General features: G+C 42.5%; 55 protein-coding genes (1 of these 55 running past the window's edge). 30 read left to right on the top strand and 25 right to left on the bottom strand.

Annotated elements, in window-relative coordinates:
• From JMX89_RS11265 to trmB, 3 genes are all read right to left on the bottom strand, one after another.
• Positions 1–80, bottom strand: the beginning of a protein-coding gene (locus JMX89_RS11265; RefSeq protein WP_201531092.1) for a regulatory protein RecX. The gene continues 1,042 nt to the left of window position 1, outside the view; the window shows 80 of its 1,122 coding nt (coding positions 1–80); it begins with the start codon at positions 78–80; the stop codon falls past the left edge of the window.
• A gap of 40 nt (positions 81–120) precedes the next feature.
• The gene (gene recA / locus JMX89_RS11260) at positions 121–1,179 is read right to left on the bottom strand and encodes a recombinase RecA (RefSeq protein ID WP_201531091.1); all 1,059 of its coding nucleotides are present in this window, start codon (positions 1,177–1,179) and stop codon (positions 121–123) included.
• 1,021 nt (positions 1,180–2,200) lie between these two features.
• The gene (gene trmB, locus JMX89_RS11255; protein ID WP_201551575.1) at positions 2,201–3,061 is read right to left on the bottom strand and encodes a tRNA (guanosine(46)-N7)-methyltransferase TrmB; all 861 of its coding nucleotides are present in this window, start codon (positions 3,059–3,061) and stop codon (positions 2,201–2,203) included.
• 219 nt (positions 3,062–3,280) lie between these two features.
• Here trmB and JMX89_RS11250 point away from each other — a divergent pair, with 219 nt between their 5' ends.
• Positions 3,281–4,210 (top strand): DUF2628 domain-containing protein, encoded by a 930-nt coding sequence (locus tag JMX89_RS11250; RefSeq protein ID WP_133104707.1) that lies wholly within the window; start codon positions 3,281–3,283, stop codon positions 4,208–4,210.
• Between the two features lie 54 nt (positions 4,211–4,264).
• Here the strand turns inward: JMX89_RS11250 and JMX89_RS11245 are convergent, their stop codons facing one another.
• The gene (locus JMX89_RS11245) at positions 4,265–6,151 is read right to left on the bottom strand and encodes a monovalent cation:proton antiporter-2 (CPA2) family protein (protein ID WP_201531085.1); all 1,887 of its coding nucleotides are present in this window, start codon (positions 6,149–6,151) and stop codon (positions 4,265–4,267) included.
• Positions 6,152–6,225: 74 nt separating this feature from the next.
• A complete protein-coding gene (locus JMX89_RS11240) occupies positions 6,226–6,930 on the bottom strand; it encodes a hypothetical protein (protein WP_133104705.1) in 705 nt (234 codons plus the stop codon).
• A 245-nt stretch (positions 6,931–7,175) separates the two neighbouring features.
• Between JMX89_RS11240 and JMX89_RS11235 the strand changes: the two genes are divergently transcribed.
• A complete protein-coding gene (locus tag JMX89_RS11235; protein ID WP_149492070.1) occupies positions 7,176–7,472 on the top strand; it encodes a hypothetical protein in 297 nt (98 codons plus the stop codon).
• 83 nt (positions 7,473–7,555) lie between these two features.
• On the opposite strand, the gene JMX89_RS11230 is transcribed toward JMX89_RS11235, so the two are convergent.
• From JMX89_RS11230 to gmk, 6 genes are all read right to left on the bottom strand, one after another.
• Positions 7,556–8,746, bottom strand: coding sequence for a cation diffusion facilitator family transporter (locus JMX89_RS11230; RefSeq protein WP_227673083.1), 1,191 nt, complete (start codon positions 8,744–8,746; stop codon positions 7,556–7,558).
• Between the two features lie 251 nt (positions 8,747–8,997).
• Positions 8,998–11,295: a primosomal protein N' gene (locus JMX89_RS11225; protein WP_201551573.1), complete on the bottom strand. Its 2,298-nt coding sequence runs from the start codon at positions 11,293–11,295 to the stop codon at positions 8,998–9,000.
• Between the two features lie 135 nt (positions 11,296–11,430).
• Positions 11,431–11,811, bottom strand: a complete 381-nt coding sequence (locus JMX89_RS11220; protein ID WP_201551571.1) for a RidA family protein — start codon at positions 11,809–11,811, stop codon at positions 11,431–11,433.
• Positions 11,812–12,107: 296 nt separating this feature from the next.
• Positions 12,108–14,294, bottom strand: a complete 2,187-nt coding sequence (locus JMX89_RS11215; RefSeq protein WP_201551569.1) for a RelA/SpoT family protein — start codon at positions 14,292–14,294, stop codon at positions 12,108–12,110.
• A 398-nt stretch (positions 14,295–14,692) separates the two neighbouring features.
• Positions 14,693–14,953 carry a DNA-directed RNA polymerase subunit omega gene (rpoZ, locus tag JMX89_RS11210; RefSeq protein ID WP_201551567.1) on the bottom strand — a complete coding sequence of 87 codons (261 nt, stop codon included), beginning with the start codon at positions 14,951–14,953 and terminating at the stop codon, positions 14,693–14,695.
• Between the two features lie 173 nt (positions 14,954–15,126).
• Entirely contained in the window at positions 15,127–15,753 is a 627-nt protein-coding gene (gene gmk, locus JMX89_RS11205) for a guanylate kinase (RefSeq protein WP_201551565.1), read from the bottom strand.
• A 254-nt stretch (positions 15,754–16,007) separates the two neighbouring features.
• On the opposite strand from gmk, the gene ispH reads away from it, so the two are divergent.
• From ispH to JMX89_RS11145, 12 genes are all read left to right on the top strand, one after another.
• A complete protein-coding gene (ispH, locus tag JMX89_RS11200) occupies positions 16,008–16,964 on the top strand; it encodes a 4-hydroxy-3-methylbut-2-enyl diphosphate reductase (RefSeq protein WP_201551563.1) in 957 nt (318 codons plus the stop codon).
• A gap of 42 nt (positions 16,965–17,006) precedes the next feature.
• A complete protein-coding gene (locus JMX89_RS11195; protein ID WP_201551561.1) occupies positions 17,007–17,252 on the top strand; it encodes a hypothetical protein in 246 nt (81 codons plus the stop codon).
• Positions 17,253–17,456: 204 nt separating this feature from the next.
• Positions 17,457–18,272 carry a thioesterase family protein gene (locus JMX89_RS11190; RefSeq protein ID WP_201551560.1) on the top strand — a complete coding sequence of 272 codons (816 nt, stop codon included), beginning with the start codon at positions 17,457–17,459 and terminating at the stop codon, positions 18,270–18,272.
• 311 nt (positions 18,273–18,583) lie between these two features.
• Positions 18,584–20,116, top strand: a complete 1,533-nt coding sequence (locus JMX89_RS11185) for a catalase (RefSeq protein WP_201551558.1) — start codon at positions 18,584–18,586, stop codon at positions 20,114–20,116.
• Between the two features lie 245 nt (positions 20,117–20,361).
• A complete protein-coding gene (gene htpG, locus JMX89_RS11180) occupies positions 20,362–22,362 on the top strand; it encodes a molecular chaperone HtpG (RefSeq protein WP_227673082.1) in 2,001 nt (666 codons plus the stop codon).
• Positions 22,363–22,697: 335 nt separating this feature from the next.
• Positions 22,698–24,179 carry a C13 family peptidase gene (locus JMX89_RS11175; protein ID WP_149409301.1) on the top strand — a complete coding sequence of 494 codons (1,482 nt, stop codon included), beginning with the start codon at positions 22,698–22,700 and terminating at the stop codon, positions 24,177–24,179.
• 84 nt (positions 24,180–24,263) lie between these two features.
• Positions 24,264–25,154, top strand: a complete 891-nt coding sequence (fghA, locus tag JMX89_RS11170) for an S-formylglutathione hydrolase (protein ID WP_201551556.1) — start codon at positions 24,264–24,266, stop codon at positions 25,152–25,154.
• A gap of 270 nt (positions 25,155–25,424) precedes the next feature.
• Positions 25,425–25,685, top strand: a complete 261-nt coding sequence (locus JMX89_RS11165; RefSeq protein WP_201551583.1) for a TIGR03643 family protein — start codon at positions 25,425–25,427, stop codon at positions 25,683–25,685.
• Positions 25,686–25,837: 152 nt separating this feature from the next.
• Positions 25,838–26,527, top strand: a complete 690-nt coding sequence (rpe, locus tag JMX89_RS11160; protein WP_011514312.1) for a ribulose-phosphate 3-epimerase — start codon at positions 25,838–25,840, stop codon at positions 26,525–26,527.
• Between the two features lie 105 nt (positions 26,528–26,632).
• The gene (locus tag JMX89_RS11155; protein ID WP_133104694.1) at positions 26,633–26,977 is read left to right on the top strand and encodes a hypothetical protein; all 345 of its coding nucleotides are present in this window, start codon (positions 26,633–26,635) and stop codon (positions 26,975–26,977) included.
• 121 nt (positions 26,978–27,098) lie between these two features.
• Complete coding sequence (locus JMX89_RS11150) at positions 27,099–27,410, top strand: hypothetical protein (protein ID WP_011514310.1); 312 nt, start codon at positions 27,099–27,101, stop codon at positions 27,408–27,410.
• Positions 27,411–27,611: 201 nt separating this feature from the next.
• Positions 27,612–27,923, top strand: coding sequence for a hypothetical protein (locus JMX89_RS11145; protein WP_011514309.1), 312 nt, complete (start codon positions 27,612–27,614; stop codon positions 27,921–27,923).
• 122 nt (positions 27,924–28,045) lie between these two features.
• Here the strand turns inward: JMX89_RS11145 and rpmG are convergent, their stop codons facing one another.
• Together rpmG and rpmB are read right to left on the bottom strand one after the other, a co-directional pair.
• Positions 28,046–28,201 (bottom strand): 50S ribosomal protein L33, encoded by a 156-nt coding sequence (gene rpmG, locus JMX89_RS11140; protein WP_010201403.1) that lies wholly within the window; start codon positions 28,199–28,201, stop codon positions 28,046–28,048.
• 165 nt (positions 28,202–28,366) lie between these two features.
• Positions 28,367–28,603: a 50S ribosomal protein L28 gene (rpmB, locus tag JMX89_RS11135; RefSeq protein WP_011280972.1), complete on the bottom strand. Its 237-nt coding sequence runs from the start codon at positions 28,601–28,603 to the stop codon at positions 28,367–28,369.
• Between the two features lie 483 nt (positions 28,604–29,086).
• On the opposite strand from rpmB, the gene JMX89_RS11130 reads away from it, so the two are divergent.
• A complete protein-coding gene (locus tag JMX89_RS11130) occupies positions 29,087–31,120 on the top strand; it encodes a hypothetical protein (protein WP_201551554.1) in 2,034 nt (677 codons plus the stop codon).
• Between the two features lie 194 nt (positions 31,121–31,314).
• Entirely contained in the window at positions 31,315–32,238 is a 924-nt protein-coding gene (gene purU / locus JMX89_RS11125; protein ID WP_413786922.1) for a formyltetrahydrofolate deformylase, read from the top strand.
• 62 nt (positions 32,239–32,300) lie between these two features.
• On the opposite strand, the gene JMX89_RS11120 is transcribed toward purU, so the two are convergent.
• Positions 32,301–33,107: an inner membrane protein YpjD gene (locus JMX89_RS11120; protein WP_133105144.1), complete on the bottom strand. Its 807-nt coding sequence runs from the start codon at positions 33,105–33,107 to the stop codon at positions 32,301–32,303.
• Between the two features lie 233 nt (positions 33,108–33,340).
• Here JMX89_RS11120 and ffh point away from each other — a divergent pair, with 233 nt between their 5' ends.
• The 7 genes from ffh to JMX89_RS11085 all read left to right on the top strand — a co-directional run bounded on the left by ffh (position 33,341) and on the right by JMX89_RS11085 (position 39,821).
• A complete protein-coding gene (gene ffh, locus JMX89_RS11115; RefSeq protein WP_020444154.1) occupies positions 33,341–34,888 on the top strand; it encodes a signal recognition particle protein in 1,548 nt (515 codons plus the stop codon).
• Positions 34,889–35,086: 198 nt separating this feature from the next.
• Complete coding sequence (tsaB, locus tag JMX89_RS11110) at positions 35,087–35,770, top strand: tRNA (adenosine(37)-N6)-threonylcarbamoyltransferase complex dimerization subunit type 1 TsaB (protein ID WP_201551580.1); 684 nt, start codon at positions 35,087–35,089, stop codon at positions 35,768–35,770.
• Positions 35,771–35,896: 126 nt separating this feature from the next.
• Positions 35,897–36,739, top strand: coding sequence for an undecaprenyl-diphosphate phosphatase (locus tag JMX89_RS11105; RefSeq protein ID WP_011514303.1), 843 nt, complete (start codon positions 35,897–35,899; stop codon positions 36,737–36,739).
• Positions 36,740–36,806: 67 nt separating this feature from the next.
• Positions 36,807–37,697, top strand: coding sequence for a class I SAM-dependent methyltransferase (locus tag JMX89_RS11100; protein WP_201551552.1), 891 nt, complete (start codon positions 36,807–36,809; stop codon positions 37,695–37,697).
• A gap of 40 nt (positions 37,698–37,737) precedes the next feature.
• Positions 37,738–37,977, top strand: coding sequence for a hypothetical protein (locus JMX89_RS11095; protein WP_201551550.1), 240 nt, complete (start codon positions 37,738–37,740; stop codon positions 37,975–37,977).
• 253 nt (positions 37,978–38,230) lie between these two features.
• Entirely contained in the window at positions 38,231–39,154 is a 924-nt protein-coding gene (ubiA, locus tag JMX89_RS11090) for a 4-hydroxybenzoate octaprenyltransferase (RefSeq protein WP_201531062.1), read from the top strand.
• A gap of 49 nt (positions 39,155–39,203) precedes the next feature.
• A complete protein-coding gene (locus JMX89_RS11085) occupies positions 39,204–39,821 on the top strand; it encodes a DUF4112 domain-containing protein (protein WP_227673081.1) in 618 nt (205 codons plus the stop codon).
• 116 nt (positions 39,822–39,937) lie between these two features.
• On the opposite strand, the gene JMX89_RS11080 is transcribed toward JMX89_RS11085, so the two are convergent.
• From JMX89_RS11080 to ispZ, 5 genes are all read right to left on the bottom strand, one after another.
• Complete coding sequence (locus tag JMX89_RS11080; RefSeq protein WP_227673080.1) at positions 39,938–40,558, bottom strand: hypothetical protein; 621 nt, start codon at positions 40,556–40,558, stop codon at positions 39,938–39,940.
• A 59-nt stretch (positions 40,559–40,617) separates the two neighbouring features.
• A complete protein-coding gene (gene mnmC / locus JMX89_RS11075; RefSeq protein WP_201531057.1) occupies positions 40,618–42,711 on the bottom strand; it encodes an FAD-dependent 5-carboxymethylaminomethyl-2-thiouridine(34) oxidoreductase MnmC in 2,094 nt (697 codons plus the stop codon).
• Positions 42,712–42,810: 99 nt separating this feature from the next.
• Positions 42,811–43,305 (bottom strand): hypothetical protein, encoded by a 495-nt coding sequence (locus JMX89_RS11070; protein ID WP_201531055.1) that lies wholly within the window; start codon positions 43,303–43,305, stop codon positions 42,811–42,813.
• The gene (locus JMX89_RS11065) at positions 43,302–43,631 is read right to left on the bottom strand and encodes a YciI family protein (RefSeq protein ID WP_201531054.1); all 330 of its coding nucleotides are present in this window, start codon (positions 43,629–43,631) and stop codon (positions 43,302–43,304) included. Before JMX89_RS11065 ends, JMX89_RS11070 begins: the two co-directional genes overlap by 4 nt.
• A gap of 156 nt (positions 43,632–43,787) precedes the next feature.
• Entirely contained in the window at positions 43,788–44,339 is a 552-nt protein-coding gene (gene ispZ / locus JMX89_RS11060) for a septation protein IspZ (RefSeq protein WP_011514294.1), read from the bottom strand.
• A 154-nt stretch (positions 44,340–44,493) separates the two neighbouring features.
• Between ispZ and JMX89_RS11055 the strand changes: the two genes are divergently transcribed.
• Together JMX89_RS11055 and JMX89_RS11050 are read left to right on the top strand one after the other, a co-directional pair.
• Complete coding sequence (locus JMX89_RS11055) at positions 44,494–45,375, top strand: PHP domain-containing protein (RefSeq protein ID WP_049751816.1); 882 nt, start codon at positions 44,494–44,496, stop codon at positions 45,373–45,375.
• Between the two features lie 166 nt (positions 45,376–45,541).
• On the top strand, positions 45,542–47,062 hold the full coding sequence (locus JMX89_RS11050; protein ID WP_181209734.1) for a sensor domain-containing diguanylate cyclase: 1,521 nt from the start codon (positions 45,542–45,544) through the stop codon (positions 47,060–47,062).
• Positions 47,063–47,113: 51 nt separating this feature from the next.
• Here JMX89_RS11050 and truD read toward each other — a convergent pair whose 3' ends face one another.
• Positions 47,114–48,283 (bottom strand): tRNA pseudouridine(13) synthase TruD, encoded by a 1,170-nt coding sequence (truD, locus tag JMX89_RS11045; protein ID WP_181209735.1) that lies wholly within the window; start codon positions 48,281–48,283, stop codon positions 47,114–47,116.
• Between the two features lie 171 nt (positions 48,284–48,454).
• Here truD and JMX89_RS11040 point away from each other — a divergent pair, with 171 nt between their 5' ends.
• Together JMX89_RS11040 and JMX89_RS11035 are read left to right on the top strand one after the other, a co-directional pair.
• Positions 48,455–50,095: an FAD-dependent oxidoreductase gene (locus tag JMX89_RS11040; protein ID WP_201531050.1), complete on the top strand. Its 1,641-nt coding sequence runs from the start codon at positions 48,455–48,457 to the stop codon at positions 50,093–50,095.
• A 233-nt stretch (positions 50,096–50,328) separates the two neighbouring features.
• Positions 50,329–50,967 (top strand): GNAT family N-acetyltransferase, encoded by a 639-nt coding sequence (locus tag JMX89_RS11035; protein ID WP_201531048.1) that lies wholly within the window; start codon positions 50,329–50,331, stop codon positions 50,965–50,967.
• A 20-nt stretch (positions 50,968–50,987) separates the two neighbouring features.
• On the opposite strand, the gene JMX89_RS11030 is transcribed toward JMX89_RS11035, so the two are convergent.
• Positions 50,988–51,227, bottom strand: a complete 240-nt coding sequence (locus JMX89_RS11030; RefSeq protein ID WP_227673079.1) for a hypothetical protein — start codon at positions 51,225–51,227, stop codon at positions 50,988–50,990.
• Positions 51,228–51,301: 74 nt separating this feature from the next.
• Between JMX89_RS11030 and JMX89_RS11025 the strand changes: the two genes are divergently transcribed.
• Positions 51,302–51,670, top strand: a complete 369-nt coding sequence (locus JMX89_RS11025; RefSeq protein WP_227673078.1) for a hypothetical protein — start codon at positions 51,302–51,304, stop codon at positions 51,668–51,670.
• A 135-nt stretch (positions 51,671–51,805) separates the two neighbouring features.
• On the opposite strand, the gene gorA is transcribed toward JMX89_RS11025, so the two are convergent.
• From gorA to JMX89_RS11010, 3 genes are all read right to left on the bottom strand, one after another.
• Positions 51,806–53,161, bottom strand: a complete 1,356-nt coding sequence (gene gorA, locus JMX89_RS11020) for a glutathione-disulfide reductase (RefSeq protein WP_201531046.1) — start codon at positions 53,159–53,161, stop codon at positions 51,806–51,808.
• An 82-nt stretch (positions 53,162–53,243) separates the two neighbouring features.
• On the bottom strand, positions 53,244–53,696 hold the full coding sequence (locus JMX89_RS11015; protein WP_201531044.1) for a threonine/serine exporter family protein: 453 nt from the start codon (positions 53,694–53,696) through the stop codon (positions 53,244–53,246).
• 1 nt (position 53,697) lies between these two features.
• Positions 53,698–54,504, bottom strand: a complete 807-nt coding sequence (locus JMX89_RS11010; RefSeq protein ID WP_201531042.1) for a threonine/serine ThrE exporter family protein — start codon at positions 54,502–54,504, stop codon at positions 53,698–53,700.
• Between the two features lie 163 nt (positions 54,505–54,667).
• Between JMX89_RS11010 and JMX89_RS11005 the strand changes: the two genes are divergently transcribed.
• Complete coding sequence (locus JMX89_RS11005; protein WP_201531040.1) at positions 54,668–54,949, top strand: DUF503 domain-containing protein; 282 nt, start codon at positions 54,668–54,670, stop codon at positions 54,947–54,949.
• Positions 54,950–55,181: 232 nt separating this feature from the next.
• Here the strand turns inward: JMX89_RS11005 and JMX89_RS11000 are convergent, their stop codons facing one another.
• On the bottom strand, positions 55,182–56,474 hold the full coding sequence (locus JMX89_RS11000; protein ID WP_201531038.1) for a PD-(D/E)XK nuclease family protein: 1,293 nt from the start codon (positions 56,472–56,474) through the stop codon (positions 55,182–55,184).
• 99 nt (positions 56,475–56,573) lie between these two features.
• Between JMX89_RS11000 and JMX89_RS10995 the strand changes: the two genes are divergently transcribed.
• Positions 56,574–57,506: a hypothetical protein gene (locus JMX89_RS10995; RefSeq protein WP_201531036.1), complete on the top strand. Its 933-nt coding sequence runs from the start codon at positions 56,574–56,576 to the stop codon at positions 57,504–57,506.
• The last annotated feature ends 165 nt before the right edge of the window (positions 57,507–57,671 follow it).

Below are 57,671 nucleotides of genomic sequence, written 5' to 3'. Positions count from 1 at the left end.
GATTTCTTGTTTTCATGCGTAGAACTCGCTGAATCGGTATCCGACTCAGCGAGTATTTCAGCTAACGTTTTAATTTTCATAAGACATCATAGTTGCTGATAACGGTCTGAAAATATACCGTTATTGTACAGGTTCAGAGGCTAGTTCTTCGTTAGTCTCAGCCACGACCGCTGCTTTGTTGTCATCCTTTACGCCAAGTTTTTCAGCACGGATTTTGGCTTCTATCTCTTCAGCAATAGCAGGATTCTCTTTTAAGAACAGGACAGAATTGGCTTTACCTTGACCGATTTTCTCATCGCCATAGCTGTACCAAGAGCCCGCTTTACCAACTGCACCAATCTCAACACCCAAATCAATCACTTCGGCTAAGTGATTGGTGCCTTCACCGTAAGTAATCTCAAATTCGGCCTGGCGAAATGGCGGTGCCATTTTGTTTTTGATGACTTTAACGCGAGTTTGGTTACCGATGATTTCATCACCATTTTTGACCGCGCCAATACGGCGAATATCCATACGTACCGAGGCATAGAACTTAAGTGCATTACCACCAGTTGTGGTTTCAGGACTACCAAACATCACGCCGATTTTCATACGAATCTGGTTAATAAATAATACCATACAGTTTGAACGTTTGGCGTTACCAGTGATTTTACGTAAAGCTTGGCTCATCAAACGGGCTTGCAGACCCATGTGTGAATCGCCCATCTCGCCTTCAATTTCGGCCCGCGGCGTCAAGGCTGCGACTGAGTCAATAACGATCATATCGATTGCACCTGAGCGTACTAACATATCAGTAATTTCAAGTGCTTGTTCACCATTATCAGGCTGTGAAAGTAGCAAGTCATCCGTATTCACACCAAGCTTGCGAGCATATACAGGGTCTAAGGCATGCTCAGCATCGATAAAGGCACAAACGCCGCCCTGTTTCTGGCACGCTGCAATTGCCTGCAATGTCATAGTCGTTTTACCTGAGCTTTCAGGGCCATAAATTTCAACGATACGACCTTTTGGCAAACCGCCAATCCCGAGTGCGATATCTAAACCTAATGAACCAGTCGATACCACGTCGACATCAAGCGTTGCTGAGTTGTCACCCAAATGCATGATGGTATTTTTACCAAACTGCTTTTCGATTTGAGCTAGTGCAGCTTTAAGTGCTTTGGCTTTATTGTCGTCCATGTAGGACTCCTTGTTATCAATCATTTATAAGGATAAGTTGTATTAATATCAAAACGGCTTGTTCAATGCTATCAATGGCAATGTAAACTATCGCTGATAGCATTTTGAACTAAGCTTAGAGTAGGCAATGAGATGAGTCTTGTAGATCGCGATGTTAGTTATACATCACGCTACTATACAGTAAAATTAGATGCTGATAAAAGCGAAAAAAAGTTTAGAGATTTTAATGAGGCTCATAGTGCTTGCAACTTATATCACCAGATTATGTCTTCCTCTAACTTTATATCATTGTTTATTAGATAGGGTAATTATAACAAAATCCAAGGTATATATTGAGCATAACTGAATACTAGGCGACAATAGATGTCGTATGAGAAAACAAAAATATTTGTATATAATGCTAAAAATTGCTGTTCATATTTGAACCTGATGAGCATGCTATTTGTCAATAGTTTTGGAAGTTATCCACAATAAATAAATAAATTTTATTTAGCCAGTGTGAAACATATCATAGGATAAAATTAATATTAAAAATTTTATAAATAAATTATTTTGCTTTTAAATTATCGTTAACCTATTGATTTTAATAAATTTTTAAATCGTACAAAAAATGAACGATTTTACCTAAGCCTTTAAGCTATCTAGGCAAATGCTTGTCAAGTAGCGACTTATGCACAGGGTTATCCACAGCTTATGGGGAGAACTCACCAAGCCCTTACGGTATCAATGATTGCGCAGACAAGAGTTATCATTTAATTTACAAAACTTGGCTATTTCTGATTTTACAAGTTTAAATTTAGCAGGATTTTAGTATGGGCAATGCCTATGTTTCACATCTGTGCTGATAATTTTTTTTCGAATTGAAAGCTGTTGATACTCATCAAACATATTTATAGTCAGTTATATCAGTCTTTAACCCTTATGAGTAAAAGGTTTAAAGACTGATAGATATAAAAAAGCGGCTAAGATACTGATAAATATCTTAGCCGCTTTAAAGGAAGCCGACGTAATGCGTTTGGGATTAGTCTTTTAAATAGATTAAATCCCAAACCCCATGTCCGCTTGCTAGACCGCGGCGCTCAAACTTTGTCATTGGACGAAAGTCAGGACGGTCAGTGAAATTTCCTGCGCCTGCTTGATTGCTTAAGCCTGCAAAACCATCCAAAACTTCTACCATCCAAAAGGCATAATGTTCCCAGTCAGTGGCGGTATGGAACCAGCCACCTTGCTTTAGGCTGCGGGTGACAATCGCCATACGCTCAGGGCTAACAAAGCGGCGTTTATGATGGCGCTTTTTTTGCCATGGGTCAGGAAAGTAGAGCTGAATGCGATCGATATGGTTTTCTGGTAACTGTTTGAGTAGTTGAATGGCATCACCATTGATGATTCTGACATTACTCAAATTTTGAGTACCAGCCATATAAGCGCATTTGCCGATACCCGGCTCATGGACTTCAATGCCAACAAAATTACGACTTGGCTCGGCTGCTGCCATTTCAATGAACGAATCTCCAAGTCCAAAACCAATCTCAAGGGTCAAGGGTGCCTCACTGCCGTTTGGCAATTCAGCAAATAGCGCACGCAAATCGTTAATGCCTTCAAGATTGCCGTCACCAAAGCTATTATTGACCAAGTAATGCGCAAACTCAGGCGCCGTCAATGCCAGTTCGGCATTTTTATTCATATGGGTGCGTCGTTTCATAAAGGTATTGACGATACGAATATGTTTGCTGTCGTCAGACGTGGCTGCTGCGCCGATGGTCTCATTCCCAATGACCGAATTGGTATCGAGAGGTGCTTGCCCATTGGTAGGGCTACTGTCGCCAAGGATAGCGTCGATGACAGCGTCGATGTTAGTATTGATATCAGGATGTTGACTCATAGGATTAACAAGGCTTAATAAATGGGTAGTGCGCTCATTATAAGTGAAATCTGTACGGCTGTGAATGAACAATACTTTTTTAATAATGTTAGCGCGTTTTATAATTTAGGTACATTATTTATCTAGTGTTTCTCTGGTCCATGCAATGCTATTAACGTTATCATATAATCTCAACAGTTAAGTTAAATGTCTTTTTAATCGCCTGTAAGGCTTGTCACTATGTTATTTATTGAGACGGATTCGCCGCCCCCTTTTTACCAAGAAAAATTGCCTCCTGCCAGACGCACACAACTGGATAAATGGTTTATCGGACATCGTAGCCAACGCTATTATCTAAAACGCTTTGAGCAGTTTGATGAACAAGGCTATCTGTCGCCAAAATGGCATTGGGCAGCATTTTTTGTGACCTTTCCATGGTTACTCTATCGTAAGCGTTATATGGATGCACTCGTCTACAGCGTGGCAGGATGGTCGTTTATTCAGCTTAATATCGCGCTAGTTTTGGTAGCGGTTGAGTTCTTAGTAATGCCTTATATTACTGATGCTTATCAGATGACGATACGCGTTAGTATTGCCGCGCTAATTTGGCTGTTTTGGTCGTTTATGGTGGCACGCTGGACGGATGCTTACTATTACCGGATGGCACGGCGTGAGATTGCCGACGCGATTAATGACTATCCACAAGATGAGCGCTTGCAAAAAGCCCATCTAAGCCAAGAGGGCGGGGTGAGCTTATTTGGGCTGGGGTGGGGTTTTGGATTTTTTGCTTTTACATTAATGGTAATCAAAGTACAGTTTTTACCCATTATCGCCAAACCAAAAGAAAACGAAGTGCTGTTTGATGCGTATGATACCGTTAAAACCACGCAAAATCATGTGGCGCTAGCGTATCGGCAAACAGGACAATGTCCGCTGGATCTGCCTATCGATAGCGGTACTGAGAAGGTGCATATTGAGATCGATCGTAGCGCAGCTGGTGTTGCAGAAACTGATTGTGTAGTGATTGCGACCATTCAAAATGTAAAACTCCCTATACGTTATCTCAATGATCAAACACTGGTCTTTTATCATCTGCCAAACAGTGATGATTGGGAATGCATCAGCTCATTGAATAAGAAACAAGCGCCGGAAAATTGTAGCCCTGATTAGGTGGCTACAAAGACTGAGAATTATTTTTGACAACAATTTCTATAGTTGAAAAAATTAATGCTTAGATTCAGTCGTATGATTATTTTCATCATCGACTGATATGGCTTGGCTTTTTAGCGCTTCATAAAAATCGCTCAAGTCCATCTTACGGGCTTTGCCAATATCTTCATCAAATAAGCTTTCAAGCTCCGCCATCGATGATTGAGCCGACTCAATCATACTGGCCTCATCATCATAAATAGCTTGTTGACGTTCAATCAGATCATCATCGTAATCACGGAAAGTTTGCACTGTCTCACGCGCTTTTTCTGGTGAGATGCCAAGCAGTTGTAACGACTCACGCGACATATCTAGCGAGGACAAATATGTCTCACGCCAGATATGACGAACCCCAACCTCACGTAATCGGTAGTAATGCTGGCGGTCACGTGCCCGTGCTAAGATAATTAAATCTGGATAGTTTTTACGTAAATATTGGGCGGTGGTGATAGAACGCTCTAAATCATCGATGGCAAGGATAAAGACACGTGCTTTTTTGATACCTGCTGCACGTAGGATTTCAGGGTTTTTTGGATCACCATAATAGACTTGGTTACCGAATTTACGGACAAAATCGACGCGGTTTGCCGAGCGCTCAATCGCGGTAAACTCAATATTGTGCATACGTAGCACACGACCGATAATCTGACCGACTCGCCCAAAGCCAGCAATAATCACCTGATGCTCATGATCTGGAATCGTGTCGTATTCGCGGCTTGGTTTGCTTTTGGCAAATAATGGCTCGCCGACTTTTTCTAATAACAAGAATGCCAAAGGAGTGAGTGCCATAGAGATGGTTACGATCAGGTTTAACGTATTGGCAAGTTCAGGTTGTAAGACGTTTTGGGCACTTGCAACACTGAACAAGACAAAAGCAAATTCACCACCTTGAGCCAGTGTAACCCCCAGTCGAATACTGGTTGGCCAGCGATTACCTGAAATTTTTGCAATCGCTGTAATCACTCCGAACTTGATAAACATCAATGCCATCGCACAGCCGATGATAAAAATGGGTTTTGCTAATATCAATTTCACATCGGTCAACATACCGACTGACATAAAGAACAGACCTAATAACAATCCTTTAAAAGGCTCGATACTGGCTTCAAGCTCATGGCGGTATTCAGAATCCGCCAACAATACACCAGTTAAAAATGCGCCCAACGCCATTGAGAGCCCGATTTGACCCATCAAAATTGACACACCCATTACGATAAATAGCGCGACCGCCGTTAGTAATTCTGACGCACCACTTGAGGCAACAAATTTAAAAAATGGACGAACGACGTAGCGACTGGCAAAAATAAGTCCAGCAAAAACCGCAAAAACTTTACCAAAATAAATCAAATCATAGCTTTGTTCACGCACCCCTGATAAGAAAGGAATGACCGCTAATAAAGGGATAACCGCAATGTCTTGGAATAATAAAATCGTAAAGGCTTCACGGCCATGAGTGCTCGATAGCTGCTGTTTTTCAGTCAGAATTTGTAGGACAAAGGCGGTAGATGAGAGCGCAAGCCCGAAGCCAACGATAAAAGCAGTATCGAGCTGCAAGCCAAAAATCTGATGTAACAGCCCCATCAATAAGACACCAGTCAAACCAACTTGCAAACCGCCAAGGACGAATATTGAGCGCCTGAGTGCCCAGAGCCTTGATGGCTGCAGCTCAAGCCCAATGATGAACAGCAGCATCACCACGCCAAACTCAGAGAAATGCAATAAGCTCTCAGCGTCACCTGCGACGTCCAGTACACTTGGACCTAATATCAATCCTGTGATCAGATAACCTAAAACCGTCGCAATACCAAAACGTTTACCAAGGGGTACAAAGAGCAGGGCTGCTCCCAAGAAAATTGTCGCTTGTAACATCAAATTTGGTGAGCTGGCGGCGGCAGCGAACATCTGGAATCCTTAGCAATGACGATAAATGGGCAGTACAACAGCAGTATTAGAAATAAAAAGCAATTTTATAACGATTATTTTTTACGATAAATCTTCCATATGCCATTATCTGCCAGCGGATTGTTATAGGCATCGTTACGGCGCTTACGCGGTGTCTGTCGACTGTCTACGATTTTAAAATCGGGTAGGACATGGACAATAAGTCCAGTTCGATAAAACCGTACCCGTTCAGGCTCTAGCATCTCACCCTTATTATCTCGGCAAAATACATAAGCACGCAAATCAATAAACTCACGGTGCGCGACCAAACGCGTCTCATCATCCTTATCAAACGCAGCAATCATACGTGCAATGTCATCAGCACTATAATCGCCGCATTTATCCGTAAGCGCCCCGACCGAGCCGAAACTCTTGGATTCTTTTGCATGGGTTTTGGTCAGATGTAGGCGCTGCACATGATATATAAACTGCGGTATCTCAAGGCTGGCAGGCAGTGGCAAATAGTCAGGCGGCAGATTGGCAGCAGGATAAAACGCCATGGCGCGTTCAAGCAAATTGTGCCAACGTTGCTGATAGGCTTGGACTTCTGCTAAGTTACCTTCATAGATAGGCATGTCACGAATTTGACGTAAGATATCAGGTGGAAACTGTGCGCCTCGAAAGCGAGCAATGTCTTCTTGCAGCGTCGATAATAAAACTTTGGCGTGTTTTTTGCCATCCTTTGAAATCGAGTCATCGATATAACTTGGGGCGACGAATGGCGCTGAGCGTCTAGACATAGCAGAAGGTCATCCATTGGTGGCAAATGTGGCGTTTCAATTTTCAGTATACAGAATTTATATTAAAAATATGACAGTGAGGCTAAATTTCTCATCATTTTTAACATGTGATTACATTGATAAAAGTCAGTGTGATATTGGTATATGCGGTATGGAGATATTTCATTTTGCTATATTTGATTACTATTAATCGCAAGATAGGGCATTAAATATGGCTTAAATGAAAAAATAGAAAGAGAAGACTTATGAATAATACTCTAGAAAATAAGCTTGCTATACTTAATCGCCTTAGCTTATTAAAAAATATTGGAAAGATAATATTAAGAATTATAGGTGCAGGATTGGCACTTATAATTGGACTTTGGCTAATAATGGCATCGAATATGGGACCCGCTTATTTGCCTCATATCATGAATGGTGACTTGGATTTTTGGATTCGCATGACTTTGCTAGGAGTGGGATTGGGTGTTTGGATAAGCATTGCCGTATGGTTATTGTGGCTTATACTGTGTTGTTTTTATGATTTCATTAGACGTCATTAACAATTGACGATATTTAAATAATTAATGACGTCTAGATGACTGGCAGCTTTTTTTAAACCAGACTTTTTCAATGACAAACTATTTTAATGATTGTGCCCGATATGGTTATTCTCTGCTGGTCGCTCTGAGATATTGCAGACTAGGGCATCGCTATGGGTACTCGTTTGTGGGTGTGCCGCACTTTCTACCTGAATAGTAGCGTGATGGATGCCGAGCTCAAGCAGGCTTTGTTCTAGACTGCCAATCAATATACTGGACTCATGAATACTCATTTCACCATCGACGACCACATGACAAGATAAGGCGTTTAAACCACTGGTAATACTCCAAACGTGTAGGTCATGCACTTTTTGCACCTGCGGATGAGCAAGGAGTTTTTCCTCAACATTAACTAGAGAGATGCCTTCTGGCGTCCCTTCCATTAAGATATGTACGGAATCCCGTACGACACGGTAGCCACTAAATAAAATAAGTATCGCTACAATTACGGACGCTACCGCATCTGCCCATACCCAGCCAAAACTCATCATTAATAATGCGGCGATAATGGCAGCCACTGAACCCATTAAATCACTTAATACGTGTAAATAAGCACTTTGCATATTGAGATTGACCGGCTCTTTATCATCCGATGTTTTGACCGTTGCTGTGCCTTCATTGGCTCCATGATCATGACCGTGAGTATCGCCACTACGGCTACCTCGGTGCATAAGCCATGCAACCAAAATATTGATCAGCATACCGATAGTGGCGACGATAAGCATGCCTTGGGTCGCAATTTCAGGTGGTGAATTAAAGCGTTTAATGGCCTCATAAAAAATCATTAGCGCAATAATGACAAGTGTCGCCCCATTCACAGAGGCAACTAAAATCTCAAAGCGTTTATAACCGAACGTTTTTTGATGAGTAGCTGCTTTTTCCCCAATTTTAAATGCCATTAAGGTGGCGCCAAGTGCTATCGCATCACTTAACATATGACCGGCATCGGACAATAGCGCTAAACTGCCGGTGAGCCAGCCACCGATTGCCTCAACGAACATATAGCCTGTGATAATCAAAAAGCTTATAAGTAACGTGCGCTGATAGCCTTTGGTATCTCGCGGGGCGACTGTGTGCTCTAGATGTTCATCATGATCGTGACTGTCTTGATTCTTATAAGTATCATTACTTTTTCCACCACTTTCCTCACCTTCCTCAATGTGTTGATGCGTATCAGCCAATATACTCTGATGAGCATGGTCGCTTTTTTTAGGGTTTGGACGGTTTGGATTCATAACAACACTCAATTTTGCTGATAGTGGGTTTAATGATGAATATTTACTCTGTACAGAGTAGCGATAGATTTTGGATTACAACAATCAAGTTACTGTTATGAATTTACCATAGTTATAAACTTATCATAGTCCAATATTAGAAGCTGTGATAACGAAGTAAAAATAATAGCGGCATGTTCATTTGAAATAAAAGAAATATATTATCAATTTTTTCTGATATCAAATGGTGACACTAATTTATGGTATTTAGGCTACCAGCCCACAGGATCAATATCTAAAGTAAGCTTAAGGTACTTAGCGCTTGGCAAAGCAAGTACGGGTTGCCACCACTGGCTCAATGCATGGTGTAATTGTCGGCGATCTTTGGCCAGTAGCAACAGTTGCGAATAATAGCGGCTATTCTTTTTACTCATGGGCGCGTCGATAGGACCAAGAACTGCCAGATTATGCCCATTTGGTAAATTGGCAATGGCGTCTTTGAGTGCTTGTGTGGTGGCAGCAAGGGTTTTGCCTTCACAGCGTATCAAAGCAGCATGACTATGAGGGGGTAATCCCATCATCTTGCGCTCTTGTAATAGCTGGCGCGCAAAGGACAGATAACCATCTTTAACCAATTTCAACAATAATTCATTGTCCGGTTGCAGCGTTTGAATCAAGACACGTCCTGCTTTATCACCGCGTCCTGCGCGCCCTGCCACTTGAATCATCAATTGGGCGGTATGCTCTGGTGAGCGAAAGTCTGCGGACAAAAAGCCGCGATCAGCATTGGGTAAGCAAACAAGCGTGACATTGGGAAAATGGTGACCTTTGGCAACCATTTGCGTACCGACCAATATGGCAGGTTTGCCTTCATTGATACGCTGATAGATATTTTCCCAGCTGTCTCTGCGCCTTGTGGTATCGCGATCAATTTGAATAATGGGGTAAAGTGCTTTACTGGTTTGTGGATTAGCAAAGATAGCGTGCAAATTTTCGCTGAGCCTTGTCGTGCCCATACCTTTTGCATCTAGGTTTTGGCTGCCGCAATCAGGGCATACAGTCGGAATATAGGCTTGCCAATCACAATGGTGGCATTTCAAATAAGAGTTGCTCGAATAATTGCTCCGCTGGGCTTGATTATTATAATGAACGGTTAAATGCGCGTCACAACGTGGACAATCTGCCTGCCAGCCACAAGCCTCGCACAATAAGACTGGCGCATAGCCGCGGCGGTTTAAAAATATCAAAACTTGATCGCCAGCTTCTAGGGTTTGCCTTATGGCGCCGATAAGCGCATCCGTCAGTCCGGTATCATAGCGCGCGCCATCATCTTGTGTTTGCTGATGGGTACTTTGCAGGCGTGCATCGATGAGCTGCATTTTCGCGATTTTCGCATTGCCAGGACGCGTCGATAATATGCATTCTATTAGCTTGCCTTCATCGACCAATTTTAAATGTTCAAGAGAAGGGGTAGCCGTACCAAGGACGACTGGTATTTTAGCTTGCAGTCCGCGATATAGTGCGACATCAGCGGCATGATAACGTAAGGTATCCTGCTGCTTATAAGAACCGTCGTGTGCCTCGTCAACGACAATCAAGCCTAAATTTGCAAACGGATAAAGTACTGCTGAGCGCGTACCGATAATGATTTGCGCATGACCAGTGCGACAATCTTGCCAGCCTTGCAATCGATAGGTATTATTCATCCCTGAATGTAGCAAGACAATATGCGCCGCAAAGCGACTGGCAAAACGCGCACGCGTCTGCGGCGTTAGTCCAATCTCAGGCACTAAAATAAGCACTTGCTTACCAGCCTCTAATACTGCCTGCATGGCTTGTAGATAGACCTCAGTCTTGCCACTACCAGTAATACCATTTAATAAAAAGCCTGTGTAGCGTTTGGCTTCATGCGCAGCAACAATCGCTGCAACGGCAAGCTGCTGCTCATCATTGAGATCAAGTGGCATTTTTGCTAATCTAACAGGAGTAGGTGCTTGTTTCGGCTGAATATAGCGCTTAATAAGTCCTTTTTCTTCAAGTGCTTTTAAAAAAGCACGCTGCATACCTTCTAAGAGAAGAATATCTTCACTAGCGCCGTGCTGACCATGGAGCTTTAGCATATCAAACTGCTGCTTTTGCTTTTTTGCATTGGCGCGAAAGTCATCATCAGTGATATGTGGCAAGATGCGCCAATGAGTAATGAGCAAATCTAGCGGTTTACCTTGACGTACCAAAGTAGGCAAGATGACAGATAAGACATCCCCAAGGGGATAGTGATAATAACGCGCCAGCCAATAGGCAAGCTTTAGCATACTGTCATCTAAAATAGGTTCAGCATCTAAGCACTTATTAATGGGTTTAAGTTTCTTGATGGGTACGCTGCTATCCGCTTGAGCAATATGAGCGATTACGATTCCGATTAAGGTCTGACGACCAAATGATACTTCAACACGACTGCCAATTTGCGGTAGTTGTGTTGAGCTATTATTTGGCAAATCACTCATATCTGCCGGTAGGCTATAGTCAAACACCCGATAAAGGGGTACGGGCAGAGCAACTTGTACCAACATAAAAAGGCTTCGCAATATGATTGGGTTAATGGGAAATCAAAATAAAGAAGTAGAGACGAATAAGCTTAGCATGAAGCTAAGCTTATTTTGATTCAATGAAAAATAATATTATTTACGTCAAATTGTCCATCAGACTTATTCAATATATAGAATAGACTCAATCTCGACCACGCCGCCTTTAGGCAATGCCGCTACTTGGACGGCTGCACGGGCGGGATAAGGTTCGGTCAAATTGGCCATGAATACTTCGTTTAATGCTGCAAAATCATTTAAATCGGTTAGCGATACATTAAATTTAACCACGTCATTTAAGCTGCCACCAGCAGCTTCACAGACAGCTTTGATGTTTTCAAATACCTGCTTCGCTTGCGCATCAAAACCTTCTTTTAGCTCCATGGTTTTAGGATCAAAACCTAACTGACCTGAAATATAGACAGTGTTGCCCACTTTTACGGCTTGCGAATAAGTGCCAACGGCTGCAGGGGCTTTATCAGTTTGGATGATTTGACGGGTCATAATATATCCTTATCATATTTTTGGGCGTTTGATGTGCTAAAGCGATTTGCTAAGAGATTACTAGGAGCGTTTAGCACGATTGAAAGTTTTACGAAGTTCGAAATGATATAGTCAATGAAAAGTAATATCGACACATTGTGTACTGCTGGTATCAATTTTTCTTGCTTGCTGTGCCTACGCAGACAGAGGCTGCAAAAAATGTGTACCAGCAGTACCGTAGCGTTTTTAAGGTATCTTGACTATATATGTTTTCGGTAATTCCTTAAAAAACATAGGTTTAACAGTTATAAAAGTATTTATAGCTGATATAAGCGCATGATATTTGGGAAACCAAGTAACGAGCGTAGTTCACGAATACCTTGCGCTAAGTGATTGCGACTGCGAACCACAATATGAATGATGGTATCACTGCTACGCACATCGACCTTTTCAACCCCTATATTTAACTGCCTCAGATTATAAATCACTTTACTGATTTGCTCATCGCTCAGCGCTACAGACAATTTTAAGTAAGCAGGAAAACGAATTTTGTTACCATGATCTTCTGAATCACTTTGCTTGATGGCTTTATCATTGCGCCAGCGCAGTTGGATAACTTGATAAGGATTGTCTTTACGAATATCGTCTAATGAAAAGCACTTATGTCGATGTACGACCAGACCATGACGAGATAAATGTCCGACGATAGGATCACCATAAATAGGGTGACAACAATTGGCAAAATCAAGCTCAACGCCTGAGGCATTGACGATAAGCTGCTGCGGTTGGGTCATATCATCAATACGTTCTTGCGATTGCATATCACTGACTTCATCGCTAAACAAACGTGTGACCACGAGTTGCGGTAATAGCGTACCAGAACTTATTTGCTCAAATAACGCCGATTTTTCGGTCAGTCCGCGCCATTCAGTGAGGTTTTTCCAGTCACTATCGGTTAAGTCATCCAAGCTTTTTTGATAAGTCTTTAGGGCGCGATCTAATGCTTGCCTGCCATGGTGTTGCTTGTCAGCGGCAGATAAGTCTTTGAACCAACGCAAAATCTCTACACGGGCTTTATTGGTCACCACAAATCCAAGCCATTCCGCTTTTGGTTCAGAATGGCTATTTACTTCAATTTCAACCAATTGTCCATTTTGAACAACAGTGCCAAGCTTAGCAGGTTTGTTATCGATATTCGCCCCAACCGCGACATTGCCGATCATAGGACCAACGGCATAGGCAAAATCTAGCGCGGTTGCCCCTTGCGGCAATTCATAAGCACGACCTTTCGGGCTATAACAAATGATTTTGCTAGAATGTAGATAGTCCATTAGCTCGTTAATGGTAGAAACCGCTGTGGCAAAGTCAGGGTTGCCTTGGTTTAAGCAGTCTTCATCGACCAAATCTTTCATATTGCGCAATGACGCTTGAATGACTGATTGACTGACATCAGAGGCATGTTCTGCACCAATGACCCCAAGCCTTGCCGCACTTTGCATCTGCTTGGTCAAAATCGTTACTTTGACAAAATCATTGTCGCGCTCATAGATAAGGGTAAGCGATTGATTACCACCAGGCAAAGGTCTGCGAATATTATCTGCGATATGGGTGTCATCAATTTGATATTTTTTAATCAGATAATAAGCAAGCTTGTCGCAAGCTTCGATATTATCAAGCACAATCTCAAACGCATAATGGCGTAACAGTGCATTAATCTCGCCGCGATTACGGAAAAATTGCCGAAAGATGACCACGCGATTGTCTAAGACTTTGACCATGCCATCAAGCTCGAGATTGTTTAGAACAATACTTAAGTAGCGATGAATAGCTTCTCTCTGAAAATTACGCCCCAGCCCATGTTGTAGCAGTTTATCAGAGATCTTGTTATACATCTCAGAATCAAGGTTGCGATAACAAAGCACTTCAATATAATCAGCAATGTCATTCAGACCCATGAGCCGTGCAAACGGGACGTAAAAGTCCAAGGTTTCTTGCGCCGTAGTGCGTTGTTTTTCAGGACGTACGGCATCTAGCGTCGACATATTGTGTAAACGGTCAGCAAGCTTAATAATCAATACCCGCGGGTCGGCGAGGGTAGCAGTCAAGATTTTATGAAAGGTCGCCGCTTTATTTTCTTGTTTATTATGCGTTGACGACTTTAATTTGGTAACCCCATCGACCAATTTAGCAACCACCTTGCCATAACGCATCTCAATCTGCTCATCGCTCACTTCCGTATCTTCAACCGTATCATGCAAAATTGCCGCAATGATGGTATCTCGATCTAAGCGAAAGCCGGCCAATATCTCGGCGACTGCAATCGGATGGGTGATATAAGGCTCTCCTGATTTGCGCTTGTCTTTGATATGCGCAATATCACCGAACTCACAGGCATCAATAATATCACGACGCTCAGCGGCAGTAAGATAACCTACTGAACGTATTAGATTGTATTGAGCGTCATCGACTAAGGGATGACTGAGTTTGGGTAAGGTTTGACTCATAAAGTAACGATCCTATTTTCCATTACCGGCTTACCTGACTATTTATTAAGATAAAGAATCTATCAAGGTGAAAAATGACTGAGTAAATAAATGTTGACCTGCTATAAAAAGATTAAAAAAAGAAAGCTGAAAAACGGATAGACCGCCCTCTAATTAATCGCAAATCGCCTTCAATGTCAACCGCTAAGGGAGTAGGTACTGCAAAAATCAAGAAATTCTCACTCAATGGTATGTTTTAAGTGCTGAGAGGTTACTAAAACAGTAAAGGCAGTATCATTACAACCAAAAAACCACAGCCTATGCTGTGGTCTCTGTCGTCAGTCGATCTGTCTATGTATTTTGTAAAACCGCTAGGCGCTTTAGGTTTTTTATATAATAGACTTTATTGAGACGTTTTATTAAAAGCTGTGATCGCCTGATAATGCTAAATCCATCGAGCTAGTAGCAAAGTTATGCTCTGGCTGGTTTAGGATATCACGGGTGATTTTGCCCGCAGCAATTTCACGTAATGCCAATACGGTTGGCTTGTCGTTATCGACGTCAACCAACGGCTCAGCAATACCTTTGGCCAACTGACGGGCGCGCTTGCTTGCGACTAAAACCAGCTCAAAGCGATTATCAACATTATTCAAACAATCTTCAATCGTCACTCGTGCCATAAATAGCTACCTCGGTTGTTTTTATTAGTAACGGACCCTGCCCGCCACTCAATAAAAATAATATCAAAAATATAAAGGGTGATAGCTAGGCATTATAGCATTTTTGCCTGTGCGCGTAATTGCTTTTTATGTCTAGTTGCTGAATGAGCCGAGAATAACAGTAGCTGCGTGACTTAATCTTCTGCTTTATTATTTAGCAAGTTGGTAATGGTGCGATGATAACGCTGCTGTTGACGACTAAGGGTTTGTCTGTCGGCGACGATAATGGCCTTTAGCTCAGTCAAAGCGACCTCAAAACTGTCGTTGATAATGACATAGTCAGAATTGACGTACTGTGCCATTTCATTCACTGCGCCGGCAAGACGCTGTTCTATCACTTCCACAGTATCTTGCCCACGCGTCGATAGGCGTTGGCGTAAAGTTGAGAGGCTCGGTGGTAAAATAAAAACCATCGTCGCATCGTTAAATATTTTTTTGACTTGTAGCGCCCCTTGCCAATCAATCTCTAAGATAACATCAACGCCTGCTTCTAACTGCGTGCGCACACTTCGCTCTGAGGTGCCGTAGTAATTGCCAAACACTTCAGCGTGCTCTAAAAACTTATTTTCAGCCACAGCGGTCACAAAATTATCGACATCAGTAAAATGATAATGATGACCGTCAATCTCGCCTGGGCGCGGCGTGCGTGTGGTGTGTGAAACACTGACAGTCAAGTCATTGGTGGTGGCAAGTAGTTGCTTTACCAGTGAGGTCTTGCCCGTACCTGAGGCGGCGGTGATAATAAATAATGAACCTGTCATACAGTGTGTCCTAGTGAATTGTGTCTTGATAAATAAATAAAAGTATTCGAATTAATATAAAAGGCTGGTAAAAAGAAAAAACACCATCATCTATGGTGGTAAAAATATTAATCGTTGCCTCATTATAAACTGCTTTAAAAGCAAATTATGCTAAAGTAGGCTATTGATTTTATCCCAACTTTTGAATAAAAGTTTCGGTGGCTTAAGCTTTAAGCCTAGGCTTTTATATAAATTATCTAATGATAGGCCTTCTTATGCAAATTTATCTTGCCAATCCACGTGGATTTTGTGCTGGTGTGGATCGCGCGATTGCGATTGTCAACGAAGCACTGTTACGTTTTGAGCCACCCATTTATGTCCGTCACGAAGTGGTACACAATAAATTCGTGGTCTCAGATCTTGCCAACCGCGGCGCTGTTTTTGTCGAAGAGCTGCATGAAGTACCGGACGGCTCTATTGTTATCTTTTCCGCTCATGGGGTTTCAAAAGCCGTTGAAGATGAGGCAGAGCGCCGTGATTTGACGGTGTTTGATGCCACTTGTCCTTTGGTCACTAAAGTGCATATCGAAGTCGCTAAGTTTGCGCAGGATGGTATGGATGCGGTATTGATTGGACATGCGGGACATCCTGAAGTAGAAGGCACTATGGGACGCTTTAACCACCGTCATGGTGGACAGATTCATCTGGTCGAAAACGAGACCGATGTCGAAGCTTTGAGCGTACAAGATGCTGAGCGTTTGGCATTTGTGACCCAAACGACCTTATCGATGGATGATACCGCTCGCGTGATCGATGCGCTGAGAGAAAAATTCCCACATATCCAAGGTCCGCGTAAAGACGATATCTGTTATGCCACCCAAAACCGTCAGGATGCGGTCAAAGATTTGGCCAGTCGCTGTGAGGTGGTTTTGGTGGTTGGCTCACCCAACTCATCAAACTCTAATCGTTTGCGGGAATTGGCAGAGCGGATGAATTGCCGCGCTTATTTGATTGATGATGCCACTGAAATGAATAAAAGCTGGTTTGATGGTATACAAAGTGTGGGTGTGACTGCTGGTGCTTCAGCGCCTGAAGTATTGATTCAAGAGGTGCTACAGCAGCTGCAAGAGTGGGGTGGCGATTTGCCAAGCGAGCTGTCGGGTATTGAAGAGAATGTTACCTTTAGCTTGCCAAAAGCCTTACGGATTCCAATGACGCAAGTTGGCAAGTAAAATAAGAGAGCTTTATATATAGCGTTAGATAGGTGACGTAAAATGAAAAATCAGAAAAAAAGATTTGTGTTGGCAGAAGCCAGTCTTGATGAGATCAACAAGCAATTAAAGATCAATACATTTACGATTGTCATCCTGATAGGGATGCTGATGTTAAATGCAACCCAGTTTATGAGAGACTACAGTCTGTTATATGGCGCGCTTATTGCTGTTATGGTTTTTCTATTATTTATAATGGCCAAAAGCCGCACGCTGCTGACGGTGCAAAAACAAGCCCTTAGGCGCTAAACAAAGAAAGTCTACTTTTATACATAATTCATATATAGTCGATTCAATTTAAAAAAAACACAGTACTGCTGGGATAAATTTTACCAAGCCTCTGGAGTGCGAAGCGCACAGCAAGCGAGAGAAATTTATCCCAGCATAGTGCTATTCTGAGCGTAACTCTTTTATACATAATTCATATATTTTAAAAAGCATTCGAGGACATTCATGTCAGCTTATTACACCTTTATAAAACGTGAGCAGCAAGCAGATGGTAGCAGTGTTGCTTATTATCAGCCAACCAAGCACGCACAAGGCGCTTGGAATGAGCATGAGCAACATATGGCGCCAGCAACCGGCTTGCTCACTGCTGAATTACAAAGTTTTGTACCACAAGAGAATATGCGTATTGCTCGTATCAGCTTGGATATTTTAGGACTGATACCGCTCGATGATTTTACTGTCACCACGCGATGTATTCGTCCGGGCAGAACCATTGAGCTTATCGAAGCGGTGATGAGCAGTCGTGGTCGCGATGCAATCATTGCACGTGCATGGCGCTTGATTACTCAAGATACCAGTGTCATTGCAGGGCTTGAAGATCAAAAATCCATACATAAGCCTGAAGCGTTACCCGCTTGGGATGGTATGAAAGGCTGGCCCGGCGGTTTCATTGAAAGCGTACGTTTGGTAGCTGAACCTAATCGCCGTCCTGGTAAAGGTATGGTGTGGATGACCAATGATATCGACATGGTAGAGGGTATGCCTACCCATGACATGGTGCATTTATTGGGCATGGCGGATACTGCCAATGGGGTTGTACCAAGGCTTGGACTGGGGATGGCAAAATTAGAATGGATGTTCCCCAATACTGATTTGCAAATTCATATGCACCGCGCACCGCAAGGTCGCTGGCTTGGCATTGAGGCAGTGCAGCAGTACGGTGCTGATGGCATAGGGATTAGCAGCGCGATATTACATGATACGCAAGGACCTTTTGGTCGTAGTGAGCAAATTCTGACCATTCGTCCCATGCCGCGCTAATGCAAAGATGTCTCCAATAGGTAGTCATTGTTTGAGATCGCCCTATGAATGAAAGGCATTTGGATGAGTTAGACAATATTTTGAGTGATTCTGAAAAACAAAACGAAAGCATGTAATTAATTAATTATACAAATCGATGTTAATCGGTTGTAATGGTGTCTAACAAGGCAAGATTACTGTGTTTACAGGTTACTATGAATAAAAATAGCCGTTTTTCAGAAACATTTACCACTATTCTGGATATATTATTAGAGGCGTATTCAGAATAGTTTTTGTACTTTCATCCATTTGCTATCCAAAGGAATATGATTATGAGCGACAACAAGAGCGATAAAAAATGTCCTTACGCGCCGACCCAATTGACGATGAGCAACGGCGCACCAGTGGCAGACAATCAAAACAGTCTCACTGCAGGCAAGCGTGGTCCATTATTAGCACAAGATATCTGGCTAAATGAAAAGCTAGGCAACTTTGCCCGTGAAGTGATTCCAGAGCGCCGTATGCACGCTAAAGGCTCAGGCGCATTTGGTACTTTTACTGTGACCAGTGACATCACTAAATATACCCGTGCTGCTATCTTTAGTGAAGTAGGTAAGCAAACTGAGATGTTCGCGCGCTTTAGTACCGTCGCAGGTGAGCGCGGCGCGGCTGATGCCGAGCGTGACATTCGCGGTTTTGCTTTGAAATTCTACACCGAAGAAGGTAACTGGGACATGGTGGGTAATAATACGCCTGTGTTCTTCTTACGCGATCCGCGCAAATTCCCAGACCTAAACAAAGCCGTCAAACGTGATCCACGTACCAATATGCGTTCGGCGACCAACAATTGGGACTTTTGGACTTTATTACCTGAAGCATTACATCAAGTCACCATCGTTATGAGTGATCGCGGTCTGCCAGCATCGTATAGAAATATGCATGGTTTTGGCTCGCACACTTATAGTTTTTGGAATGAGGCCAAAGAACGTTTTTGGGTCAAATTCCATTTCCGCACGCAACAAGGCATCAAGAACTTAACTGATGCTGAAGCGGCGGAAGTCGTTGGTTCGGATCGTGAAAGTCATCAAAAAGACTTGTACGATGCCATCGAAAATGGTGATTTTCCAAAGTGGAAAATGTATGTGCAAATCATGCCAGAAGCTGAGGCGGATACCGTTCCTTATCATCCGTTTGACTTAACCAAAGTATGGCCAAAAGGTGATTATCCACTGATTGAAGTTGGCGAGTTCGAATTAAACAAAAACTCTGACAACTACTTTGTCGATGTGGAACAAGCAGCATTTGCCCCAAGTAATTTAGTACCGGGTATCAGCGTTTCACCGGATAAAATGCTACAAAATCGCTTGGTTAACTATGCCGATGCTCAGCGTTATCGTGTTGGTGTCAATCATCAGCAAATTCCGGTGAATAAGCCGCGTTGCCCTGTGATGAGCAATCATCGTGATGGTCAAGGACGTGTCGATGATAACTATGGCAGTCGCCCGCATTATGAACCAAACAGCTTTAGCCAGTGGCAAGAGCAGCCTGATTATGCTGAGCCACCATTGAAGGTTGACGGCTATGCGGCGCATTATGATTTCCGTGAAGACGATAGCGATTATTTCAGTCAACCTCGCGCATTGTTTAATTTGATGAGTGCTGAGCAACAACAAGTGCTATTTGAAAATACAGCGAACAATATGGCGGGTGTGCCGGACTTTATTCAGTATCGCCACATTCGCAACTGTAACTGGTGTGATGCCGCTTATGGCGAAGGCGTTGCCAAAGGATTAGGCTTAACGGTTGAAGATGCAATGGCAGCCCGTGATTCGGATCCTGCTCGTCACTTGCCTAGCTGCTTATAATGGATAAAATTTATACATAAGCATTTAATCAGCTAAATATCATTACAATGACACCGCCTCAGGAAACTAGAGCGGTGTTTTTTATTGAATCAAGTTTTTACGCTTGAAATTTTCTCTCGCGCCCCTATTAGTATAAACAGCTTAGCAGTGTTCAAAATGTAAGCTCTCTAATATTCATTGAGTAAGTTTCGTTTGAGGACTGCTGTCTTATAATAAGTTTTTAACATAAATTGAAGGAGTTTTTTATGAGTGAACTGAACCCAGTTGATAATCAAAAAGTTGATAGCATCAATGTTGATAAAAGCAGCCCAGAATTAAAAAAACATACCTTTGAAGCAGAAGTAGCTCAATTATTGCACTTAGTAACGCACTCGCTATATTCTAATTCCGATATTTTTGTCCGTGAGCTAGTCTCAAACGCCTCTGATGCCTGTGATAAATTGCGTTTTGAAGCGACCAATGATGACAGCCTTTATGAAGACGATGGTGAGCTAAAAATTCGCATTGCTGTCGATGAAGACGCTAAAACCATCACCTTTACCGACAACGGTATCGGCATGAATGAAGCCGATGCCATCGAAAACTTGGGTACAATTGCCAAGTCCGGTACCAAAGCATTTTTAGACAAGCTGTCTGAATCACAGAAGCAAGATGGTCAGTTGATTGGTCAATTTGGGGTTGGCTTTTATTCGGGCTTTATCGTTGCCGATACTATTAGTGTTGAAACTCGCAAAGCTGGCGAACCTGCGGATAAAGGCGTACGCTGGGTATCAGATGGTACGGGTAGCTTTACTGTTGAGCCGATCACGAAAGCGACGCGTGGTACCGCCATTACTTTGCATTTAAAAGAGCAATATAGTGAGGGCGAAGACAGCTATTTAGACCGTGGCAAAATTAAGCAGTTGGTTAATAAATACTCAGACCATATCAGTCTGCCGATTCAGATGCGTAAAGAAGTCTGGCAAGAAGATGAGGTTGAAGAAGGAAGTGACACGCCTGCCAATGGTCAAATGGTCTTAACAGACGAATGGGAAACCATTAATAAAGCCAGTGCCTTATGGACACGTTCAGCCTCTGAGATTGAAGATGAAGAGTATATCGATTTTTATAAAAATATCACCTATGACATGGACGCGCCACTAGCATGGACGCATAACCGTGTCGAAGGTCGTGTTCAGTATACGCAGCTATTGTATATTCCTAAAAAAGCCCCTGTAGATTTGTACACTCGTGAGCAGCAGCATGGTCTAAAGCTTTATGTTAAGCGCGTCTTTATTATGGACGAGGCAGAGCAGCTGTTGCCAATGTACCTGCGTTTCGTCAAAGGGGTCATTGATTCAGCCGACTTGCCATTGAACGTCAGCCGCGAGCTACTACAAGAGTCGCGTGATGTAAAATCTATCCGCGATGGTAACGCGCGTCGTATTTTGACTTTGCTGGCAAGCCTTGCCAACAGTGAAGACAGTGATAAGCAAGAAAAATTTGCACAGTTCTACGCTGAATTTGGTGATGTTATCAAAGAAGGCGTTGGCGAAGACATGGGCAATCAAGAACGTATTGCCAAATTACTGCGTTATGCAACCAGTACTCAGGATAGTGTGACGACCAGCTTTGAAGACTATAAAGCACGTATGAAAGAGGGTCAAAAAGCCATCTATTATCTAACGGCTGACAATCTAGCGGCTGCTAAAAATAGCCCACAACTTGAGCTGTTTAAAAAGAAAGGCATCGAAGTTATTTTGATGACCAGCCGTGTCGATGAATGGGCAATGAACTTCTTGACCTCATTTGATGAGACACCGCTACAAAACATCGCTAAAGGTGCCGTTGATTTGGGCGATTTGCAAGACGAAGCCGAAAAAGCGGAAGCTGAAAAAGCGCAAGAAACCATGAAGCCTGTTGTCGATAAACTTAAAGCAGCATTAGGCGAACGTGCCAAAGATGTGAAAGTATCGACGCGTTTGGTTGATAGTCCTGCCTGCTTGGTCGTTGGTGAAGGTGAGTTATCACCACAAATGATTCAGATGCTTAAACAAATGGGTCAAGATGTGCCAGAGAGCAAGCCGACATTAGAGGTCAACCCTGATCATCCATTGATTAAAAAGTTAGAGACTAGCGAGCAATCTGACGTCGATTTTGATAAATTGGCGCAAGTAATTTTTGACCAAGCATTGTTAGCAGATGGCGGTCAATTAGACGATCCAGCCGCTTATTTAAAACGTGTTAATGAGTTATTAATGAGATAATGTTCAAGGTTTGATAGAAGGTTTTGATAAAAAAGGAGGTCTTAAGTTTAAGACCTCCTTTTTTGATGGGTTTTTAAGCGAATTTTACAATTCAGCCTTATGCTCTTGACCGACAATCCGTTACAATCGCGATAGATTAGCGAGCTAAAATATTAGTCAATAATATTGATGTGCGCTATCTGTCTCTTATATCCATTTCATAGTAAATTAAATATAAAATTGACATTCGTGTGCCTTGCAAAAGAGTTAATTGAAAGACAGTAAATGGCATGGATATCAAAATATTTTATCATTGATTTGTTTTATTTCTCTCGACTGGCTAGAGGTCTAAGTCTTTGTCACTTGCGTCGTTAAAAACCGTCTCACTGCAGCGCTTTTCGCTCAATTTCGCTGCCAATATTATTGCAACCTTGTGGATGCTAGTAGGCTCAACACGGGCATTCTCTTGGGTTAAACCCACCTTTGTTCAGTTCGCTGTATTTGCGCTATTGGCTTTGGGTAGTAACGTCCTATTTTCTTGGTTAGCCGCTCCAGACGGCAGTATTTTCAATGAGCAAGGATTGGTAAGCTATCTCATATGGCCGATGATTATTCTGCTTGGCGGCATTATTCTGGCACGGCGCGCAGGCAATCAAGCACTGGTTTTTGTGCCTGTCGTACTGTGGTTGGTTGCTGATACTTTATCTGCTCTATTACAAAGCTTAGTACAGTTTTTAGGCAGCTATAGCTGGTTGCCCGATTGGAGTTATTCGTTTTTACCAACGCTATTTTTGGTGCTGTTTTTATGGCAGACCTTGGCATTGTTATGGATATTTTCTCGTCGCCTGCGTATACCGTGGTGGGAGCGTATCATCGTCATCATCGGTGCTGTTGCACTATTGACGATATGGCAGCGTAACGTCGCTGACCAGCCCATATTTAAGCAGATACCCGTAGAGCCAGTATTAGAAGAAGCCGCCTTATATGAGCAGCCGCGTTTATTACAAGAGGCGCTGGCTCGTATAGATCCTAGTATACCGGGCAAAAGTGATTGGTACTTTATGGGTGTGGCGGGATTCTCTGATCAAAACGTCTTCCGCTCTGAGATTAATAAAGTACGTGAGCTGTTTGATGTGCGTTTTGGTACTAGCGGGCATTCATTGGCACTGATTAATAATAACTACACTTGGCTAGATGAGCCAATTGCCACCAAAACCAGTATTTTACGCGGCTTAAAAAGAATTGGTCAGCAGATGAACGCTGATGAAGACGTGTTATTTATGACACTATCGTCGCATGGCGATCAGGATTTTATCCATTTATCTAATCCACCGCTTGCGATGGATAATCTGGATGCAACATGGCTGCGAGAGTCGTTAGATGCCTCAGGTATTCGCTGGCGTGTTATCGTGGTATCGGCTTGTTATTCAGGTTCGTTTATTGATGAATTAGCGTCGCCGACGACAGTGGTGATTACCGCTTCGGCAACAGACAAGATGTCATTTGGCTGTACCAATAGTGCTGAAATGACCTATTTTGGGCAAGCATTTTTTGCTGAAAGCTTAAGAGAAAACACCAGTTTTTCTGCTGCCTTTAAAGACGCCGCTTATCGAGTAGAAGAGCGTGAGATCTCTATGGGTTTTGAGCCATCAGAGCCGCAAATGGTGATCGGTAGTTTGATGGAAACGGCGTTGCCAGCATTTGAGCAAGTGTTATTTGATAAAACACGACCGCCGCTTGCTAGCATTATAGATACTTCGAATGCGACAACGACTATCAATATTTCACCGGATACGGGCGCAGATACAGTTGTAGATGATAAGAACACAGCGAACTGATTTTTATCCCATTTTTAATCTGATGCTTTTTTAAATAAGCATCTGTTTTCAACTATTTTATCTTAGCTAAAAAGGATAATGCTCATGAATAATTCTTATAACCACAGTCTCTCAGCCAGCACCCAGTTTACGCAAAAAAGTGTCAATCGCTGTTTTGATGGTGAGCAGCGTTATTACAGTCATCAATCAGCGGCCACCAAGACGCCGATGACCTTTAGTATTTATCTGCCTGATGAGGCACTAGCAGGGCAGCGTTGTCCGGCGATTTTGTATTTATCAGGTCTCACTTGTAATGCTGATAACGTGACCCACAAAGCGCATTTTCAACAAAAATGTAGTGAGCTTGGTATGATATTTATCGCGCCAGATACCTCTCCTAGAAGTAGTGAAGACAATGACGTAGCAAACGACGAGCGTTATTTTGTTGGTCAAGGTGCAAGCTACTATGTCGATGCGACCCAAGCACCTTGGGCTGAACACTTCAATATGCAAAGTTATATCGTTGATGAGCTATATGATTTATTACGCTCAGAGTTTCCGATTCATAGTATTGGTATCACGGGTCACTCGATGGGTGGTCATGGTGCCTTATTGTTGGGTTTTAAATTCCCAGGCAAGTTTGTGAGTGTGTCAGCTTTATCACCTGTGTGCGCCGCCAGTGAGTCGGCATGGGGTCAAGCAGCTTATACAGAGTATTTTGGTGATGACAAGAGCTTGTGGGCGCAATCAGACGCTTCTCAGATGATTGAACAAGTCGGTCAGCAGTACTCAAGCATCTTGGTTGATCAAGGCGCGGCTGATGAGTTTTTAGCCGATGGTCAGTTGCAAACGTCAAAATTACAACAGGCGTGTAAAAATGCCAAGCAGCCATTAACATTGCGCTATCAAGCCGGTCACGACCATAGCTATTATTTTATCCAAACAGTGATCAATGACCATATTGAACATCACTGGCGTATGGCACAGCTTAGCTAAAATTCGGTCTCATATGGTTTATTAGTTATAGCGTTTCAAGTTTAAAAGGTTAGGTCTATGACAAGTTATCAAGATTTAAGTACCGTTACTGTCGATACTCCATCAGTAGAGGATAATTCTGTTGCTACTAAAGCTACGCTTGCCACCATGCAAGCGGATATGGATGCTGCTTTAAAGAATAAACAGCGAGACCTTACCAGTACCAATTTAAATAATCCTCAAAATCATGCAGTCAAATCAAGCCCAGTTATCGCCGCTTCTAGCAATGATATGACTGTTCATGCCCTCGATGAGTTACAAGTGTCGCGCGTGATAGAGATGGCGTGGGAGGACAGGACACCGTTTGAGGCGATAGAGCATAGCTATGGTCTCAATGAGTCTGGCGTCATTATACTGATGCGTCAGGCGCTAAAACCGTCCTCGTTTCGCTTATGGCGTCAACGTGTGAGCAATCGCGCTACCAAGCATGAAGCGATACGAAGTTTTACGGTAGGTCGTGCTTATTGCAAAACCCAATATAAACCGCGCTAATTGTCTGCATGTGCTGAGTGTGGCTATAATACCCATACTAAGTACCCATTATAGACCCTGATTATCCGTTATAATAGACATACGTATTATTCGTGCTATGCATACATCTATATATTAAATCCTTAGTCAAATATCCATTAGGTAGCTCAATTATGATCAGTCCCTCTAAGCCGTATCTAATCGCCCCTTCCATATTATCTGCTGACTTTGCCAAACTAGGTGAAGAGGTAGAACGTGTATTGGCGTCTGGTGCTGATGTCATCCATTTTGATGTGATGGACAACCATTATGTACCCAATTTGACGTTTGGTAGCATGATTTGTAAGGCGCTTCGTGATTATGGGATTGATGCACCAATTGACGTGCATCTAATGGTTAGCCCTGTTGATAGTATGATTGAGCAGTTCTTAGAGGCAGGTGCCAGCATCATCACATTTCATCCGGAAGCAAGCTCGCATATCGATCGTTCTTTACAGTTGATTAAAGATGGCGGCGCTGAGTGTGGTTTGGTATTGAATCCAGCAACGCCATTACATTATTTAGACTATGTCATGGATAAAGTGGATCAGGTCCTACTGATGAGTGTCAATCCTGGCTACGGTGGTCAGTCATTTATTGAAGGGACGCTAGAAAAGGTTCGCCAAGTACGTCAGCGTATCATTACTAGCGGTCGTGATATTAGATTAGAAGTAGATGGCGGTATCAAAGCCAGTAATATCCGCGCCATTGCCGAAGCAGGTGCTGATATGTTCGTTGCTGGTTCAGCGATATTTAATCAAGAAGATTATAAAGCAGCAATCGATGCCATGCGTGCAGAGCTTGCCTTGGCAAATGGGGAGTAACGCCCCATATAGTAAGTTATATACTATTAAATAGTAAAGTTACCTATTATTAATAGCCGCTGTATGACTGATTATATTAAGCGACATGTCAGCTAAAGGTAAAATATGAATATGCAAAATGCAAAACATCGAGCCGAGTCCCAGCAAGCCTCGCAATCACGTAGCTTAGTGCCCAAAGGTATTACTATTGGCTTAGCCATGTTCGCCCTTGTTCTGAGTCTAGCTGGTTATGGCTTTCGCCTGATGGTTGGTGAAGATGCCGGTGAAGTATTACGCCACGCGGCGGTGATCGTACCCGCATTTATGCTAGGCATTCCCCTTTTATTTTGGCTAGGTTCACGCCTACTTAACAAGGTTAAAGATATGCATATAGAGAGCTGGAATGCCATTAGTTTGGGGTATTTGACCTCTTGTATCTCAATGCTGTGGTTAATGGGTACTTATAGTTAAATTTTTATTAGTAAAGATAAAACTTGTTAATGAAGATAACCTTGTAATATTTTTATAAGTTGTTTTTTGATACACTTTTTCACCGTTAAGTCATGCTCTATAAGCTTGACTGGAATTCTACATGAGAATCATACCGACCAGTATTGCCAATATCATTTATCCAAAAGATTTACCAAATGGTTTATTTACCAGCTTAATTATTGCCTGCCTGCTGCTAGGACTGTCTTCACTTCGTCATGGAACTGATTTGCAAGGTTGGCTACACGTCTTTGAAAACTGGCTGCTCATGTTATTGATACTGCCAACCGCGACTGCGACAGTAGCGTTACCGTTCAAATATCGCGATCCAACATTAGAGTTAAAGCTCATGTACTATCTCGGTATGTTTGTTGCTTTCTTATTTACCCTAGCAAAACTGCGTTACTGGCGTTAAACGCTGGTAATTTCTATAAAACTAAGACTATCGAACCTGAGTTGTGCAAAAGACTTATAGAACAGCCCTTGAATTATAGCGCCAAAGCGTCCATTGTATGAATAAGATAGTTTTGCCCGCATGACTGTAAGACAGTAGCTTTAGTAAGTGGAATCAGCGCGTTTTTTACAGGTATAAATCGGGATAATAAGGATACAATGAATGCCATACGATATCGATAATGAGATTGAAGTAGATAATGACAGTACCGATCAGTTTGCAGGGTTTGCCAAAGAGACGACCCTTGAGCTGGTAGAAGCAGACGATGGCAAATTGCTCTTACGTGATGCTGAACAAGATGATGCGCCGCTGATGACCATTGATTTTTCTGATAAGTTAAAAGAGATACTAGGTAGTGATACCCAAGCGATAGGTCAGCATATGATTCATGCTGCAATCCAAGTAATTATGCAAAAGCAGATGAGTCAATGGCATGCACATGTCTATGACAAAGAGCCGACGCACTATAGTTAATGATGTATAAATCAATAGCAAATAGATAAATAGCAGTCAGTCTAAATAACGACACTAAAAAAGGGTTTATCAATTGATAAACCCTTTTTTTGTTCAAATAAAACCATTTATAAAAATGGAGATTATTTGATTTTTGCTTCTTTAAAGATCACATGCTGGCGTACTTTTGGATCAAACTTTTTGATTTCCATTTTGCCAGGCATAGTGCGCTTGTTTTTGGTAGTGGTATAGTAATACCCAGTACCAGCAGTTGATACTAATTTAATTTTATCTCTCATGATGGCTTTCCTGTAAATGAGCGGTCTTCAATCGATAGGTATGGATCTAGAGTATTAAGTTGCTGTAGATAGTATCCAGTCATAAATATATGAGCTAGTAAATCTTCAGCATAACAGCAGCCTAAATAGCGACATTCATCGATAAATTAGACTGCCAATATTTACTTAAACTTTTTGACCTTGTGCGCGTAGATCTACTAGCACTTTATCGATACCCAATTTGTCAATGATGCGCATACCTTTGGTAGACACACGTAGACGTACAAAACGATTTTCAGACTCTACCCAAAAACGATGGTTGTGAAGGTTTGGTAGAAAGCGACGACGGGTTTTGTTGTTTGCGTGCGAAACATTATTACCCACCATAGGGCGCTTTCCAGTCACTTGGCAAACTCTAGACATGGCGAACTCCTAATCTATGAGGTATGAGTTTTTCTCATACCAGTCTGGGCAAGTTGCACGTATTTGCGGCATGGACACAGCAAGCGGCAGCTTTGCACCAAACAAAACTATATGAAGGTTGAGCTGATTTACTGTCATCTAAAGGCAAATAACAGGCAAACCAAATCAGAAAATTTTAAAGCCGACATTTATACCATAAAAGTAATGAATACTCAAATATTTTTGTGATAGTTGTTGGTTTAAAGGGTAGCTATTATACCCTGAAATGAGCGCGCTATGTTATTGATTATTTAATAATAAGGATTCAACTTTTAGTTGTAAGTTATAACAAAAGTCAGTAAAGTCTCAGTTATATATTTAATACAATCTGTTAATACTACTGGCATTATTGTAAATCTAAGTATCATTACCGATCTATTATAATTGTGTGTAATGATTTTGCCTATTTGCTCAAATAAATCACTGCCGCAGCGGAGTCTAAAAATGTCATATCCCTCACTACCGACCTCTAAGTTATTTCAGCTCACTTTTTTGACTTGCGCCTTAGCATTGGCAGGTTGCGGCGGTGGCGGCACTGATACTATTGCGCCAGAACCTGACTTGGGTGTGACGCAACCTGGTACGGGTGGTGACAATGGTGGTGGTCCAGTAACGCCAATAAGCGAAGTAAATATAACTCCCATAACCTTAATAGATACCAACGGTAATATAACCAGAGTAATCACCTCAACAGGCGCTAGCGCAAAAGTAACAGTTACTGATAGCACAGGTAAACCTATTAGTAGTGCATTGGTTACTTTTTCAGGTGAGGGCGTAAACTTCGGTACTAGAAACGGAGCAGTATTGACCAATGAAATGGGCGAGGCGAATATATCCGTTAAACCAACGGACAGTACTGATACGAGTAGCTATCAGCTAACGGCGACGACTAGTGTTAATAATATCACTGCTACTACGCCTGCTTATAACTTTACGTTACAGTCTATCAATGTAGTGTTGACAGATATCGCTCTTTCCTCAAGTAACTTAGAGTCAGGTGGTAGTACTAACATTACCTTAAAAACGAAAGATGCTACTAATGATGTCTTTCAAAACGACATTGCTGTTGAATTTAATACGAGTTGCGGTACTTTTGATAGCAACAGTTTAACCTCAAGCAATCAAGGCAATGTAACGGCTACTTATAAAGCTATCGATAGTAATGGCAATCTGTGCGAAGGCGCGCAAACCATCACGATAACACCTACCAATACCCCGACTAGTAGACAGACAGTCACAGTGAATATTGCTGGAGTAGAAGCCAGCTCGATTGTATATACCACAACTGAGCCAGTACAGCTAGGCGCTAGCAACAGCGGCTCATCAAGTTCAGGACAGATAGAGTTTACGGTTTATGCGAACGGTCGACCGGCTGCCAACCAAAGGGTTAGGATCAGCCAAGTATTTGCGCCTACCGATTTTAGCTTTGTGACACTGAATAATCAATTGCCTTCAACAGTAACTAGTGATTCACAAGGCAAGGTAGTGGTCAATCTATATCCTGGTGCTTTACCTGGTCCCGTAGAGATAAAAGCAACGTTGCTATCGAATACTAATGTATTTGCATTATCAAAAGACGTATCTGTGGCAACAGGACGAGCGACACAGAATGGCTTTAGTATTTCGTTGAGTAAGAATGTATTAGCAGTTGGTGTTGATGGTGATATTGCCACTATTACCGCGCGCTTGGTTGACAGAGTGGGTAATCCTGTACCCAACGGTACCGTAGTTAGCTTTGTTAGTGAAGGCGGACGAGTCACTCCAAACTGTGCTACTACTAATGGAACGTGTAATGTTGAGTTTAGTACGCAGAATCCAACTCCTGTAGATGATCGAGTTTCTGTTATTGCCTATGTAGAAGGGGATAAAAGTTATACCGATGTGGATGGAGACAATAGATTTACTACTGGTGATATATTAACTCGAAATATTGGTGACTTTTTCCGCGATGATAACGAAAATAACCAATATGATAGTAATTTAGGCGAATTTGTCTATCGAAAAGGTGCATCAGGAGCTACTTGTGCGCCATCCTCTTTCAATCAGCCTAATATTTTAGGCACATGCAACAATGATTTGGCAGCTATTTTGCGCTATCAGTTTGTATTTGGCTTAGCATCGGATGTTCCTGTGTTTGAAGGTCTTCCAAACACTGTGGCTGCTAATCCTGCACTTGACTTGGATACCCCTATCGCTGTCAGATTCAAAATGTTTGGTAATTCTGCACAGACAGTATCTATGCCGTCAGGCACTACTATTAGTGTTGCTGCTGAAGGTGGTTCATGCAAGGCTGAATTTACCAGTGGAAAGACAACGGTTCCAAACCTTGTTAATCTAAGTAATGGATCAGTAAGCTCAAGTGATGTTAGTTACGTATTTACTTACAGTGGCTGTCGTCCTAATGACCAGATTAAAATAACAACAACGACGCCTGCTCCATCAGCTAATACTTTTACAAAACTTATTAGAATTGTCTAAGGCATAGCTTAGTATTCATTCATCAGAAAACCCCCAACCCTCGAGTTGGGGGTTTTTGTATTTATAATCTCAATAACCAAAAACAACCAACTCAATCAGCAAAATATCGTAAAAGCGATTAAAATAGCTGTCTTCTAATACTGCTATTAGATTTTCAGTAGCAAATTTTGATTTAATTTCTAATTGAGCGCACTATGTCAGACACTGCAACGATTACTTCACCGAAAACGTCACTCCAAGTGTCATTTAGAGAGATTCCCGCTATCACTGCTACAGCCACACTATTGATTAAATGCCGTGACCAAGCCGGTATCGTACAAGCGGTATCTGAGTTTATTCATCGCTACGGCGGCAACATCATTACGTTAGATCAGTACTCAACGGCTCATGAAGGCGGTCAATACTTTATGCGTTTAGAGTTTGCTTTGGCAGGATTGAGCGAGATTATCGATAACTTTGAAGCCAGCTTTGCCCATACCGTTGCCAAACGCCACAATATGGAATGGCGCTTACATGACAATGGCATTAAAACCAAAGTTGGTATCTTAGTATCTAAATTTGATCATGCGTTATTAGACTTATTATGGCGTCATCAGCGCGGATTGCTTGACTGTCAGATTACCTCAGTCGTTAGCAATCACGAAGATTTACGCCAATCAGTAGAAAACTTTGGTATCGCTTTTCATCACGTTCCAGTGACCAAAGACAATAAGGTAGAAGCAGAAGAGCAAATTCATGACTTGATGGCAGGCAATGACTTATTAGTCTTAGCGCGCTATATGCAGATATTGTCGTCAGATTTTGTAAAGCGCTGGCCGATGCAGATCATCAATATTCATCATTCGTTCTTGCCAGCGTTTGTCGGCGCCGATCCTTATCGCCAAGCTTATGATAAAGGCGTGAAGCTTATCGGTGCAACCGCGCATTATGTGACCACTGAGCTCGATCAAGGACCTATCATTGAGCAAGATGTGCACCGTGTGACCCATCGTCAAGGCGTCACCGAGCTGCGAGCCATTGGTCGTGATATCGAGCGCAATGTATTGGCACGCGCCGTCAATTGGCATGTACAAAATCGCGTAATCGTAGCGGGGAATAAGACGGTAGTATTTAATTAGGTTTTCATTAGAGTGGTTTGAAATTTAGAACAGAGTATTAAATTACTACTGTGGAACTGGTTCTATAACAGCATCTCTAATACAAACTTGCTACCGACAAAGCCAATCGCTAATAAAATAAAAGCATAGATAGTCATATTAGCGGCACGTTTTCCACGCCATCCAGCACGCCAATTACCGATAAGTAATGCGCCAAACAGCAGCCAAGACATCAGGCTAAAGGCTGTTTTGTGCACAAGATGCTGCGCCATCAAGTCGTCTACGTAGATAAAACCAATTCCCAGTGCAATGCTCAGCAGGACAAAGCCGACCAATAGCATATCGAATAATAGGCTCTCCATGCTTTGAAGAGACGGCAGCTTGTTGACCCAAAAGCGGTGAATCGATTGATGCTTAAGCTCACGTATTTGTAGTCGCAAAAATAGCGCTTGTACCGCTGCCATCAGCAGCACACAATATGCGGCAAGCGACAGCAAGATATGAGACTCAAGCCCAATGCTAATATCCGTAATCGGACGATAAGGCGCGCGTCCAATATAACCGATTAGCATACCTACAAGAGCGGTCGGTGCCGCGAGGATACCCAGACTGACAATAGGTCTATACAGAGAAAACATGACGTAAAAAAACAAAAAGAATAAGCTGATCAAGCTGATGATATTAAACAGATTGAAATTTAGCCCATAGAGTGTGACTATGTGTGGATAAAGTAGCCCTGCGTGTGCCAACATGCCCACAAATAATAAGCCTAAGCTTGGGCCTTTATGGATAGGTCTATCTTGAATCAGCGCCCAACCAATATATATGCTGACTAAGAAATAAGCCATCGCAGCAAGTAAAAATGCAAGTTGCAAGATATAAAACCTCATCTCATAATGCGCGCAAAATACGCGCTTAATTTCATGCTAAAGTGGTATTATTAGAATAATTACCCAATTTATCATAAAATGGCACTCAATTGAGCACCGTCTTATGTATTCCTGATAAATGCTTAGCAATTGAGCTTGAATACCTGCAATCGCATACCCTAATAGTATTTATCAACTCTTTTATTTATGAAGAGTTAAGCTTAATCCAGAATTATTTTAACTGAGAGTTATTTATGTTTGATACCTTAACAGAACGATTGTCGTCTAGTCTGCGCAATATCGCAGGCACGGGGCAATTGACCGAAGACAATATCAAAGACACTTTACGCGAAGTACGTATGGCGCTGCTGGAAGCCGATGTGGCATTGCCAGTCACTCGTGATTTTGTGAAGCGTGTCAAAGAGCAAGCGCTTGGCGCTGAAGTGCTTAAAGAGTTAGCACCAGGACAGGCATTTGTCAAAATCGTCCATGACGAGCTGACTGAAATGATGGGCAGTGCCAATCAGCAGCTTGAGATGACAGGTAAGCCGCCGGTTATTTATCTGCTAGCAGGTCTACAAGGTGCTGGTAAAACTACCACTGCCGGTAAATTGGCCAAGTTCTTACAAGAGCGCCATAAGAAAAAAGTCATGCTGGTATCTGCTGACGTTTACCGTCCCGCAGCGATTGCCCAGCTTGAGCAAGTCGCTGGACAAGTAAATGCCAAGTTCGTCAACTCAAGTAGCGACGAAAACCCGATTGATATCGCCTTGCGTGCTATCGAAGAAGCTAAAATCCAATATCAAGATATCTTGATTATTGATACAGCTGGTCGTTTGGCCATCGATGAAACCATGATGGATGAAATCAAGGCGTTAACCGCTGCGGTCAATCCTTCTGAGACACTGTTTGTTGTTGATGCGATGACCGGTCAGGATGCGGCAAATACCGCCAAAGCCTTTAACGATGCGCTGCCATTAACGGGCGTTATTTTGACCAAGACTGACGGCGATGCTCGTGGCGGTGCGGCGCTTTCTGTACGCGCCATCACAGGTAAGCCAATTAAATTCTTGGGTCGCGGCGAGAAACTAGATGCGCTAGAGCTATTCCATCCTGAACGTATTGCCCAGCGTATTCTTGGTATGGGTGACGTCTTAAGTCTGGTTGAAGAAGTTGAGCAAAAGATTGACCGTGATAAAGCCGAAAAAATGGCGAAAAAGATGCAAAAGGGCGGCGAGTTCGACCTTGAAGATCTATTGACCCAGTTTCAGCAAATGAAAAGCATGGGCGGTATGGCGGGCTTCTTAGATAAGATGCCAGGTATGGGCGGCTCTGATATGCAAAAAGCCGTTGAAGATGCCAAGCCTGAAGAAAAAGTACGTGAGATGGAAGCGTTGATCAATTCGATGACGCCATTTGAGCGCAAAAATCCTGATAAAATCAATCCAAGTCGTAAGCGCCGTATTGCTGCAGGCTCAGGTCGTGAGATTCAAGACGTCAATCGTTTGCTCAAGCAGCACAAGCAAATGGCAAAAATGATGAAAATGATTTCTAAGCCTGAAGGCATCAGTAAAATGATGAAATCGATGCAAGGGTTGATGGGCGGCGGCAGTGGAGCAGGCGGCGGTGGTCCATTATTCGGCGGTGGCGGTCAGCAAGGTGGTGTTAAAGATGTGAACCCACAGCAAATGGCAAAGCAAATGGGACTTGACCCAAATAACATGCCAAGCACTGAAGAGATGCAAAAACAGATGCAAGAGCTACAAAACCAAGCGCCGAAGAAGTTTAAAACACGTTTTTAAATGATTTAGTGCTACTGGGAAATATTGATAATAAAAACCTCAAAGCTAAATGAGCTTTGAGGTTTTTTCATATTTTGGATATTTGAGTGAATTCTCACAAAGAATGCATGAAAAATATAGAAAGTAAGTCAATTAATCTGTCCTAAATGCTATGATAGGCGCTGTTTTACGATGTCAAGAGAATAAGCCGAGGTTATGATGTTTTTAGCAATGGATACCGTGTTCGATCAGTGTTCGATCGCCATTTTAGATGCCAGCGGTCAAGCGTTATCGAGTCATACCGAGACAGGTAAGCGCCAGCAGACCCAGCAAATCTTACCGATGATTGACGCGGCATTATCTGAGGCGCAGCTAAAACTGGCTGACATACAAGCGCTTATCTTTAATCGTGGTCCTGGTGCCTTTAGTGGTATACGAATCAATACGGCAGTGGTACAGGCGCTATCTGTCGCGCATGATATTCCTTGTGTGGGTGTTTCTAGCTTACAGGCGATTGCGCAAGCGGCGTATCAGCAACAGAGTTTAAGCTCAGTATATAGTGCCCTTGATGCGCGTATGCAGCAGGTATATTTTGGGCATTATGAGGTAATAGATAATATCATGCAGCCCGTTAATCACGACAATGGCGAAGATACTGAGCAGCTACTTGATTATGATAGCCAGACAGCGCTAGAGATTCCTATCGTTGGCAATGGTGCCGGTTTATTAACTTTGCATGACGGTCAGATTATTTATGCTGATATCCATCCTGATGCGACCGTGATAGGACAACTGGGTATGGCTCAGTTTATGGTCAATGGCGGAACAGAAGCGGCGCAAGCGCTACCAAAGTACTTACGCAATCAAGCGTGGAAAACGCTCAAAGAGCAAGGTAAGGCTTAGTGTACCCTTTCTATATTCAGTGCTTATAAAGCTTTCAAGTGTCGCACGCGACAATAACAGTATTACGAATATAACAATATAAAACAAACGCCTTTACTGTTTTCGGAATTTCTTAGGAATAATTTTGTGGATATTATTTTATTAATTCAAGCTGTCATCATGGGTATCGTTGAAGGTATCACTGAGTTTTTGCCCATCTCTAGCACGGGATATTTAATTCTATCCGCCGATTTGATGGGTTTTTGGACCAAAGAAAAAGTCGATTTGTTTGTCGTGGTGGTGCAGTTTGGTGCTATTTTAGCGGTCATATATGACTATTGGGGCAGACTCTGGCAGGCACTGATGGGTTTGCTAACGGGTAAAGCAGAAGGCATGAGTAATCCGCGCCAGCTTGGACTTAGCCTAATTGTCGCCACTATTCCGGTGATGATTGTTGGTTTTACTTTTGCTGATGAGATTAAAGCCTATTTATTCAATCCTATTGTCGTGGCAATTATGCTGATTATCGGTGGTTTGCTGATCTTTTATGTTGAGAATCGCCCGAAAGCCATTATTGCAGAAGAAGCAGAAGACGTTAGCCTAAAAACAGCTTTGATGATAGGTTTGCTGCAATGTTTGGCATTGATACCCGGTACATCACGCTCAGGTGCGACGATTATTGGTGCACTGTGGCTTGGTGTCTCACGTAAAGCTTCCGCTGAATTTTCTTTCTTTTTGGGTATCCCTGTCATTATTGGTGCGGCTCTACTAGATTTTATTAAGCATCGTGACGTTTTAACCAGTAGCGAAGATTGGTTAGTGCTAGGCATTGGTACTGTCGTATCATTTATCATCGCCTTGCTTTGTATTCGCTTATTGGTCGCTTGGGTCAGTCGCCGTGACTTTAAAATCTTTGCATGGTTGCGTATTATCACTGGTGTATTGGTTTTAATAGCCGCTTGGGGTTTTGGTTATCAGATGGCAGGCTAAACTTCATGATGGAATGGTTTTTAATAGAGATTCATGATGTTATAAGTATTAAAAAGGAATGGCAGTCATGACCAATTTGAAGCAAGTGCTGACTGCTGATATAAGCTGCCAACTACTTTATGTTAATGAAACGCAGGCAAGTCAAGTCGAGAGTTTGCAGGCACTCATAGCTAAGCATAAGCTACCCATTATTTTGAATGCTGAACTGGTGACAGCGAAATTAAATCAAAAACGTCGCCAGCAGTTAAGTCAGATAGTTACCCAACCTATATTGCTATTGGATGAAAAAGATAAACTTTCATGGCTGAGTGATGGGTTAAGCGTTGCCCCCGAATGGGATAAACTGCAGCGGCGCGTAGTCAGTGCAGGGCGTAAGTCTGAGCTTTTATTACAGGCAGCGAAATTGACCGCAGATAGTGAGGTCATTGATGCAACTGCTGGTTTTGGTCATGACAGTCTGATACTGGCGAGTACTGGGGCTCAAGTTACCATGCTTGAGCAGCAGCCATTGATGGCGTTATTGTTACTTGTAGAGCAGCTGCGTATGAGTACGCTGCCAAATTGGCAAAAGCTGATGTCACGTTTGCAGATTATTAATACCGATGCGCTCACTTATTTTGCAAGGTTTAATAACTATCTAGAGGCTGATAACGAGCAAGCCATTGATGTGATATATCTTGACCCTATGTTTCCAGAAGACAGTTATCAAGATAGCAAGACGGGGAAAGGCGCGAAAGTCGGTAAGCATATGCAAGCGTTGCATCAATTAGCGCATCCGCCAACGTTAGATGAAGAGCAGCAATTACTACAATCTGCACAAGCCGTTGTCAGTCAAAACGGTCAAAAACAAGGTCGCGTCATCGTTAAGCGTCCACAATTTGCGCCGTTACTTGCTGATCAACAGCCAAGTGAAAGCTGGAATAATGAAGCAGTACGTTTTGACGGTTATTTCGTTTAATAATATCAAATAAGCCAGCTTATAAATTTAGGAGCAGGGAATGTCTGTATTAATCATTTGGGTTATGGGTGCGGCGTTATTGTTAATCAATATTATGCTGCGTACCAGAATCTTGCGCCTTGAAGCACGTCTAAAAGAGTTAAGTAATCCTAAAGAGCAATTGGCATTTTTACGCCAGCAAGCTACACAAAAAGAGAAAGTTGCTGCGATTAAAGCCTTACGCAAGCAATATCCCGAGCTATCACTCATTGAAGCCAATAAGATGTGGCAACAAGTTTAGTGGCATTATTAGTATCAAAAAAAGTATAGTCGATTCAATTTAAAAAGAATACAGTACTGCTGGGATAAATTTTACGAAGCCTCTGGAGTGCGAAGCGCACAGCAAGCGAGAGAAATTTATCCCAGCATAATGCTATTCTTAACATAACTCTTTTATATTGAACTCACTATAGCGTACGCCAAGTTCTATAACTTAAATTACTACGCACCCAAATCATTATTTACTATTTTCTATCCATGATAATTAAAACGCCATGACATTTAACGACAAGCTACAAGCTTATATTCAGCTGACACGTTTTGATAAGCCAGTAGGTATTGAACTGCTACTATGGCCAACATTATGGGGTGTATTATTCGCTGCGATGGGGCAGGCGCAGCAACAAGGCGCAGGCATTACGGCAGGACTACCCAGTTTCAGACTCTTTGTGATTTTTGCCCTTGGAGCGATATTGATGCGGGCAGCAGGCTGTGCGATTAATGATTTTGCCGACCGTAAAGTCGATGGTCACGTAAGCCGTACTAAAGGTCGTCCGTTAGCTGATGGACGTCTGTCTGCTAAAGAGGCAATTGCAGTTTTTTTAGTATTAGTATTATTGAGTGCCAGTCTATTACTGTTTTTACCCATTCAAGTATTCTATTGGTCGTTTGGTGCCGTCATATTGGCGTTTATTTATCCATTTATGAAACGTTATACGCATTTGCCGCAAGTATTTTTGGCGGCGGCTTTCGGCTGGGCGATACCGATGGCATATGTCGCGATACAAGGCGCGCCTGATATCTGGTGTTGGTTGTTATTCCTTGCTTATATGTGTTGGACAGTTGCTTATGATACTCAATATGCAATGGCTGACCGAGAGGATGATATAAAGATAGGGGTTAAATCAACCGCGATATTATTTGGTCGTTATGATGTGATTATCATCTCGTTACTACAGATGTTGTTTTTAGTTATCATGGGCGCAGTCATGTGGCGTTATTTTGCGCCGACCAGTTTAGGTATTACACCAGTCTTTGGCTTGGCGTTAGTCGCGATGATGTTTGCTAAGCAAAATAGTGCGTGTGCCAGTCGTAATGCTTTAGCTTGTTTTAAAGCATTTTTAGCCAATATATGGGTAGGACGTTACGTTTTTGTTCTTATAGCCATCGCTTGTATCTGGACGACTTTTAATGGATAAGCTCAATAAATTTTCGAGACTAAAGGCTAAGAAATCATCTGCGCATAATATGCCTAAGAGTGATTATGAGGCAAGATTGGCTGAACATGGACTAACACGCCAGCAGGTCATCGAGACGGAGCGTAAATTGGCAAAGTTTGCCAACACCATGGATTCGCTCGTACGTGTGCCTTTTACCAAGCAAGGTATGGGCGCAGATGCTGCGCTTTCGACCATTCCGCTGGCAGGAGATTTAGCAGGTCTGGCATTAACAAGTTATGCATTTATATTGGGTCGTCAGCTCGGTGTACCCGCACATAAAATGACGCCCGCTGTCAGATTGGCACTGATTGATATGGTGGTTGGTATCGTACCGGGTATCGGGACGCTGCTTGACATCTTTATTCGTCCTAGTCGTAAGACCTTGGGCATCGTGCATGAGCATCTACAAAACGAGTATGGCATCACCGAAACCATCCATATGGATCGACCGTTTTTGCATCAATCACTTGAAGATAAGCAGCAAAGTCGTTTTGGCGCTTTTTGGCGCAATCCAATAGTTGCTTGGCTGTATCTGCATATTCCTGATATGTTGGGGCTCATTGTCATTGTCATTATCGGTTGGGGTTTGTGGTCATTGATGAGCTGGCTAGTGAGTCTGTTTGGTAAAACTACTGGATTTGGTTAAATAATAGAAAAATAGGTCAGTTAGGCAATAAAAAAGGCAGCAACGATATCAACGTTTGCAGCCTTTTTTATTGCCATTTCCACTAACTTTACGACATATTTTTATACTTATAAAGCTTACTCAGTAATCACTTCTGCATCGGCACTAATGGCATCAAAGCTTGTCATTTTATTATTTTGAATAAAATCTACTGTACCACCGCCAGCATGACTAACTAGCTGAACATTGCCATCGCTTGAGCGATAGGTAGGATTATTACCTTGACCCTCAGGCGCGCTCAAGGTCATTTTAGGTTTGTTCGGTAAGGTGATGATGGCATTAAGCATGCCCGCTGCTGAAGTCTCAAAAACGACTGATAATGATTCGCCCGAGGCACTTCGATATTTAACGTCAGTGATTTGCGCGCCTTTAATGGCTTGCTCTGGATTGGGCACTGGAGCAGGGTCAATGACTGAGGTATCCGTTGTGCCAAGATGATCCTCTAGCTCCGTTAAGTTCACATCTTGTTCTGGATTCACAGCAGACGCGTTGGCATTAATATCATCAGCAACATGGGGTACATTAATGTTGGAAGTCACAGGTGTCGTTTGAACTGCCAGTTCTGTGGCTGTTTCATTAGTGGTCTCAGGCTCTGGTGTTTTTTTGCAGGCAATCAACAGTGATAAGCTTAAAAAAATGGCAGATACAGCCTGAAAATATGGTTTTGATTTTATAAAGGTAGAGGGAAGAGTTTTCATAATAAGACAGCTATCCATTAGTGAGGGTCATAATTAGGCATATAGCTAAGGTACTGAACCTAAATTAATGATTGACGTGTTTTATGCTTATGCGCTTTATGTAGCCGCGCCCGATTGGGCGATAGGCGCGCCAACATAGCGGCAGATAAAGGTGTAAAACAACCTAACATCATATCTGCTAAGGCTTCGGCACATATAGGTGCAATCGCATAACCTTTTGCACCCATTGCTGACATGCTCCATAAACGCTGACTCTGTGCAAGTAATCCGACCAATGGATGATAATCCATCGTTTGAGTACGAATGCCAGCACGCGCATGCCATGTACTGATATCATTTGGCAAGACGCTGCTTAATTCAGGCATATCTTCAATCAACTTGTCATAATTTTGCTGATTTTCTTCATCTCGGACATCGATATTGGTATCACCATCGATAAAGCTTGCACCAAGTAAAAACTGTGGCTGATTTTTGCTAATATGGTTCAGTTCCGCATCACCACTCTGTCCAATAAATGGCGCACAGTAGCCACTGTATTTGAGCGGCAATTTAGGCAATTGAGTCAGTTGCTGCGCAGTTGGCGTAAACCAAGACAGTTGCCCGCGAATCGTACGGCACTTAACGATACGTTTATCCAATTGATGGCTTTCATAAGCCGCGCAAATCACAACATGGTCAGCTGTGATAGTCAAAGAGGCTTGGCTCGCATTTTTATCCTCTTTAGAACCTATCAAAATGATACTGTTCTCGGTTTCCTTAATATTAATAATATTGAGCTGCTGATAGGTGATATTGGGGTGCGCAAGAATAACAGTTTTCAAGGCTTGTGGATTGACCAAACCGGACTGTGGCAGATACAAGTTATGAGCTAAGTCTTTATCTTTTAAACCAATGATATCTTGTGCTTTTTCGGGGCTAACAGTGGTTGCCATAGCATCTGGATAATCTGAAATCTGCTCCGTACCAATATTAGTTTTCACCAATAAGTCTAATGTGCCGGTCTGCTCAAGTATCAGCGGCGATTTTTGGATAGCGGCCTGCTGATTAAAGTATCGATATAATCGACCACTGTATAAATAGCCAATAGAATGCAGATGCTCATAAACATGATGAATAGGCGTCATATTCGGGGCAAGTAAGGCGCGCGGATTACCAGATGCACCAGCCAGCGGTGCGTCTTTATCGAGCACTGTCACGCTTATACCACGATTGGCAAGTGACCATGCAGTCAGTAGTCCTGCCACACCAGCACCGATAACGACTGCATTATTAGGATAGTTGGACAAAGGCACCTTATTAGATAAGGTTGAAATAGGCTTATCTAAAGATGACATCTCGCTCATAACGGCCGTGAGCATCTCACGCTTAGACCCAAGCACTTTGCTCTTTTTAATGACAAAACCCTGCGACTGTAATCCACGTTTGATGATACCTGCAAAGCTATAGGTAGCAGCAGTCGTGCCAGCACGTGATAAGCGTTGCATGTGGCTAAAGATACGCTCTGTCCATAAGATCTCATTGCAAGAAGGCGCAAACCCATCTAGAAACCAGGCATTGATGTACGGACGCTGAGTAGCTACTGTACTATCTAAACTTGCTAAGCTATCACTAGCATCACCTAGCCAAATATCAAGGGTTAAATTATCATCAATAAAATCTAGCCGATGACAACCAGCGATAAGAGGAGGATAACTGGTTAAAAGTTGCTCAATCAACAGTGCCAGTTCAGGTGTACGTTGTCCCAGTGGGGCAAGTATCTTTGCTAAGTCATTAAAGGGGACGGGATGTTTTTCGGTAGTAATAAAGTGCAAACGGGCGCTTGCTAAGTGCGGATGTGTTAATCGAAGCTGTCGCCACAACTGCCAAGTCGCGAGTAAATTAAGTCCTGTACCAAAACCTAGTTCGTAGATCGTAAAGCATTGCTTAGGAATAAGGTTTGCCAATCGCGTGGGCAGCTGATTATGTGCCAAAAACACATGGTGAGATTCTGCTAAACCATCTGCTTGCGAAAAATAGGCATCGCCAAACTCACCTGATACTGGCACTTCATTACCAGCGTCATCAGTTTGCCACTCAATGTTGGCTGGAGAGATAACATGTGCCGGTGTCGTGCTTTTGGTTGTATTAATAGCCATAGAAGCTGGTTTGGGCATAATTATTTATCAACCCCACAGTGGTCAAGCAAGTAGGAAGTGGCGCATCAAATCGGTAGACATCAATCCAATAGATGATTTCAATCGATAAAAATGCAACTACCAGCGTTCACGGCGAACAAATACCAGCCATGAGATGAAAATACCGACCAATAGGCTAAGCAAAACAGTAAGTGCACCATATAAAAATAATTGACCTTGACTTTCATAAACCAAGACGTTTGCTTGCGTCTGCAAATCATTGACTTGGCGTTGCAGCTGGGCATTACGGCTTAGTAATTCTTGGTTGGCAGCCGATAAAGCTTTATTTGATGGTTGCAGCTGTGCCGCCAAGGTATCGTTAATATCGGTAGCAGGCTTTGCTGCGGTAGCCATTTCTATGACCGGAGCAGTTGTTTGAAGGTCGCTCGATTGAGGAGCGTTGTTAGCTGCAATCAGTGCTGGCACAATCCCTGCTGCGGGCTCGGTTTGAGTAGTCAGTGTTGGCGCTGCATGTACTGATATTGACAGGGAAGTAATGGATACTATGCCCGCAAAAACAGTACTTGCAAGACCAGTTTTACATCTTTTTAATGAGAGTAACCGCTGAATCACGATGATGCTACCTCATTTGTTGTGCTGACATTCACTGCTGGTAACGCTTGAATAAATGGCTTGATGTCGACATGACTGTAAACACCGTCACGCAAATACGGCTCAGTGCTTGCCCATTTTTGAGCCGCCTCAAGCGAGTCAAAATCCGCGATAATCAGGCTGCCTGACATCTCGCTTTTCCCGTGCTCGATAGGGGTTGGACCGGCGATAATCAAGCGCTGCTCACGATTCAATACTTGTAAGCGCTCAACGTGCTCTGGGCGTGTCAGCTGACGTTGCGCGCTACTGCCTGCTACGTCATGACCGATAATGGCGAATAAAGACATGTTGCTTCCCCAATTAATAATAAAAATAGAGCGTTAGAATCAATAACTATCATGCGTCATTTTGTCTTATCAGACTTTGTAAAGCATGATAGTTATCATTGGCATTCAGAGATAAAAAAATATCTACTATTAAGTTATCAGCTGCTATTTAACTTTTTATTTAGCAGACTTATCCGTCAATGCAGGGTTTAGATGCTTTTTCAATAACAAAAACTGAGCAACTACGAATACCAGCATCAGCGGAATCCAGCCATAAGTTTTAAAGTTAATCCAAGCTTCATCTGACATGGTAAATGCCGTGATATAATGTAGGACAGCCATCATCGCAAAAAACAATGCCCAAGCAATGGTCAGTTTTTTCCAACCACTCATCGTGAGCGAAAAAACATCTTTCATTGCCAATTGCATCAAAGGTTTATTGATTGCGGCACTGACCAACAGCGTTAGCGCAAAAATACCGTTAATAATCGGTGATTTCCAGCGCAAGTAAATATCGTCACGCAACAGCAGGGTACCACCGCAAAAAACGATAGTTAACAATAAGACGACCCATTGCTGTTTGTCGAACTTGCCCTTTTGACGCACAAAGTGAATCGCATAGACGATGATAGTAGCAACGAGCAATGCGCCAGCTGCTGCCAAAATACCATTGTAACGAGCAGCAATAAAAAACGCGATCAAAGGAATGAAGTCTAATAAGGCTTTCATAGCAAATAAAATGTCCAACTAAAACGTATGCGCTAGTTTACACGTCTACTGCGTCAAAAAAAAGCAATCAACACTATAATCCTCTGATATGAGCTGCTTTGACAATTTTAACCTTATTTTACTCAAGAATATTCAAAACTCTAAGGCTTGCTTTATGAAAATCGATTTACATTGTCATAGTACCTGCTCTGATGGCACTTATGCGCCGGCAGAAGTGGTACAGCGCGCCCATACGGCTGGCATTAATGTATTGGCCTTAACCGATCATGATACCTTGCTAGGTATCGATGAGGCACGCGCCGCGGCGGAAGCTTGCAATATACAACTAATCAATGGCGTAGAAATCAGCTGTGAGCATACTTTGAGCGGCGGCTACGGTAAAAATAAATCTACCAATAAAATTATTCATGTACTTGGTCTTGATTTTACCGACCGCGAGAAAATGCACGCCACCCTACAACAGTTGCAAGACAGCCGCGCGACTCGTGGTCAACGTATTACAGAAAAACTCAGTAAGCTGCTTGGTATCGATTATGATGAGCTGTGGCAAGCTGTTCTTGCTAAAGCTAGTGGCAACCCGCAAGCAGTTGGGCGCGCCCATATCGGACAAGTGTTATTTGAACGTGGTGAAGTAAAGACGGTACAAAAAGCCTTTGATAAGTATTTGGCAGACAATAAACCTGCTTATGTGGCGATCGAGGCGCTGACAATGCAGCGCGGCATTGAGCTGATACAGGAATGTGGTGGCAAAGCGGTGTTGGCACATCCAACGAGGTATCAGCTGTCAGCGACGCGCGTCCGTAAGCTTATCGAAGAATTTGCGCAGCTTGGTGGTGATGCTTGTGAGTTACCTGCCAATAGCGAGCCTGTCAGTACGCGTAAAATGGTTGACCGTAGTATTGCTGAGCACAAGCTTGCTGCATCGATAGGTAGTGACTTTCATGGGAGCAATATGCCATGGCGACGCTTGGGCGATGTCCCCAACATGCATCCCGAACAGCAAGGTATCTGGCAATCTTTTGCGGCTTTATCTTAAATAGAAAACAGCTGCACTTATTGACCGATGAATCAATTAAACGGATTGATAAATAGATCAAAAATTGCCACACTCAATGATAAGTTCAGATTTAGTATCAATCATGACACCGGATGGATTGCTCTGGTTTTAACTCAATCACTTTCATTGTTTTCGGTAGCCCATTATGGCTTTTTCGATATCTCATCTAGGCTATAGAAAACTCTCGCGAGTCATTTTTGAGTGGCAGGCTGCTGATAGAGCGTTGCTGCTAGCATTGTTTGTGTTGATGGAAATTACCTTACATTGGATCTGGTGCTTGTATGTTTGGTCTCGTAGAGAGACCTATGGCTCCTATGTTGACATGGCGCTGTTGTATCCTTTATGGATTGGCATTACGCTGCTCGGACTCTTCTTTTTATGGATGATCAGTCGCTCATCGCCTATCAAAACCGGTCACGGCTCGCTACATACGTGGCAAGCGGTATTAACCACGCTTTATAGTACTTATATTGCGGTGGTTATTTTGGTAATGGGGCATAGCAGCTTGGTGGCTGGGGTGTCGCTGGTGGGCGGGGCGATGCTGGGTATGATGCTTATACGGCGACGTTATGTATGGAAGGCTTTTTTGGCTCATAGTATGCTGATTTTTTCGGCTACATTAATTCCCTATTTCGGCTTTACGATTCCTAACCTACAACAAATGACAGCGACCTCTTTTCCCTTGGATAGCTATAACTATTTGACCTATAGCGAGACCACGGCTATCGAAAATGCCATCTCTGCGTCCATATTTCAAAATGGGACACTTAGCTGGGATACGTTTAATCAACTGCGTTTTTCTTCCGCGTTTTTTTGGCGCAGCACGCATATTTATATGTCGCTGCCAAAAGCGATTTTTATCATCTATATGTTTCGTACGCTGTTGTTGATATTGGATAACAGTAAAGCTGAGATTATGCAATATGCCAATCATGACGAATTGACTCAGCTGAAAAGTCGCCGTTATGGCTTAACGCAAATGCAGCAGGCGCTTTTGGCAATGGGAGATCAGCAGGATTTCAGTATTATATTATTAGACTTAGATTGGTTCAAAAACATTAATGACAATTATGGTCATGATGTTGGCGATCAAGTATTGTCTGAGGTTGCACAAACCTTATTGAATTCATTGACAGAAGAGGCGATTGTGAGTCGGTATGGTGGAGAAGAGTTTTTAATCGTGCTCCCAGATACCTCGCATGATAGCGTCATGACGATTGCTAAACAGCTGCGACGAGATATTGCTGAGCAAGTCATCAGTGGCGACAACCATACAGATTTTAATGTTACGGCAAGTTTAGGGGTTTATACCTTGACGCATGCTGAGCGTATTCATATTCAAAGTGAATATAGGGCTGATGAGGCAAAAGAGAATGTACAGTCGCCAAATAATTCAAAAAAAGATCGTTCATCTGTTAAAGGGTTGCAAAAAAGTAGCCCAATACAAAACAGCTCGCAACGAAGAATTGCTCACAGAAGAAAACGAGTCGCCACAGAAATCGCGAAGGCGCAATTACCCATCGACATTTGCCAGCGCTTGATTTGTATCGCTGATAAAGCACTATACGAAGCCAAGGATCGCGGACGTAATCAAGTCGTTAGTGCCAACGAAGTACTAGCAGCAGAAAATAGCACGGTTATCTCATTTTATACCGCTAGCAAATAAATCAGTACTTTAACCTTTTAGGTCCTTAACCGGTTATGACATAGATAATATCTAGGTATTTAATGCTTGTACCAAACTTGCTAATACGCTGGTCGCAAAGCTACCGGTCGTCAAAGTAAAGTTTAAGATCATTATCTGACCACCTTCTGTATCCTGCCATTCCCAACTTAATGCTTCAATAGGTAATCGCAGTGCTCGCCTTTGCGCCTTGATATCACGCTGCTCTAGACCTGTGGCTAGCTGTGTTAACAATGGACTATGCGCTACGATATCAGTTTCCATGGCTGCCGCTTTGCCGCTGACCTTCTCATTACCTGTGCCCCACAGCACGGCGGTCGGATGGATATCGCCTGATTCAAGACGGGCTCGTAAGGTATCGTCTATCTCGTCGCTTGCGAATATCGAGCCTGAGCCATCTAGATTAAATACTTCGCCTGCAAGTCCGTGGTTCCAACTGCCATCACGGACACGTGCTGCCAATATCTCATTAAATATCAAACTGCGTGCCGCCGACAGCTCCATGGTATTTTGCTCACGAGGCACGCGTTTACGTTTGCCTTTATTAGACGGCGGACAGGCCTCAGGTACAGGACGCGCAAACAATGACAATGCCTCTCTAATATTGTTGCCACTGCGACCAAAGCGCTGCGGCCCAAAATAATTGGGCACGCCACTTTGACTAATAATCATTAAGTGCTGCTCGACGGCTTGCTTGGCAGACAATAGCTGTTCAGATGATGGTGTATCAAAGCCTACAAATTCAATATCACGCAAGGTAATAATAAATTGATTGGCGCGGTGCGTGCCGCGATTGAGCTTTTTATTGTGCCACTGCTGCTCAAGGATAGTGATTGACTCATTAGCACCGATATCTACGGGCGCAAACTCAGAGTCTGGTAATTGCTTCTTTGGTATGCGCAAGCTAAACCACTGCGTTGTTAGCGCATGACGGTCTTTAAGCCCTGAGAAACCGACATCCCGTAAGGGAATATCCGCCCATTCGGACAACAGTTTTGCAAGATAAGCAGTATTTATCCCAGACTTTTGGATATGTAACCACAAATGCTCACCTTCACCGGTGAACTCTAATGGTAGTAATTCATTGACAATAAAATCTGTGTTATGAGCTTTATAAGTGACTTGTTTTAACGGCTGCTGCCTAGGCTGCGGTAAATTGGCAGTATCAGTAGCAGCGGTAATATCATGGTCTTGAACAGTCATAAGATAGTCTTTTACGTTTTATAGAACATTAATAGGAATTAAAAAAGCAGTCATTACGTTTTGCAACGTGGTCAATATACAAAAGAACAGCATAAGTGAAGGAGGCTTGCTACTATCGATAAGTCTCGACACGCTTTAAACAGGAACCATTATAACCGTTAAGGATGACTTATGAGTAAGGCAGCTACTATAAATACAGTCACTATAAACAAAGCTGATATTGTCAGCGGCGGCATGAAATCGTACAAGCAAGATGACGATAGTATCATTTTAATTACCCGTGACGACAGCACGTTTCGTGCTTTTGATGGCAAATGTCCGCATGCTGGAGCAGATTTGGGTACAGGTTTGCGTTGTGGTAATCGCGTTATTTGTCCTTGGCATCATGCAACTTTTGATAGCAGCGACGGCGCATTACTGGAGCCAATCGCGACAACAGGCTTGACTCAATATCAAATCATAGATAATGGCGACAGCCTAACGGTTGATACCTCAGCCAAGATAGATAAGCAGGTTGAAAATGATAAGCTGACTGATACTCATACTATTATCGTTGGCGGCGGCGGTGCAGGTTTTATGACTGCCCATCAGTTGCGCAATACTGGCTACGGCGGCAAGATTACCTTGGTGAGTGCCGAGGACAAAGCCCCTTATAATCGTCCTTTATTATCCAAGGCTTTTTTGGCCAGTAATATGCCAGAAGAAAAGCTATTACTGGGCGGTACAGATTGGGCGAGTAAACATGATATTGAACTGCGCTTAAACCAAACGGTCAGTGAAGTGTTGCTCAATGAGCGTAGCATTGTAATGACAGATGAAAAGGGTGATAGCAACAAGCTAACAGCGGAATTTTTAGTTGTGGCAACTGGCGCTGAGCCCAAGATTCCACCTATTAAAGGGGCAACGCTTGATGGTGTCTATACCTTGCGTAGTATGGATGATGCCAAATTAATCAAAGCCGCCAGTCATGATCAGCGTGTAGTCATCGTCGGTACGGGCTTTATCGGTATGGAAGTTGCGTCAGCATTGGCGCAATCGGGTACTACTGCTTCTATTACTGTTATCGGTCAAGACCATCGCGTGATGGGCAATATCGTCTCCGAAACGGTTAGCAATGCGCTGATTAAATTGCACAAAGAAAATGGTGTTGAGTTCGTGTTTGATGCCAGTGTCTCTGAAATCACTGCAGCGAAAAATACTACTGACAATAACGAAGATAACTTCTCACAAGTGTCTGGCGTCAAATTAGCCAATGGTGAGCAAATCGATGCTGATATCGTCATTTTAGGAACAGGTGTCGCACCGCGTATCGAGTTATTACAGAATACAAATCATCCAGATGGCGTACAAGTCGATGAGCATTTACAACTGCGCGATGACGTCTATGCGTTGGGGGATATTGCCAAAGCGCCCAGTCAACTGGGGCGTATGCGTATTGAGCACTGGCGGGTTGCATTGCAACATGGCATGGTGACGGCAGCCGCGATATTAAAGGACGATAACGTCAAATCGCTTCAGGAGCGTATCCCTTTCTTTTGGACGATGCAATATGGCAAAAGTTTGCGTTATAGTGGACATGCTGCGACGCCAGATCATGGCATTCTAATGGGTTCAGCAGATAGTTTTAACTATATAGAATACTACTTCGATGACGAGGATGAAAACACGCGTGCCAGTGCAGCAAGCTCGCTTGGACGTGATAAAGAGCTGGTAGCATTCTCTGAGTTATTACGCCAAGGTCATGCACCAACGCGGGCACAGATTAACGCAGGGTTTGATATCATCGAGCAAGCGCAGGCGTTATCGCGCTAGTAATGAAAACGGATAAATATTACTATTAAAGCTGAGCTATTTATTTAGGTCAGCTTTTTAATCTAGGATAGATATCACATAAAAATCTCACGTATTTTATCAATACATGAGGCAGATAGAAATTTTCTTGCGTGCTGTGCCTCCGCAGACAGAGGCGGCAAAAATTTCTATCAGCTTCTTTATGAGCTTTTTGTAATGAACTGAATATACGGATAATAAAAGGACAAAATAATATGAATGAAAACCAAACTAATAACGACAATATTAATAACGACAATGCCAATAAAGACAGCGTTTTCTTACGTCAAGCAGAAGCTAGTGATATCGACGCACTTGAGCAGCTATTGAATCGTTGTTATCGGCAGACAGAAGGCTGGACCAACGAAGCAGACTTAATCGGTGGTATTCGTATCACTCAAGATGAGCTGGCTAGTACCATCGCCAATCCAAAACATTATCTTTTCGTTTATCCAAAAACCATAACAGGTGAGCGTGATGGAGAAGAAACGGGTGAGCTGTTAGGATGTATCGGAGTAGATATGCAAGTTAATGCTGCTGGTGATAAAAAAGCCTATATCGGCATGTTTGCCGTCCATCCTGAGCTACAAGGGCAGGGCGTTGGTAATGTGATTTTGCAAGCAGCTGAGACATTTGCAGGTCGTCATCTACAACCAGGTGAGCAAGCTTCTGATAAAAAACAGGCTCGTTTGACCATGTCTATTTTAAGCCATCGTCCTGAGCTATTGTCTTATTATCAGCGCCGCGGTTATCAGCTAAATGGCAATAAAATGCCGTTTCCAAATGATGGTAATAATGGCGAGCCAAAGCGTCAGGATTTGGAATTATTAGAATTAGAAAAACCAGTCAGTTAAAAAATATGTAAAGGCTAATATTATCGACCCCAAAAGTATTTGAAAGTCATAAACAGTCCTATACTCAGCAGTAAAAATGCCACCACAATTAAGCGCTTAAACCAGTTAAATGCTGGTAAGCGTGTGGCATTGTCATTAGAGGTGATATAGGCAAATAAAAATATCAAACTGACAACCAAGGTTAAAATGCCAAGCCCAATCGGTAATATAAAAAAATACGCCTGCCACATGAGTATCTCGCAACCATCATTATTAAGCACATCATAGCAGCATCCCGATTGTACTGTCTGACTTATCCGCACCTTAAATTTTATAAACATATCAGGACGACGACGTGAGAAATTTCAAAAAATCGGTATTCATTATGGTATTCACGCCGTTTTTTACCGCGTGTTCTAATGCGCCTCCTGAAAATACGGTTGAAGGGCTGATCGAAGCGCAATATGAGCAAACTACCAAGATAGTAGAGGACGCAAAGGCTAACGCAGGCAATGATAAGATGGCAAAAGCCATGAGCGGCATGATGGAGACCATGATGCCAAAGCTTGAGCGCATTGAGAATATCGACTGCGATGCCATTGATGGTGAAAATGCCTATCTCTGTAGCGCTGATGTCACCCAAACGATAGCGGGTAATAGCCAAACCAACAAGACGGGATTTAAAGTTTATCTAGTCAATGATAAGTGGGTATTGGGTAATTAGAGGCTTTGATACTTTTTAATAAATAAGGGCTAATAAATAAGCACTTCTATTGGTTGCTGATAATAAAAAGGATACCCAAACGGTATCCTTTTTATATAATAGATAAGACTATTACTAATATTACCTAGTCCATTGCTAACGCATCGTCACAAACTCTTCTGAGCCAGTTGGATGAATGGCAACGGTATTATCAAAGTCAGCTTTGGTTGCGCCCATTTTGATCGCTACCGCAAAGCCTTGAATCATCTCATCCACGCCAAAGCCGATACCGTGCAAGCCAATGACTTTTTCTTCCTCGCCTAAACATATCAGCTTCATCGTAGACTTTTGGCGATGCTGAGTCACCGCACTATACATATCCGTAAAGGTGGAGGTATAGCATTTGATATTGTCTTTACCAAATTGATTTACGGCATCGATTTCAGACAAACCAATGGTGCCAATAGGAGGGTGGGTAAAGATAACTGTCGGTATCAGCTCATAGTTTAGATGCTCATCAGGTTTGTTATTAAATAAGCGCTCTGACAAGCGACGACCTGCTGCGATAGCCACTGGTGTCAAATCAACACTGTTTTCGATAATATCGCCTACCGCATAGATACCGTCGACATTAGTGTTTTGGAACTTATCGACTTTAATTTTGCCGCTATCGGTAGTCGCAACGCCCGTCACTTGTAAATTAATACCGTCAGTAGAAGGCGCGCGACCGATCGCCCAAATCAAGCAGTCTACGGTATCAAGAGCACCATCTGTGGTACACAAAGTCAGGCTACCATCGTCATTTTTAACAACTTCGGTGAGCGTGGTATTAGTATGCAATTGAATGCCGTCTTGCTCCATCTCTATCAGCAAAGTCTCCACAATGGTGTGATCAAACGAGCGCAGCGGCGAGTGCTGACGGACATACAAGTGTACCTCAGCGCCGAGACTATTCATCACACCAGCGATCTCAACGGCGATATATCCCGCTCCAACGATAGCGACCCGTTTTGGCAAATGATTCAAGGCAAAAAAACCATCAGAATCGATGCCATGTTTTGCGCCTTTGATATTTGGCTTGATAGGATGACCGCCTGTAGCAATCAACATATGGTCAGCGGTAATAAGCTCGCCATTCACTTCTACGGTATGATTATCAACAAATTTGGCAAAGCCTTTTATCACTTCAACACCGTTTTTTGCCAAGTTATTGTCATAAGCGCGATGAATGTTTTGAATATATTGTTGACGGCTCTGTACCAGTTTTTGAAAGTCAAAGCCTTTTAGCTCAACGTCAAAGCCATAATCTGGCGCATACTTATGAATGGCTCCAGCAACTTGTGCGCCATACCACATCACTTTTTTGGGTACGCAGCCCAAGTTCACGCAGGTGCCGCCCAATTGGTTGGCTTCGATAATGGCGCATTTTTTACCATAGCTTGCTGCGCGGTTGATTGAGGCAATACCGCCGCTACCGCCACCAATGGCGATATAGTCATAGTGTTTGGTCATATTGAGTCTCTTTATTAAGGGGTTATTAATGTAATTTGGCACGTTAATTGAAAACAGTGCCTAGCTAAAAACAGTCCACCATCTATACGATGGGACGACGTCTATAGAATAATAGTCCAGGAATGGACAAGCCCAGCACCAATCCTGAAGTTACAAATAACGCTTCAAACAAATACACCATCATTTGGCTAAATAACTCGTCGGAAAAGCCAAAATAGCCAATCTGTACCATACTGACCATTGCTTTATAAGCAGCGATACCTGGCATCATACAGATGACACTTGGCGAAATTAATGCTTTGGGCGGTAGGGTGTACTTTTTAGAAAAATACACCCCCAAAAAGCTGGCAAGCATCGCCCCAAAAAAGCTGGCAACCACGATATGTACATGTTCATAAACGAGAGCCGTCTTTAGCCCGAATCCAAACGCGGTCATCAGCAAACAAGGCAAAATATAACGTTTGGGAACGCTAAACATCAGCGTCCAACCAAGGGTGATGATACACGACAGCACCACGGTTTCAATGAACCACATGTCAAAACCCCCAGTGCTGTATGCGAAGTAAGCCCAGCGCCATTACGATACCAACGCACGCGGACAAAGTCAGCATATAGGTAAAAACGGCACGTCCAATCCCAATATTGACATAGCCTTTTAGGATATCTGAGAAAGAATTGATTAACGGGAAGCTTGGCACCAGTAAGAGCACGCTTGAGGCAACGGCAATATCGGCATTATTACCAATATCAAAGTAATAGGTAGTCGACCCAATTAAAGAGGCAATAAAAGCGGTCACGATGACCGCTATAAAGGGATTAAAATGGTGCTTGGACAGGTAGATACGAGTGAGCATCGCCACCATACCCGCGATAAAGGTTACGGCGGTAATTGACCAACTGCCGCCGTTTAGATAAGCAAATGCAGCACAAGATGCGCCAACAAACACAGCCACTAGCCACGTCGGGTAAACGGTCTTATCTAATTCATCAAAGGCAAGGGTGGCGCGTTCAGTCAGCGCAGGCTTCAGTTTGTCATTATCATTATCTGTGGCGGCTTCGGTTTTATTGACAATTTGCTGGATTTGTACCAATAAATTGACATTAATGCTCTGATTGATTGTATCTCTGGTGGTGGTGATACAGCGCTCATCGCAGATAGTGGTCAAGGTAATGGCATTAAAATTCAGCGAACATTCTACACTGTTCATGCCCAAGGCAAGCCCTAAGCGTTTGGATAAGTCCACCACCACGGCAGACTCAGCACCATATTGCATAAGGAGTAGTCCGCAGCGCACGCATAGTCGAGTAATGTGCTGTTGCTGTACGTAGCTGATAGAGGTCATTGATTAGATACGCATATTGGCTATTATGATTTTTATGAATGCTATAACTATAAATAGTGTGAGCGGTTATAGGCTATCGATACGGCAAGGTAACGATAGCATAACTTGCCGTGCTTATTTGCTACTATTATAAAGCGTAAACCACTGTCGCAAGGAGAATAAAATGCATATCGCTATCTTAACCCTGACTTTTGCGCTACCCGGCTGTAGCTCGTTAAAAGAAAAACGCCAACGCATGGGCGGATTGCATGCGCGCTTTGGCAGTACGCCAAGCGTCGCGGTATGTGAGAGCGGCGAGCGTGATCGGCATGATGCCAGCGAGTGGACGTTTGTGATAGTCGGGCTGTCTAAACGTGAGGTTGAGTCGCAATGCAGTCAAATTGAGGAGAAGCTAGAGCGGACAGTAGATGCAAGAGTGATGAATGTTGAGAGGGAGTTTGTTTAGTTAGAGCTCTTTTATTACTGGGAGCCAATCCCGCTTTCCGCTCATATCTTGGTTGCCCACTAGAGCAGTGACTAATAGCCAGTAGCGTGCCTGTTGCCTCGATACCACTCCTAGCTAAGTCACCGCTATCTAGTGGTCAACCAAGGATAACCGCTACAATCGGGGCTAAACAGCGCCTCAAGGCGACTATTTATAATTAAACACGATAATGTTTAACAAGACAGCGTCACACTTACTGGACATCGATATTCTTCACATCATTGATTAGCTGAATAATATCATCAGCTGTTTCGGCCACCCACTCTTCGCGACTCTTCTCATTGATAATATCGAAAAAATTATCGTTGGGGTTTTTGAAATTGACTGGGCGTTGCGGGTAAAGTTGCCCACCTAAATTTTTCGTTTTATCAGGATATTTCCAGTTCCCACGCAATGCTTCAACCCTTATTTTAAAGTTTTTCATACTGATCGGACACTTTGGCAGACGTGCATCCTCTTCATTTGTTAGCGTAATGCTGTAATATAAACGGTGATTTAACTCAATATAACAATAAACTCCTACGTTATCTTTTTCGGTTATTCTATAGCAAAGTCCGTACGTCTTAGCTTTGCCTTTCGTACCACCACCTGAGAAGTACTGCTTTACTGCTTTTTCTTGGCTATAAGGTAAAAGCTGATTATCACAAAAAGTAAACTCTATATTTTTCTCGCTAAAATAAGCCAATAAACTATTCCAGATCTCATTCTGAATATGCTGTTGAAACGTTTCAAAGTTCTGGCTAAGGTTGTGAGCTGTTTTAAAGTTATTGTCATTTGCCAGAAAGTCTACATACTCTTGTTTCATTTTTGCATTCCTTGTTTGACCTGTAATTCTAGCAACGGTATTGATGTACTGCTCAATAGTCTGTTCTATATGCGGATAATCTACTACCTTTGCCTTACAGAGTTTTAAAAAGTTAAAAACATCTTCTTTATAGCTAATCACGCCATAGTCTTCATTACTAATATCTCCCTGTCCATAGGGCGACACATCATCCCCAAAACGATTTAAATATACTATGTAAATATTTTTATAGTCATAGCCCAATTCTTGGCAAGCTTTATAATATTTAGCCAGTTGACCTTTTTGATCAAAAGCATAAATCTTGTTTTCGATAACAATAACGTTGTTTTTGTTTTTGAGAATGATATCCGCTCTACCATGATCTGAATTACGAAAACTATATTCAATTTCACAACTGTAGTCATCTTTAGGGCTTAATTTTTCTCGATTCCATTCTTGTGTTGCTATGGCATTATTTAATACGGTTTCAATGAATAATTGTTGAAAGTCTGCTATTTTATGACTAGCATTTCTATTGAGTAATTCGGCAAGGAAACGAGAGTGCAAACCAACTTCTTCGCCTGTCTTACGCAAGATTGTAAATATATTAAAATCTTGTTTTGTATCATTGTGATTCTTTAGAGAGGCTTGTTCCTTATTCTGTAAATTTGAAAAATTTTGTTTAAAATTATTGTTGAGCATAACCATTTTCCTAGTGATTTTAATTTAAATTCTCAAATTAAGTTTATCAAACTAACACATATATCCATACTTTCCAAAACATGAAAAGAGTTCGTTACTATGAGCAGTACTTCTAAATATACAATGAGTGATATTCCTACTTACAAAGAACCTGAAGGATTTATGCTCGTCACAACAGGTCAAATAACTAAGAAGGTAGCGCAAAATATTGGTAAAGATAGGTTCAATAAAGCCTCTAATAGATATTTAAAACTCGGTATCCATGATTCAGATTTTAAAATAGTTAGTTTAGATGATTTAAAGAATATGACCGAAGTCGATAGAGATCAGCAACTCAAAAGTCAGAAAGTCATAGTTTTTTTAGTTGAAAAGGAGGCTGGCTTTGATGGTTTACGTGTCTTTCAAGAAGAAATAGCTACTATATCAGCACTGACTTTTGCAGTCTTTCCTTCAACCATAGATGAAATAAGTAGTTTCAAGACCAAACCCGAAAATGCTTTAACAGATAAGGTGAGCACACTGTCATCTATTCCTACTTTTGCTATACCTTTCATCACATCACAAGCAAAAAATGATTTTGTAAACGATATGAGCATTGAGAGTTATAACTTTTATTATTCCTTTATAGATTCAATTGTAACTACAGTTTGTAGCGTTTATAGGCAGGATGACTCTATGATTGGCTATGACTTTAATGATTGGAAACATGTATTCAGCGGCAATAGACTACTAAATATACTTCCAACAATTTATGCAAGCGAAGATAACAAAGCTAATTTCAAGAGTAATTATTTAGAAGGGTTAAATAAAGCTGGAATTAATCTGACTGACATCAAAGATATAATCTGTGTAATGAGTGCTAGTAGACCCCCTAGCTTAGAACAAACATGTGAAGTAACCGAGGCTGTAGAGGATGACTTTGCTATTTTTTGTACGACAACTATGAAGCTTACTCAAGATTTAGCTATTTTTGAAGACCCAAGCATAATAAGTGTCAATGTCGTAGTAAGTAGGCATTGTGAAGATGGATAATTAGCAGTATAGAGTAGATTAAGTACGACAACCAAGTTTCAGACAACAAAAAAGGCCACTCCGTAAAGAGTAGCCTTTTATTAATAATTTGTCCCGTCCTGAAATAAGTTTACGAAAAAGGAGCTTATTCATGGACAAGTTAGACACTGTAAAGGTTAAGCGCAC

Source organism: Psychrobacter sp. DD43, from assembly GCF_904846555.1.
Classification (GTDB): Bacteria; Pseudomonadota; Gammaproteobacteria; order Pseudomonadales; family Moraxellaceae; genus Psychrobacter; species Psychrobacter cryohalolentis.
This window is presented reverse-complemented; position numbering and strand designations above follow the sequence as displayed.

Coding starts and splice junctions, on each gene's coding strand:
- ffh (WP_020444154.1), top strand. CDS start 33,341: ATGTTTGATACCTTAACAGAACGATTGTCGTCTAGTCTGCGCAATATC.
- JMX89_RS11120 (WP_133105144.1), bottom strand. CDS start 33,107: ATGAGGTTTTATATCTTGCAACTTGCATTTTTACTTGCTGCGATGGCT.
- gmk (WP_201551565.1), bottom strand. CDS start 15,753: ATGACAGGTTCATTATTTATTATCACCGCCGCCTCAGGTACGGGCAAG.
- JMX89_RS11215 (WP_201551569.1), bottom strand. CDS start 14,294: ATGAGTCAAACCTTACCCAAACTCAGTCATCCCTTAGTCGATGACGCT.
- JMX89_RS11190 (WP_201551560.1), top strand. CDS start 17,457: ATGTCAGCTTATTACACCTTTATAAAACGTGAGCAGCAAGCAGATGGT.
- ispH (WP_201551563.1), top strand. CDS start 16,008: ATGCAAATTTATCTTGCCAATCCACGTGGATTTTGTGCTGGTGTGGAT.
- JMX89_RS11095 (WP_201551550.1), top strand. CDS start 37,738: ATGTCTGTATTAATCATTTGGGTTATGGGTGCGGCGTTATTGTTAATC.
- JMX89_RS11055 (WP_049751816.1), top strand. CDS start 44,494: ATGAAAATCGATTTACATTGTCATAGTACCTGCTCTGATGGCACTTAT.
- ispZ (WP_011514294.1), bottom strand. CDS start 44,339: ATGAAAGCCTTATTAGACTTCATTCCTTTGATCGCGTTTTTTATTGCT.
- JMX89_RS11035 (WP_201531048.1), top strand. CDS start 50,329: ATGAATGAAAACCAAACTAATAACGACAATATTAATAACGACAATGCC.
- JMX89_RS11010 (WP_201531042.1), bottom strand. CDS start 54,504: ATGACCTCTATCAGCTACGTACAGCAACAGCACATTACTCGACTATGC.
- JMX89_RS11250 (WP_133104707.1), top strand. CDS start 3,281: ATGTTATTTATTGAGACGGATTCGCCGCCCCCTTTTTACCAAGAAAAA.
- JMX89_RS11040 (WP_201531050.1), top strand. CDS start 48,455: ATGAGTAAGGCAGCTACTATAAATACAGTCACTATAAACAAAGCTGAT.
- trmB (WP_201551575.1), bottom strand. CDS start 3,061: ATGAGTCAACATCCTGATATCAATACTAACATCGACGCTGTCATCGAC.
- tsaB (WP_201551580.1), top strand. CDS start 35,087: ATGTTTTTAGCAATGGATACCGTGTTCGATCAGTGTTCGATCGCCATT.
- rpmG (WP_010201403.1), bottom strand. CDS start 28,201: ATGAGAGATAAAATTAAATTAGTATCAACTGCTGGTACTGGGTATTAC.
- fghA (WP_201551556.1), top strand. CDS start 24,264: ATGAATAATTCTTATAACCACAGTCTCTCAGCCAGCACCCAGTTTACG.
- JMX89_RS11195 (WP_201551561.1), top strand. CDS start 17,007: ATGAAAAATCAGAAAAAAAGATTTGTGTTGGCAGAAGCCAGTCTTGAT.
- purU (WP_413786922.1), top strand. CDS start 31,315: ATGTCAGACACTGCAACGATTACTTCACCGAAAACGTCACTCCAAGTG.
- gorA (WP_201531046.1), bottom strand. CDS start 53,161: ATGACCAAACACTATGACTATATCGCCATTGGTGGCGGTAGCGGCGGT.
- JMX89_RS11220 (WP_201551571.1), bottom strand. CDS start 11,811: ATGACCCGTCAAATCATCCAAACTGATAAAGCCCCTGCAGCCGTTGGC.
- recA (WP_201531091.1), bottom strand. CDS start 1,179: ATGGACGACAATAAAGCCAAAGCACTTAAAGCTGCACTAGCTCAAATC.
- JMX89_RS11065 (WP_201531054.1), bottom strand. CDS start 43,631: ATGTCTTTATTCGCCATTATCGGTCATGACGTAGCAGGCAGTAGCGCG.
- JMX89_RS11050 (WP_181209734.1), top strand. CDS start 45,542: ATGGCTTTTTCGATATCTCATCTAGGCTATAGAAAACTCTCGCGAGTC.
- JMX89_RS11165 (WP_201551583.1), top strand. CDS start 25,425: ATGACTGTTCATGCCCTCGATGAGTTACAAGTGTCGCGCGTGATAGAG.
- JMX89_RS11005 (WP_201531040.1), top strand. CDS start 54,668: ATGCATATCGCTATCTTAACCCTGACTTTTGCGCTACCCGGCTGTAGC.
- rpe (WP_011514312.1), top strand. CDS start 25,838: ATGATCAGTCCCTCTAAGCCGTATCTAATCGCCCCTTCCATATTATCT.
- JMX89_RS11145 (WP_011514309.1), top strand. CDS start 27,612: ATGCCATACGATATCGATAATGAGATTGAAGTAGATAATGACAGTACC.
- htpG (WP_227673082.1), top strand. CDS start 20,362: ATGAGTGAACTGAACCCAGTTGATAATCAAAAAGTTGATAGCATCAAT.
- JMX89_RS11085 (WP_227673081.1), top strand. CDS start 39,204: ATGCCTAAGAGTGATTATGAGGCAAGATTGGCTGAACATGGACTAACA.
- JMX89_RS11240 (WP_133104705.1), bottom strand. CDS start 6,930: ATGTCTAGACGCTCAGCGCCATTCGTCGCCCCAAGTTATATCGATGAC.
- JMX89_RS11080 (WP_227673080.1), bottom strand. CDS start 40,558: ATGAAAACTCTTCCCTCTACCTTTATAAAATCAAAACCATATTTTCAG.
- ubiA (WP_201531062.1), top strand. CDS start 38,231: ATGACATTTAACGACAAGCTACAAGCTTATATTCAGCTGACACGTTTT.
- JMX89_RS11015 (WP_201531044.1), bottom strand. CDS start 53,696: ATGTGGTTCATTGAAACCGTGGTGCTGTCGTGTATCATCACCCTTGGT.
- JMX89_RS11185 (WP_201551558.1), top strand. CDS start 18,584: ATGAGCGACAACAAGAGCGATAAAAAATGTCCTTACGCGCCGACCCAA.
- mnmC (WP_201531057.1), bottom strand. CDS start 42,711: ATGCCCAAACCAGCTTCTATGGCTATTAATACAACCAAAAGCACGACA.
- truD (WP_181209735.1), bottom strand. CDS start 48,283: ATGACTGTTCAAGACCATGATATTACCGCTGCTACTGATACTGCCAAT.
- JMX89_RS10995 (WP_201531036.1), top strand. CDS start 56,574: ATGAGCAGTACTTCTAAATATACAATGAGTGATATTCCTACTTACAAA.
- JMX89_RS11130 (WP_201551554.1), top strand. CDS start 29,087: ATGTCATATCCCTCACTACCGACCTCTAAGTTATTTCAGCTCACTTTT.
- JMX89_RS11000 (WP_201531038.1), bottom strand. CDS start 56,474: ATGCTCAACAATAATTTTAAACAAAATTTTTCAAATTTACAGAATAAG.
- rpoZ (WP_201551567.1), bottom strand. CDS start 14,953: ATGGCACGAGTGACGATTGAAGATTGTTTGAATAATGTTGATAATCGC.
- JMX89_RS11225 (WP_201551573.1), bottom strand. CDS start 11,295: ATGTTGGTACAAGTTGCTCTGCCCGTACCCCTTTATCGGGTGTTTGAC.
- rpmB (WP_011280972.1), bottom strand. CDS start 28,603: ATGTCTAGAGTTTGCCAAGTGACTGGAAAGCGCCCTATGGTGGGTAAT.
- JMX89_RS11245 (WP_201531085.1), bottom strand. CDS start 6,151: ATGTTCGCTGCCGCCGCCAGCTCACCAAATTTGATGTTACAAGCGACA.
- JMX89_RS11235 (WP_149492070.1), top strand. CDS start 7,176: ATGAATAATACTCTAGAAAATAAGCTTGCTATACTTAATCGCCTTAGC.
- JMX89_RS11150 (WP_011514310.1), top strand. CDS start 27,099: ATGAGAATCATACCGACCAGTATTGCCAATATCATTTATCCAAAAGAT.
- JMX89_RS11155 (WP_133104694.1), top strand. CDS start 26,633: ATGAATATGCAAAATGCAAAACATCGAGCCGAGTCCCAGCAAGCCTCG.
- JMX89_RS11100 (WP_201551552.1), top strand. CDS start 36,807: ATGACCAATTTGAAGCAAGTGCTGACTGCTGATATAAGCTGCCAACTA.
- JMX89_RS11230 (WP_227673083.1), bottom strand. CDS start 8,746: ATGAATCCAAACCGTCCAAACCCTAAAAAAAGCGACCATGCTCATCAG.